Consider the following 57,671-nt stretch of genomic DNA (forward strand, 5'->3'; position numbering starts at 1 on the left):
TGAGGTGCCACTAAGCGGCCCGCGTAGCTCGAAGCGGCTTTTTTGGCGATGCCTTGGGCAGACTCATACTCGCAACCTACGCCCGGCAACTGGCGGAAAGGAAAATTTTTGAGCTACAAGTATGCCTAATCCGTCGGGTCCCCTGCGGAGTCCAACATCGTTGCCCCCTCATCAGTGACGAAATCTGCTTTCGCATCGTCGCCGATATTTTTCGCAGAAAAGATCGACTCCATGCTGCAGAGGAAGTCGCGCAGTTTAAGAATCGCATCTTTGGACTGTGCGTCGAATTTTGGGCCAAAGAAATCTTCGGTATTCGGAAACTTAATCTCGTATCGTGACCTACTACTTCCCATTCCGAAGCTGAACTCTCCGAGAACCATGACCAAGCTGGACCAGCCCGTTGAAGTCTCAATCGGACGCGGCATGAGCCACCTATACATGGCGTGCGAGAAATACTTTGCCGGTTGAGGATGCAAAAACGTGGACTTCGCAATTCGGTGGCCGTCTAGGAACAGCGCGCAGCCATAATGCTGATCTATCTCTTGTCCATTACCCCAAAGGGCAAAACCGTACTTAAGGAAGCGGTCATTCTCATCCTCCTCGCACAACGAACTTCTGTACGTTTCGTGCTTTGGGACATGTTTCGAATCGGCGCGCAGAACGCCTTTAGCTTGCTTGACCTGTTGCCAATAGTCGGCTGCAGCTGTACGTCGCGCAAGCGGCCCCGCATCATCTGGAACATAGTGTAGAAACGGACATTCTCGGTCTGCAAATTCGCCGTGCAGCAATAGTCCATCCTCCTGGCGCAATATCATGAACGTGTGGCGGTACCGGTTCATCAGAATGATGGCATCCGGGTAGATGAACGAATACCTGTTGAACGCGTTACGTCGAAACGAATCCAGCATCTGACGACGATGCTCTTGGCACTGCTTGTACTCGGCAACTGTTGGATCGTTACCCACAGTATTGGCCGATGATTTACCAAAAAATCCCATTCACGCCCCCACTGACGTTGCTTAAGAGTTGTAGTTCGCGTGCACTATTGTGCGCGAAAAATGCTGGCCGAGACGACCGTACCTGTAGTTGGCTGAACGCAACGGGACAGAATAAAAACGGCGTGCTATGCCAGCAGATCAGCGCAAAGCACTGATAGACGCGCACATCCGACGTTCTAACACATTGGAGCGCACATTCTGGCAAGGACTGCACATTCGCAGTTGAGTGACCGCTTCCAAAGGGCGGATTGTCGTTCAAGCGGCACACCAGTGGCCAGGATAGATGTCCGAATGTGGCCGATTCCGGAAATCGAGCGGCCTCCGGTGATCGTCGGCCGCACCGCCGCGTCGAACTTCCGTAGCCGACCCATCAGAGCCGTTCGGTCGGACGCGCCATCCACGGCCGTTTTCCGAGGCACTGCAGCCATTCAGACGGATTGCACTCATTGCGGAAGCCGTTACTCAACTCCCCCAACTTTGGCCGTTGCGAGGAGCCAGCCATCTGAGCGGTCCAACGACTCATCGTGACACCTCTCGACGCGTTGGGTAGCACCCTTGATCGGAGGCGGAGCTGCTCGTGTACTGCGAGGGACAATTTCAGGGCCTTACTTCTGATAACCCGCCTGCTTCACAGCGCGGTCGGCGGCAGCGTTGCCCGCCTTCAGCGCCGCATCCACACTGGTTTGCCCAGCAACGACGCCCGCGATCGATTGCCCCACCACGGTACCGAAGGACTGGAACTCGGGGACGCCAACGAATTGAATGCCGCTGTACGGCACCTTCTTGAGCGACGGGTCGTTCGGGTCGGCCGATTCGATCGCTTTCAATACAAATTCTCCGAACGGTGCGGCCTGCTTGTACTCTGGACGTGCAAAAGTCGACTTCCTGCTCGGAGGAACGGATGCCCAACCCTCGTCCTTGCCAACCATCTCGATGTACTGTTTCGACGTTGCCCAGGTAACAAATTTCTTCGCGGCATCCTGCGACTTTGAGGTCTTGGGGATTGCCAGCGACCAGGACCACAGCCAATGCGATCCCTTCGGCGTCACCGCAACCGGTGCCGCAGCGAAGCCGATCTTGTCCGCAACTTGCGACTGCGACTTGTTGTGGAGCGTGCCCGCGGCGGCGGTCGCATCGATCCACATCGCGCACTTCCCGGACGACATCAGCGTCAGATTCTCGTTGAAGCCGTTCGAGCTCGCTCCGGGCGGCCCGTCGTTCTTCAAGAGGTCTGCATAGAAGCTAATCGCCTTGCGCCACTCCGGCGTGTCAATCTGCGCTTTCCAGTTCTCATCGAACCAGCGTCCACCGAAGGTGTTCACCACTGTCGACACGTATGCCATGTTTTCACCCCAACCTGCCTTTCCGCGCAAACAGATGCCGTACTGCCCCTTGGTCTTGTCGGTGAGCGCGTCGGCGAACTGCTTGATCTGGTCGTAAGTCGGCTGATCCGGCATATTGGGTCCAGCTGCTTGAAACAGGTCCTTCCGATAAAAGGTCATCGAGCTCTCGACATAGAACGGCAGCCCGTAGAGCTGGCCATCGTAGGAAAGACCGTCGCGCGCCGTCTCGACCACCTCGTCGAGGTCGTAATCGGCCGGCAGATTGGTCATCGGCACCAGCCAGCCGCGCTTGCCCCACTGCGGCGTTTCGTACGTACCAATTGCAACCACGTCGAACTGGCCGCTGTTGGTGGTGATGTCGGTCGTCGCCCGCTGACGAAGCACATTTTCCTCAAGGATCACCCAATTCAACTTGATATCGGGGTTCGCCTTCTCGAAGCTCGCGGAGAGCTTCTTGAGTTCGAGCATGGCCGGACCGTTGAGAGTAGCGATGGTGACATTTGCCGCGCTGGAAAGTTGTGCCGCGCAAACCGAAAGGCTAGCAACCGCAGCCTTGAGAATCAGCGCGCGACGTGTTGAGTTTTTCGTCTTCATGACAGTCGCTCGATCATGTTCACCTTTATTTCTGGCCGCGATGCTCAGATCGGCTCGGTCGCGACGGACAGCTCGCGAAAGCTGGACTCGGCCCGCCTGCGGCGCGCAGAAGGGTCTACTCTGATTGTAGTTTCTCGACAGTCAAACGTAAGAAAACCTGGCGCGGTGATGTGTAAAGCGCTCACAGACTCAGGAAGAACTGCACGCTGCACGTCTGTCGTGGTCGAATCTTTTCGAAGCGCCAACCAAGCAATTAGATCGTCGTCGCCCCGAACGTCGTATAGGCGCGACCTATCGCTGTGCGCTCTGGGGTCGTAGCCGACGTTCGAATGTTCGTCAGTAACCCCGACAACGGCCGGGGACGGCGGGCTCACACCTAAATCGGAAGTTCTTGTCGACGGCATTCGACTCCCGATCGCAGAGCTTGAACCAGTCTTGATCGATTAAGTTAGCGGGTCATTCATTGATCGAGGTTGAGCGCACCTTGTAGCCCTCCTTTGAAAAATCCTTCGCGTGCATATACTTCGACGAGAGGTCTTTCCGTGCATGCGGTGCACACGCAGCATCACACGGGGTACCAATAGACAACAGCAGCCGCTGAGAAAGCGATCGGGACTCTGAAGACGGGCCTGCCGAGACCACGTAGTACAAAACGGGTCGAGGACACTGACTGTTATTAATGGCTGCTCGCCTCGCCGTACTGTCCATTCTCACTTGGCCTTGCTGTATCCCGAATTCCAACAGGGGAGAGGTATCTATGAGAGGCATAGCGATTTTTGCCAGCGGCATGATTTTTTTGGGCCTGCTCAGCACTAGCTCATCCACATTCGCCCAGGCGTCACCTCCGCCATCAGAGAAAGCCAAAGAGGTCGAAACACTAGTGAACAAGGCTGCGGACCTGATTAATAGTAGGGGGGCGGCAGCATTTCAAGAGTTCAGGAAAAAGGACTCCGAATGGTTTCATGGAACCACATACTTATTCGTCTACGACATGACGTCAAAAGTTCTGCTGAACCCTGCGTTTCCTGCCAGAGAGGGGACAATCGTTACCGGTCAAAAGGACGCGAATGGCAAGTTGTTTCACGATGCACTGATAGAGACGGCCGCCACCAAAGGGTCAGGATGGGTTGACTACATGTTCCCGAAGCCCGGGCAGTCCATCCCTTCACACAAGTGGACCTATGTGAAATCAGTGAAGATCGACGGGGTAGCCGGCGTGGTCGGCTCCGGCTTTTATCCTGACTAGACGCACTACCAGCCAAAGACGACCACGTCGGGCGGCTTCGCAACGAAGGCAGGACCGACAACGTCGCTTGTAGCTTGTGCTGACGGGCCGGTTTGCTCCGCCCGCCAGCCGAACTCCGTACGCTCGATCAACGCCGGTCGGGCTCCGAAGAAGTATCGGCTCCCACCGCAGACGAACGCACGGCGCGCGAGCGGGAACGCCTACGCACTACCCGCTGCGACGACGCTCTTTTACACCGGCGAAATGTTGATGGGTCGAGGGTGTACTGAATAGCTATGATCGCCCGGCTCTGAATTCGGCGTTGCTCGTCGCGAATGTCGAGCCGCTTCCGTGCCCGAGCCGCCTCAGCGGCGTGGTCACCTGAATGTCTGTCGGGTACAGGCCAGTTATCCGCGCGGCCGTCCGTCGGGTTTCGGAGGCGATGCTGCCGCTCCAACGGAAGAAAACTATCCTCGCCGAATGGCAGGTGATGGCCGTCCTCGCCTGCCAGCGATCGTCGGCACGCGACCCACAAACGCCGTTCGACATAGCACCGTCTTGACGACAGCTTCCAAGGTACAACGGCCATTCCCTGACCATTAGACGTTTGGCGAAACGAGGGATCGGTTTAATGACTCAGGAGGTTAAATGCACACTGCTGAACAGAAACGGATGTTGACGATAGACTACTCTCGGCACACCCATCGGCAATAGGAGAATTTCATGCCCCACGAACGAGTGACTATTCGAACTCGGGACGGCGAATGCCCCGCGAATATTATGACGCCTGCTGGCGAGGGGCCGTGGTCACCGGTGATTTTCTTTATGGACGCTGGCGGGATCAGGCCTGCGGTGCTTGAGATGGCACAGCGTGTTGCAAACGCCGGCTACGTCGTGTTACTCCCCGACCTCTTCTACCGCTACGGCCCCTACGAAACCCTCGTGCCAGACGAAGTGTTTAAGGGCGACGTGCGCGCAATTCTAGGCCCATTGATGGCTACGACAGGGAATGATAAGGCTGCGAATGACACCGCGGCCTTCCTGGCCTATCTCGATGCCCGCAGCGATGTTAGGGGCACCAATGTCGGCGCAATAGGTTTTTGCATGGGTGGCGGTATGGCGATTACCGCGGCGGCCACCCATCCTGGTCGTTTTGTGACGGTCGCTAGCTTCCATGGTGGCAATCTGGCGACCGACGCGCCAACCAGTCCACACTTGCTCGCGTCCAACCTGACAGCAGCGGTCTACCTCGCTAGCGCAGAGAACGATGACAGCTATCCGCCGGCGATGGCCGAGCGCCTGGAGAAGGCGTTCGTCGAAGCCGGTGTAAATTACCGCGCGGAAATTTACACCGCCGCTCACGGTTGGATGGTGCCGGACTTCCCGGTATACGACCATGCCGCCGCCGAGCGCGGGTGGGAAGCGTTGTTTGCGCTGCTGAATCAAAACTTAGGCGGTTGAAAATCAATCCGACGCCAGAATGGCGCCTTTGAATGGCCGGTATCAAGTGCGGAAGGCGCCGCTCGAGCGTCCTACCAAACGGCCAAGCGAACGTCCCTTGGTGGCCGGGTGCCGCCTCATGCGATTGGCATATTTGCTTTGGCCTTGCACGACTACGACCGGCAGCACGCGACCCATTGGAGGCCGTCGGAGAACATTCACGACAGTCCGCTTGTCGGACGACACCAGACCATTGCGGATGGTGAGAAAGTGAAGCAACGTATGCTGACAACCAAGATTATTCAGGGGCCGGCCTCATCCGAGCCATCGAAGCGCGGCCCACTCCGCAGGCGTCGTAACGGGCCGACAATCGCCTCACCGATCGGTCGCGAAGACGCCCAGTCCTGACGAAGTTCACTAGACAGACCGGTCTGCAGCCAGGATTGAAGCGAAAACGTCAATATCAATGCTGCCCCCTGAAAGGACCACGGCGACGCGTCTGACAGCAAAAAATGGATGGTAGGCGGCCGCAAGCGCCGCTGCACCCGCGCCCTCCACCACGAGATGATTGCGTTTTGCTAACTGACGAATGCAATCGGCAGTTGCGTCGAGCGTCGATACTGCGACGCGGTCCATCATCGCGTTGAGGAGTGGTCAATTTGATTCCAGTACAGTTGAAACCCCAATGCTCGTGACGAAGGAATTGGCGTCGACTGGCACCGTGACAGGGCCGCCTGCTGCCAAAGCGGAACGCAGCGGCGTCGCAGCTTCGGTCCCGCATGCGTACACATCCGCGAGAGAACCCGAACGCGCGCACGCCAGCGCGATGCCCAAGACCAGTCCTCCGCCGCCGAAAGGCACCAAAATTGCATCCACCTCTGGTAGATCTTCAAGAATTTCCTGCCCGATGGTTGCGTTGCCAACGATGACATCGCGACCCGAGCAGGGATGAAGGAACGTTCCGTTTCCGTCCACAGGCTTTTCACCGCAGAGGATGGCCCACATTTTTCGAAACTGATTTCGACGACTTTCGCACCCAACTCGCGAAGCGCCGCAATTTTGCTTTGCGAGGCGGTTTTCGTGACATAGACCCTCACGTCTGCCTGGCGTGCACGCGCCGCCTGCGTGCAGCCCAGTGCGAAATTCCCAGTGCTTGCCGTGTACACCCCTTCGATAACTGAGTGGGCGTAAGGTTGGAAACCGCATTGAGTGAACAACGTACCTTGAACGATCCGCGGGCTGCAAATTCTCTGGCTTGAGAAATATTGAGCGATCGTTACCCGGGGCCGCATGCGGAAGTAGGGGCGTGCGGACGATGTTCTTCCCGAGCGCGCGAGATGTTTGCTGGGTATCCTCGCGAGTTACACCTGACAGAAAATCCGCTTCGGTTCCGCAGTGGGCTATGGGTGCCCGACGATTGTGCAAGATGTCGGGAAGCTCCATTTTTCGTTCCTCCTTTCATTATTGGTCAGTGCGGCAATAATCAGTGGCGTACGCTGAAATCGACACGCAAATTGCGGGGCATCATCGAGAATGCAAACACCTCTTCCACCGGAGCCATACCTTCGGATGCTGACAAACGGAAGTTGCGGCACATCATTGCGATCGCGGATCGTATTTCGAGCAAGGCGAGACTCCGCCCCGGGCAAAGGCGGGGCCCGGACCCAAAGGGCACGAAACCAGCGCGATGACGGCTGGCGGCATCGGCGCCAGAGAGCCAGCGGTCGGGGGCGAACGCGTCAGCCTCTGAAGCACTTCTGTCCTCTAAGCCCTGGTAACGTGTTAGCAGCGCGATGACAGTTCCCCTCGGGATGTCAACGTCACCTATCAGGACGTCGCGATTGGCTTCGAGGCCTAGAACGGGTGCGACCGGTTTGAGTCGCATGGTCTCGTTGGCCACAGCATCGAGAAACGCAAGCCGATCAGTATCGCCAAGGTCTTGAAGTATGACCGCCTGTCCAACGACGGAGTCGACTTCCTCTTGCATCCTGCGCTGAACGTCGGGATGACGACACATGAAATAGGTCATCCAGGCGATCGTGTTTGCCGTGGTATCCTCGCCGGCCAAAAGTATCGTAAATACATTCGCAAACACCTCGTCATCTGTTAATGGAGCCAAGCCGTCTTCTTGAGCAACTACCAATGCCTCCAAAAAGTTGGTCGGATGTGACGCAAGATCCTGTGACTGCGCAAGGCGTGCGCGACTGTCGCTGATAAATTCACTGACGATCTCGCGAAGCGCCTTTACAGCACGATCTAGCGCTCTGTCGTCGGGCAGTTTGAGGTAGTGCCAATAGGGAAACGGGGTGTTGATCCGATGATTGAGCATCGGAAATATCCGCTCGAGATGTTGCTGGATGACGTCACCCTCGCACTCAAGGGTGTTCATGTCGTACCCAAGCGTGAGGTTCGTCGTCACGTCTACCGTATAGCGCATCAGATCCTTCTGAATATCAACAGATCGCTGTTCGCGAGCCGCTTTGTCCAGGCGACGCCTCAGGCGCTCGGTCACTTTGCACAGCGTCGGGAAAAACGTTCGCAAATGCGCTGGGTCCAACGCTTGCGCGACCAACTGGCGTTGCCTTCTCCATGCCTCTCCTTCAGCGGAGAACACGCCGTTCATCCCAAGTTCCCTGGAGACGTTTTCAATTGCATCCCAGCGGCGATAGGTTCCCGGCCGATCGCGCAGGATCTGATTGATCAGGTTAGGATCCGCAATAGCGACGAACGGTCGATGCATCAGCCTGTACGTATAGATGGGCCCAAAGTCGCGGCACCACTCCTCCAAGGTGAGATGCAGCCTCGTGGGATGTAACTGGAGTAAGTTACCCAAAATGGGGAGCCCCTTGGGGCCTGGAAGTTGTGCTAGCGAGCGGACTGGGCGCGGAGAGGCCGGCGACGATGGCTGACCAGCATTTACGTGCAATGCTTTCCACTTCTGTACCTCATCCCTATAAACGAGCACGTGGACGCCATCGACCAGCGCGCTAAACTGCTTCAGACGGACACCCACCTGGCTGAGGGCGCAACCCGATGCACATTCAAACTGCCAGCCATGTCCTCGACAGGTCAGAACGCCGTCCTTTACCGAGCCTTCCGATAGCAGCGTCCCTTGGTGTGGACACCGGCCTTCGAAAATCGTAATCGCATCCGAATGCTTAATCACGACGAGTTCGACGCCTTCGACTTGTGCCGCGGTGACGCTATCCTCGACAAGTTCAGGCTTCTGCGCCACGACAATTCTTTCCTGGTGACGCGGTTTACCTATATCAGTGCTTATATCCATTGCCCGCTCCTTCGCGCGAGCGCCTCAAACTACAGACGTTAGGCCAAAAAAAGACGGTTCAGGAACTGCAGTACGGCCAGACACAATTGCGCGCAGCATCCGCTTGTTAACCGAGAGCGATCTATCGTGGAAGGGAGTTGGCACGAACATACCGATGGGGGATGGCACGGAAAGACGCAACCGTCACCCGGGTGCGTACGAACAGTAGGTCCGGCCTGCGTAGAGCCTCGCAGCGTGGACGCCGTATGTTCCGCGTGGTGTGTCACTGCGCGACGAGATCTAATCAAGAATGATAGATGCTATAGCGTGGCCGACAAGCCCCTTTTTCAGAGGCGTCGTTCGTATCGATCGAGACGTCCGGTCTGATGGCAATGCAACTGGACACTATGGTCAGATGATAGATGTGGCGGTGTTGCTTTCTCATTTGTCAGCGCTAGCGACTCATCAGGCGGCGTAGAAATAGAACGTGGGCAACGAAAGGCAAAGGCGCGGGTCAGCGCTGCATCGTGTCGGGAGTTTGCTCGGCATGACTCTACGGGTCGCGCGCTTCCCAGCGACACGGTTGACGGACCGGTTCAGAACGTAAAGCGGACGGTCAAAACGCTTGTTTGAACGTCTCAAACTGGCCGATCAGCGTCCCACGACCGAGCGCGATGCTCATCTCGGCCGCGCACGCGATGCAAAAGGCATGAGCCGACCCATTGCCGACGGTCGGGTCGTCACGGTTCCAACGGCAGGTGTCAGAGTGGAAGGGCCATACCGCATGTTCAACCGAATCAAGGGGCGTCGGCCCCTTGGATCGGTTATATGTCGTACGATGCAACCAATTTCCCGCCGCCTTGCAGGTAAGCGGGCTTGTCGTAGACATCGACATGCATGTGCTGCAGCGTTGCATGCACCCGATTGCCGTTCTGGACATTATCCACGCGGATATATAACAAACCCCGGAGCGAGAGCATGCCGGACGTGCGCAACTGCTCGATCTTCCGGGCCAGCGCTTCGTCCTCAACCTTGATTTGCCCAAAACGGCTGGTCTCCTCGTTCATCGTGAGGAATACGTTTTGCCGATTGCCGAAGCTGGCATTTGCGAAGGAGCCGATCGGAAAACTCTTTGAGCCAAAATCGTAAGGCTGGGCATTGGTGAGGAGCATCAACGCTTGCTGTGAGTTAAGGTTGGTCGAGCCACCGAACGGCACGGCGTAATAGTTTTGCGCAGCGTAGTGCTTCAGATTCGACTGGATGGGCGGCCACTCCGTCTCAATCATGTCATGCTTCTTGAACGTATCGTGCTCGTTGTAATACTTGGCCGAAAAGAGATTGAGCAGTTCGTCCTGGGCAGGCTGGCTCGTGGTGTGCGTGACGGATATGTACGTCAACCACGTCGCGTCCGTACCGTCCACGGCTTCGTAGTTGGAGAGCGAGGTGTTGTCCGGCGCAGGCGTGGCAGCTACCGCTGGTGCGGCCTGAGCAGGGGCAGGCGCGGCCACAGGAGCCGATGCAGGTGCCGGCGTGCTCGCTTGTTGAGGGCTTTCTTGTTTGCTGCACGCGCCAAGAATGGCAATGGCCGCGACGATCAGTCCGCACTTGGTCTTCAACTAAAACCCCTTCAAGTTGTTGATTGTTTTTTTGCTACTGGTTGATTCGTCTCTACGGCAGTTAGGCATGAAACTTGAGGGTCGCCGCTTGTTGGCGATGACAATGCGCAGCGATTGTGCTTTCGCTTTCGGATTGCTATTGACGTTCGAATGTCCGAAGAGTGCTTTCTGGGAATGTCGCGTCCTGGCCCGACTGCTGCCTGCTGGCGCTCAAGGCTGGATTGCGTCGCCGCCGAGGATCTGCATCAGAGTCTTCGCGTTACGCTGCCCTGGTCCTCGTAATTGTTGTTCTCTACACTGACAACCGTTACCGGCGACAATGGAGGACCGTGAACGACCCGTTGCGGTCTCTCGATCTTCCCCAAAGCTGCCGTTCAGACGCGCTTGTGTCTTTGATACGATGTCGCCTGTGTACGCTACTCCGTCACCGAAAGCGGCCGTCGAGCAGAGAAAGATAATTGAGCAAAGGCACCATGTTTACTCCCGAGTTTTCCGCGAACGACGCGACGGAACACACCCTGATCGCCAATCATTTCATCGAGACCGAAGAAGCGCTCAAATTGAGCCTCGCGTTCGTCCGCGCACGTGTCATCTTCGGGTTACAACACGTTCCCTCGCCCGCAAGGTTTGTGACGTGCTACGACGTGCGCGGTCAGAAGGTCGAGAACGACCTCGAGGACCGTCTGAAGAATGCTCTTGGAGATGTTACGGAAGTCCGGGTGAAGCGATCATGAGCCTTCAACTCGTCGCGCGTTGTGGTTCCCTTCGTGAAATCGAGGACCACCTCACTCCCGTTTGCGCGGGCGCCGAAGTTTTTTATATCGACAGAGATCACGTTGGGATTTCTGTCCCGACTCGATTGCTTGACGCAGTTGGAGAGGACACGGTTAGAGCCGCGCTACGACACGTACCCGTCTACGACCTGTATGCCGGAGTATGGAGCAAGGATCAGCCGTAGCCGCCTACCGCGAACGGACCTTGAGCCGCCCCATCCGCGCCGATTGTCACCGATCTACGCACCGCAGTCGGACGGCAGAAAATAGCCGACCGTCGCCTCATGAAATTCGCGTAGCGGGCCGGCGCCTAGGACAGCAAGGGTCGCCATGAGCGCCCGCTCGCTCCAGGGAGGCCGTGATTCACTGGGCTGGAGTTCGGCCAGTAACGACAAACACAACGAATAACGAACGCTCTCGCAAGGAATGCAAAAAATCCCGAGCTGCAGAGATTCCCTCGTCGACGTTGCTTCCCTCGTAAAACCAATTTTCGTGCGTGGGCTCAAGACTTCGTCCGTCTGACGATGCGCGATAAACGTCCCCGCCAAGGACCAGCCATTTTTGGCCTGCAAACAGGTCCAACGCTTGCCCTGCTTCCGAGAGATCTAACGCGGCTTCCTTTAGACCCATATCTCCAAGCGACCGCCCGCTGCGAGCGTAAAGTTCGAGAATCTTGGTGATGGTCATTGGCACTCTTGTGGCAGTGTCTGTCGAAAAACCGGATCAATCGACAACTCGTCGATCGGCGCAAGACGCCGGATTGTCAGCAATCTGAGGCCGATCGTCAAATGACCGTTTGTGGCCGAGTCCTGCCGGATGGACGACGTGCGCGCTTCGGCCAGAGCCGACGTGGGCGATAGGCGGCGGTGCGTCGGCTGCAGTTCGGTTTGCTGCCATTCGCAAACCGGAGTCGGCGAATGGCGCTTCTCACTGAGTATGAACGAGTCCTCCCGTGAAGGCTGTTCGCCGCCTGTCCGCCGACGTATGCCTTGCTCGCATGAAGTTCCCCCGAGGCGATCGGGGAGGATAAAACAGACGAGCCGCGTCACTGAGAAGAGCGGCTCGCCGGTAGGTTCAAAAGTTGGATGAGGTGGTCCAGATCGGCCCGTAGCTGCCGTAGCAGGCATTAAGCAGCGCCTCAGTGTTGATGCCGTAGGGGTGAAGTTCATCCCATTCGTCGATCTCGAACGAGAGGTTCGCGGGGCCGGTCGGTCGTCCGTCCTTAAAAAAGGCCTGGCTGTATATCCGGACGTCGCTGCCCCTGTTCTCAATGCGGTACCGCAACGAGCCGCCCATCTGCGTGACTTCTGCCATCGTTGCATAGAGCACGTTCATGAGCGGTAGCGCGCGGCCGTCGCTTGAGCGGCAGTCGATCGCGAACGATGAGACGATCGACATACCCTGCGCGGAAGACGCTGATATCTGGCCGGCATACCTCGATCTGAGACCCGCGATGTAATCCCTCGCTCGTTCGGACTTGCGTCGCTCAGCCTCCTGCTGTTGGCGCGCTTCCGTTGCTCGATCCTGAGCGAGTTTTTTTCTCGCCTCAGGGACAAGGTTCTCGGGATCGTTGTCCTTGTATGCGTCGATAAACTGCTGAAGCTTTTCGGCGGTATCGGCGTTCGCGAAGCCGTCGTGATACGCCTGTTGCTGCAGTCGCCGTTTAACGCCGGCCAGCTTGCCAATGTCGCCGTCAGGGTCGTTGTCGGCGTACTTCTTCTCGAAGCGGGCGATGGCGTCCAGCGTGTTGGCAGATGCATACTCGTAGACGTAATCCTGACGCTCGCGCTCGGCTCGGGCTTTGGCCTCAGCGGCAGCCTGCCGGGCGAGTAGTTCGTCCCTGAACTGCTCAAGCTTGTCGAACCCGCCTTTTGAGGTCAGATTGCCGGTTGTGGCCGACCACGCGATCGCTTTGTTCTGCCCGCCTTGTTGCCATCCCCTCGGGCCAGCGTCGCCATAGAAAAAGGTACGGCTAGCGAGATCTACAAAGTACAGGGTGCCGATCTTGCAGGACTCCTGCTCGCCGGGTGCATATACGGAGGCGTTCCAGAACGTGCAAACCGCCGCCATATATGGCGTCCTTTGAACCACGGAGTCGGAAAGCGTCCACTGGGCGTGGCACGAAACGCTGATAAGCAGGCCGGCGGCCATCGTTGCTATTGTTTTTGAAAACATCTACTCGCCAATGTCGGTCAATTTTGTTTAAGGTCTCTTGGGCGATCTTCCCGAACCGGCTTTCCCGCGGCGGAGCTTCACGGTAAGGCCGCAGGCAGGAGCACGTTAGCCCTGTCGTGACTCACAAGTCGTCTCTGCAGGTTTACGACATCGAACTCGCGATCTTTAGCCCTGGACAAAGCTGGTCGGCGCACGGGGCAACCAGACACCGTGACAGGCCCTACAGTGTGATAGTCCAAGTCGTGGACGAGACGTTGAAAGTGCAATCAATTGGGTTAACCTACGTAACGTTGCTGCCAGATGGGAGGCATAAGAAGCCGAGCCGCCTGCTCTCAACTGCGCCGAAAGAAACTGGCGAACATCGTCGGGGCGCACCTTTCTGAAGTCGATAGCGCACCGCTCGAATCTGTCTCGCAAGAGCAAGCCGACAACACGAAGTCGGTTCTTACGGGTCTCGGCTGCCAGTCCCCGTACATCGCGCAGATATGCATCGTAGCGATGCAATTCGGCAGTAATGTGCGGTGGGAATGATGCAAAAGACGGCGCGTTGGACTTGGCCGGGTACAAACGGGTTGGCTTCATAACGGTCCCCTCAGGTGGAACCGTTACTGTCGAGGCCATTCTGAAATGTCCGCTTTGCGGCTAAGTTGAAATGTCCGGGTTTAAGGGTTTGTTTCTAACGCCTTTTGTCTCACACATTGTTGAAGGACGACGCCTGAACTGGCAGGGCGCTTACGTCTGCGTCGACCACCTTTGCAGACCGACGGCCAGGTTTGCGTGGTTGTTGCGTTTGCCGCTGCTGCGACTGTTCCAGAATCACACCATTGATATCGGCCTGCGTGAACTCGCGTTGCTTCTTCTTGCCTGGCGAGCGGCTTTGAACCCTCGTTGCGACGCCCAGGTGGGTTCGCGAAGGCGCTTTGCCGATCCGGCTGTTATCGCGTTGAGCCTGGATCACCTGCGAGACCTGAAGCACGTGACCCAGCCGCTTATGCTCAACAACCGCGCCCTGGTCAACTTCGGTCAGCCGGTCGTACTGTTTGCATGACAGTGCACGACCATCGGCGCGGAGTTCGATACGCCCGTCCGGATACTCCCACACGTCGATGTAGCGGCCGATCAGTTTGCGGTGCCCGGGCGTGTCGTCCAGCAGATACATGACGCGGTCATACCGCACAGTCAACGACTTGCTCACCTTGCGCGGTTCGCGCCACGTGAGCACCAGATCAAGATTCTCGTCAGCCCTGAGTGGGCGGTGAGCATCGAAGCCGCTCTTCGGTGGCTTCGCGAAGCGCACGTTGTAATTTGCCATGAAGGCAGACGCATACGCATTGGCTCCGGCAGCCGTGCTGATGCCACGCAACCGCAATTCTTTTACGAGCCGGTCCTGCAACGTCAGGTGGGCCCGCTCGACGCGCCCCTTGGCGGGGCTACTGTTCGCGCAGAACGTGTCGATGTTCAGCTCGTACATCGCCCGGCCGAAATGGGTCACGCTGCTGCCATCCCTGTTCGCGCCGGTCTTGCGAAACACGCTGTACTTGTCGCTGTAGAACGCGACGGGCTTGCCGTGGCGTTCAATGTACGCGCGCGTCGCCTCGAAGTAGCTGAAGGTCGACTCGGTGGCTGTGAAATGCAGCATCATCAGCTGGCTCGTCGCATCGTCGACGTACACCAGCAGCGAGCAGGCCGGCGCCCGTTCCTCGAACCACCGGTGATCGCTGCCATCGATCTGGATCAGCTCGCCCAGACACGCGCGCCGCGCACGCGGCTGGTAGATCTTCGGTGGCCGCTGCCGGCGGGGCACCCAGAGACCTGCATCCGTCATCAGGCGCCTGACCGTCTCCTTGGCAAGCCGGATGCCGTGACATTCGTACAGCTTCTCGCAGGCCAGCGTGGGCCCGAAATCGGCATAGCGATCACGAATGATCGAGAGTGCCCGATCAGCCGTCACCGCGTCCAGCTGGTTGTTGCTGGGCTTCGAGCGCCGACGCGACACCAGACCTTCCGGTCCATGTTCGCGCAACCGTCCAACGAGACGGCGAACCTGCCGCGTCGTCAGCCTGAGCCGTTCCGCCGCGCGCCAGGGCTTGAGCCTGCCGTCGGCGACGTCCTGAATGACCTTGAACCTGTCCAGTTCGCGCATCGTCATCGTTATCCGTTCGGTCGCAGCCATGGAAGCCTCCCGCGCCGAAACGCCGGCGGCCGGTCAGCTTACGCTGCGAAAAAGCGGACATTTGAACTTGGCTAAAAGCGGACATTACAACTTAGCCTCTACAAATATAAATTTCGCTCTTTTCTTTTATGTCAAATTAAGACGCCAATAAGAGTTCGCACCGGCCGGGCGGCGTATTTCGTTGTACGCCAATTCCAGAAAATGCGGGGACCGGGTAAAGCGCGGTCCTGATCATGAAATGATGCTGCTGCGCTTAGTATATTCATAATATTCGCGAGCATCATCGCGACCAGTCCCGTTGAAATTGGTAAGCGACAAGCGTACTGACTGAATTGCTGGACAGTTGCAGCCTGCCGCTCGAGTGCTCCAACAATGCGCCCTAACGTGCCCTCGATATGCTTTTGCAGCAGGCTTGCCGCCTTGTCCTTGTCACGTCCAATCGCTGCCTTCATCAAGGCTTCGTGTTCATTGTGCTTGTGTCGTGGTTCCAATCGATGCATAGCGGAATAACGGCGATAGCGTTCAGCGCGATCAAACAGCGACGCCACCATGCCCGTCAACAGCGGGCTCGGCGTGGCAGAAAGGAGCGCCATGTGGAAAGTCTGTGGCGATCGGACCAGTTGTCGTCGAGCGCCACCGGGCCCGCGTCCAGCTTCTTTTCCATAAGGCTCAGACGATGAAACGCAGTGAGCACGCTCACTTCCCACTCCTCGTCGCCGTGCTCAATAGAGTCGACCAACGCCTCACGTTCGAGCAGCACCCTGAGCCGGCTGATGTCGCGAAAGTCGTCGACCGAAATGGGCGCAACCCAGAACCCGCAATTCTCCGTGGCGCGGACGATGCCATCCTGCGCCAGCCGGTTCAGCGCCTCGCGTATCGGCGAGCTATTTAGTCCGTAGGACTTGGACAGACTTTCCACATTGAGCCGCGTGTCCGGCGCGAGCTCGCCCCGGATGATCGCGGTTTTCATGCGGGAGAGGGCGACGCCGCGTGGCTCGGTCTGGTACCGCGCCAGTATTCCTCGGGCGGCAAGTCACGGCTGCAGGGGATCAGTCGGCGGGGTGACACCTACCTGCGCACGCTGTTGATCCATGGCGCTCGTGCAGTCCTGAGGTATGTGAAGGGTAAAACCAATCCACATAGCGTTTGGCTGCAACAGATGATCGCCCGACGCGGACACAATTGCACTGCGGTCGCACTGGCCAACAAGAACGCGCGAATCATCCAGGCGCTGCTCAGCGGCGAGGCGAGTTATGTTTCGCCGGGCACCACCGCGTAGGCAAACCGTTTTCAGCGGAGAGTACCACCAGCGTTGGTTTGCGAAGCTTCTCAAAGCGATGACGAAATAGGTTGAACCAGCATCCTGAAGCCTGTTTTTCGTGCCGGCTGCCACTTGTGGCGGGCCGCGATTTCGCTAAGGACGGGATGCGCGGATCTCATCGAGGCTGCGGGCGTGCTTCGGCAACTGCCCACCTGGCAAGCCGGATACATGCATGCAGACCGTTTCGACATCACGAACAGGAAGCTTGCAAAAGGCGCCGGGTCCATACATACGAAAAGGACGGATACCCCATGATCGACGTTCGAGGCGCGTTAATCGAGGACGATCGTGTCCTTCTGGTGAGAGAGAGATCCACCGGCCGGTGGGCTTTGCCTGGAGGGTTTGCGAAGATAGGACTATCGGCCGCAGAAAACGTGCAGAAAGAGTTTCTTGAAGAAGCCTGCGTTAAGGTGGTGGCAACGAATCTCTACAGCATGCGACATCGGGCAAAAGGACCTTTTAATCCAGATCCTCGGGATTTTTTATAAGCTCTATTTTCTCTGTAACCGGGCGGATTTCGCGAACCCTCGACCAGGACCAGAAGTCGGGGACGCTTTTTTTTGATCAACCAGTTGCCTGACTTGTGTGCGGATCGTACCGTTCGAAATCATATCGAGCGGGCATTCAATTCCATTCGTGCCCCAGGGCCCACCCTTTTCGATTGAACGGGCAACGCCGTGTGACGCCGCCTAACGCCGAGGATACATTTTGCGGGCAGCCAAAAGCTTGCGCCCATCGCAGGGCTAAGCAAGATCCGTTGCAGCTCTAGACTGGTGGTCGGATCGACAACAGCGGTATAAACGCTGTGCGTGCAGTTAGGCCGCACGCGGTGAAGTCCTAAGGAGCAAATCATGGCGAAAGACGCACGCGACAGGATCAAGCTGTGATTGACCGGTGGCGCGGGCACTTTCTACACGACTATCAAAACAAACACAAGCTGTCCGAAAGATGTTGATCAAGAAATTTGATCCGGTGATCCGGAAACAACGCATACGCTACCTATGGGCGACCCACATGCCTCCACCGTTCAAGCGCCAGTTTCGCGGAACCGGACACTGGCGCTGCCTTCCATCGAAACGACCGACTACTAACCGCCTTCGGCACGAACGGTCAGCGCGTTCTTTACCGACTTCACGCCCGGCACACCTTGCGCGGCTTGCGTCGCACGGTCGATTTGCGACGCGTCCGGCACCGATCCGGCCAGCGTGATGTCGCCGTCGCGCGCGCCCACGACGATGTTCGCAACGCTTAGGCCCTTCGTCTTCGCCAGCGTGGCGCGCACCTTGCGTTGCAACGCACGGTTAGCCTGCTTGATCTGCTTCGCCGTCGGCGCGGCAGTGGCAGGCGACGCCGCCGACTCCTTGTCTTGTGCGTAAGCATTGAGGGAAGTGAGAACGATCAGCGCGCCGCCGATCACCTTCATTGCCGAGAATGTTTTCATTTCAACTTTCTCCAATTGTCTTAAGTATGCAGTCCCAGCACGGGACGTCCGGTACAGCAGTGAGTTCATGCGGAAAAACCGATGAATGGAACGGTGATGCAAGCCGGGCACAAGCATTCAGCGGAAACGACGACTTCGCGCGAGGGCGCGGGCGCTGATCACGCCGCGTTGCGAGCCGGGAGACACGATACAGCAATTAGTGCGGAAAGTCGTGCAGCGACACGTTCGACCGCTTGAACTTCGGTGCATCGACTGCCGCGAGTCTCGCCACAACGAGATCCTTGACGACTTCGTGCTGCGCATAGCCCGTGATCGAGTGCCCAGTCAATTCGGTCGGCGCGATGCGACGGCGTTGACCGTCAAATTCGAGCTCGAAGCCATGATGCAGCAGGCCTTCGGCCTGCATGCGCGCGCCGAGTCCGGCCTGACTGAGCGCTTCTGTCGTGCTTTGTTCGAGCACGCCTGCGCGATTCGCCGACGGCGCCCCGTCGACGAAGCCGACTTGAGAACGCATGTTGTCTCCGAAAGACAGTAGTGATGCTGTGCATATACAGTATCGGCACTTCGGACCAAGCAGCCACGCAATTGCAATACAACGCCACCGCGGCCAATGACGATGAGAACCGCTGGTTCGAAAAGCGAAATGCCGTCGCGAATTGTACTGCCTGTTCTAGGGGAAGTACGCGACAGCCCTATACCGGCTTGCCATGCATCGATTCAACAAGGTCAACTCGATGCTGAGGACGGCTCCAATGGTTGACCGAACCTTTGTCGGTGGAACAATAGTCCCACGCGAGTGATAAACATCGAGCTGTCCATAGCTCGCTTGATGAGTCGGCCCACCAAATCCACAAAGAGCGCCAGAACAGAGGGTACGACTTGAGAATATCACCACTTGTGGCGGTTGGACCGGGCGTACCGCCGCCTATAACAATGCTCGCTTGCCATTTTCATCATGGCAGCGACGGGGCTCTCCCTGCTTTACCGAACTGCTCTCAACCCTGAGTCATTGTCAGCCATAGGTGTCCACCAATAGGTGGACGCCTGTGCTCCTCCTTCAGAGTGCCGCGGGATAGACGTCGATAGTGGACAGCTTACTCTTGGTCCAGTCTGGTCAGGCAAGTAAGCAGATTCTTCCACGCCGGGACGCAACGGTTCGGCTGTTTAGAACTGGTGTTGAATGCCGGCATAAACCCCTGACTGCGAATGACCTGGGAGCGGGTTTCCAGGGTCGTTAGCCGGGAGCGGCTCTAGACTGAACCTGCCCGTGCTGCTATTGCGGACTGTTGCCGCTTGAAAGTCCAGCAGTGTCCGCTTTGACAACGAATAAGATCCTCCGACCGTATAGATCGTTGCGTTGCCCGCGCCCTGCTTGGCGTTGATGTGATAGGCGACCGCGATGAGAGCTGCTGCTGGCGTTATATGCCACGTTGCGCCAGCCCATCCATGCTGAGTGAAAGTTGGAGCGCCCGGGACTGCCTCGGGCGCAGAGGACGTCTGATACGCCGCCGATAGCTTGACTGGGCCGAGGAATACGTTGGTAGCGATGGAGTATTCACGCGAGTGCGCGAAGACGTCGTCAAACTTTCCGTTTGCCGGATCGCGAATCTCGTCGTAGATCCCCTTTACCTGAAAGAGCGCCGCCGAATAAGACAATGCCACGCCTGCCTGTCGCCCCTGCGCGGTCGTGCCATTGCCGTTCCAGTTAGTCGCGTTTGACAGCGAATACTGACCATAGAATTCGAACCCACCGATCTTCGACGACCGATACCCGATGTTATTGATCGACACAGGCAAGCTTCGGGCACGCACGAGGGAGCCGGACGACCAAATGGTTTGCTGAAGTGGATCGTACTCCCATACTTCATTCGAGATAAAGGGCGACTTCCCCAAATAGACCGAACCGTATTTCAGGTTAGTGAAACCTACAGTTGCGAATCGAGTCCACATCGCGCCCGGCTCAACAATATTTCCATTCGCGACGTTGAACACAGTGTCGAGATGGAAAGTCGCTTGCGTTCCACCACCGAGGTCTTCCGTTCCCATCAAGCCCCAATAGCTCACTCCCCAGTCGTTGCTCTCAACACTCCAGCGGGACTTTGAGCCTCCAGTCGTCGAGGGTATGCCAGTAAAATACTCGATGCCGGTATCAAGTCGACCATACATCGTGATGCTGCTTTGCGCATGTACTGCACTTACGCAAAAAGCGGCGACCGCTGCAACAGTAATCTTTTTCACCATTCGTCTCCTTGGATCATCACGTCTTTTCGATATTTTCGGATTTATGCTTGGTACGCCTAACGTATATGGGTAAAGGGCGACCGCTTTCTTCCGTGCCCTTCACACTTCACTTGATCCGGCGCACCCAACGACTGGGACTAGATGCGCTGTCGTTTTACTAGTCGTCACTTTCCGCGCATCAATGTGAACGGTCACATCTACTTTACCAAGAACGGTGACCGCGCGGAATTATTGGAAACCCTAGAAGAGAGGGTGCAATAACGACGTCTTAAGGTTTTGCAGCAATGGGGAACGTCTAGTGCGCCTCGGAAAAGCTCGATGGTTCGCTCGTCGCGTCTTGCGTCCCTTATCCATTTCGGGAGCAGTGAGATGATATACACGGTGATGACGACGCGCGCCCGGTGTATCGGCGACAGGGCCGCTTTATGCGGTCCCTTCCACAGTCGTAAAGCCCACGTTGAGCCGCCTTCGCGTCACGTCGCCGAACTTCAACTGCTCAATAAGAATCTGCGCAACCAAGGCTCCAATTTTTCTACCGTCAAGCTGCAATGTGGTTACTGGAAAATCCAAGCCGTCGACGAGGTTTTGATCACTGAACGCAACCAGCCGAAGCGTTCGCTTACCTTTCGAATGCCGCGTCTTAGCAGCCAGCAACGTACCGATCGCAGCAAAATCGTCGGCGCAAAAAAGCGAGTCGATGTTGGGTTCGTTTTCCAAAAGTATCGACAAGGAATTGCCAATTTGACCTAAAGTCGCCGTTGCATCCACAACTACGAAACGTACTGGTCGAGTGCCGACAATCGACTTGATGAAAGCCTGAGTACGTTTTTGCGCCCAATCGTCGTCCGTCGTCACAACTGCGGGATAAGCGCAACCCAATGTCCGCAAGTACCTTGCCGCAGCTCTTCCAACAGCAGCGTGAGAGAAGCCCACCAACATGTCGATAGGAGACTTCGTCGTGTCCCACATTTCGACAATGGGAATCCCCGCTGAGAGAAGCTTCTTTCTCGTCAAGCCGGTGCGAACCACCCCGGCCAGAACGATCGCCGCCGGACGACGGCCTAAAATAGCGTCAATTGCTGCACTGTCTTCTGCCTGAACGGAATCCCATCGCGCCGTCATCAGCTGATATCCGGCAGCGAACAACTGTTCGCACAAAATTGGTAACGTTTGCCGAAGGACTCCGTTAGCCGTCGACGGGATTAAAGCGACTATCAGGCGGCTACGGTTTGAGGCCAAGGCACCGGCAACAAGATCCGGTGCGTAGCCAGTCTGCAAAACCGCTTCTTTCACCCGATCGAGAGTCTTTTTCGACACAAGATTGGGGTTTGCCAGCGCCCGTGAGACTGTCATTTTGGTGACGCCGATTAGCGCGGCGAGGTCACTTTGCGTGACACGCCCCCTTGCTCGCCTTGATCGCGGAGTCCCTTCTGCTTCGGACACAGTGCTGCTCCCATATTCGGCTTTGATAAGTGCCCCTATGCGGGGACTGTGGTACCTCCCATGCTACCTATTCGCTGCGACGGCGTGACCTCGATCGTCATCGGGCACGGCATCATTGTTCATTGACGCACGACAGGTCGATGCGATTCGTCGGTCACGTAGCGCTGCATTGTCAATTTTTCCGCCGCGCGTAGATGACCTCAGGATCCGCCCCGTCATTCGCATACATGGCTTCTACCAAGTGTGCCCGGTGCTGAAGAACCGCCCGCTGGTTGATTGACCCTTTGTCTGTAATTTCGCCTTTGTCGAGTGAGGGTGGCGTAGTCAAGATTCGCAGGCGTGCGATATATGTGGAGCTACCTGTTGCTCCAGAGTTCAAACGAGCGGCGAGTTCTGTAAAATAGGCGCGAACAGATGGCGCATTCAACACCTCCTTTGCCGTCGAATTCGCGCCAAGACCAGCTAGGGTCCGACAAGCGTCTACGCGGGGAAAGAGCATAGCCCCAACATCGTCGCGATTCATTCCGGTTATGACAGCGTCTTGAACATAGGGAGCGCCTTCCGAGATGATTCGCGCGCGCATCGGTCCCACGCTTACAAATGTTCCCGATCCGAGCTTGAAGTCTTCCGCGATGCGGCCATCAAACGAGAGGCCGATTTCCGGTCGCGCTGCATCGACAAAGCGCACCGCGTCGCCAGTTCGGTAATATCCCTCATCGTCAAACACATCCTTTGTCTGTTCCGGCGAAGCGCGCCAATATCCACACATCACATTCGGCCCCCGAAAGCGCACCTCGAGCTTTCCGTCGACAGGTACCAATTTCGTCATACATCCGGGCGCGGGTAGACCGATATAGCCCGCACCGGAGAAAGGTCCAGTTGTAAATAGGCATGACGGAGCCGTCTCAGTCATGCCGAGTCCGGCCATGATGCGAATCCGTTCGCCACAATACTTCAGGGTCACGCGCTCCAGCCGCTCCCATGCTGCCTTTGAGAGGCCTGCGCCGGCAAAGAAGTACATCTTGACGCTTGAGAAAAATCGCTCGCGCAGTGTTGCGTCGGACTCCAACGCAATGGTTAGTTCTTCCCAACCTTTCGGAACGTTGAAATAGATCGTCGGTGCAATCTCTCTAAGGTTCCGCAACGTTTCTTCGAATTTGCCGGGAACGGGCTTTCCGTCGTCGATGTAGATCGTACCGCCGTTATATAGTGCAATACCGAGATTATGACTGCCCCCGAACGTGTGATTCCAAGGCAGCCAATCCACCAACACCGGCGGCTCCTTGCCAAATTCCGGGAATGTCTCAAGGAGCATCTGCTGATTTGAGCAGAGCATACGATGCGTGGTAGGAACAACCTTAGGGAGACGGGTCGACCCTGACGTAAAGAGAAACTTGGCGACCGTGTCACCATCGATACTTTCGTGAGCCGTATCAACGTCTCGTGGCTTTGTATTTAGCAACGAGGCGAAGCTAGTCACTGGGCTGCCACCTTCAAGCGAAGTGACGCTCACTCGCTCGACGTCTGAGGCCAACGTCGCATCGAGCGCTGCCGTGTATGAGGCGATTTCGTCAGCGAATACCAGCCCCGGTGTCAACGTGGACAGAACGTGACGCAGTTTCCCGTAGTCGCCTGAAATCAATGAATACGCCGGTGAGATCGGAGCGTAAGGAATACCCGCCCACATTGCGCCCAGCGCAAGCTGCAAGTGCTCTAGACTATTCCCCGAAAGAATCACAAGAGGACGCTCTGCGCTGAGACCGCGGTCGCGCAGGGCCTGCCCAATAGCGCGGGCGTCCTGTGCCATCTGCCCATAGGAAATGCCGCGCCAGACACCATTCGAATCGCGCCGGGCGACAAGGAGGCGGTCAGGATGTGCCTCTGCACCGCTAACTAGACGCTCGGTCAAGCGCGTGGGATAACTACCCAGTGGATCCGTCGCCTCGATGTACCAGCAATCGCCACGTTGCTCGATGCGTGGCGAGACCGAACTAACGGCGACACTGCGATATGGGGTCTCCCGAGCGTTCTCGCGTAGTTGCGATTCCAAATCCTTCTCCTAGATGAGGCAATATGTTCCCGGCACTGATTTGCCGGGAACCGATGGCGCACTTACGTTCTTCGAGTGCGGTTTTGCACCGCAAACGAGTGCCGATTGGCGTACCAGTCAGATCGGGTAATGCCGGGGGGCAGTCTGCACTGTCAACCACCGAAGGTCGGTGAATTCGGCAATCGAGGCCTTGCTGCCGAAGCGGCCGTAGCCACTGGATTTCACGCCGCCAAAGGGCATCTGTGCTTCGTCGTGTACAGTCGGTCCGTTGATGTGGCAAATGCCCGACTCGATGCGCTTCGCCACGTTCATCGCACGTGCGATGTCACGGCTGAAAACTGCCGCCGACAGCCCGTATTCGCTATCGTTCGCGACTGCCAGCGCTTCTTCGTCGCCATCCACCCGCTGCACCGTCACGACCGGACCGAACGATTCGTCTGCGTAGAGCTTCATCTCACGCGTGACGTTTTCGACGATCACAGGCTGCATGATCGCGCCGTTGACCTCGCAGCCGAGGGGCAGACTAGCGCCCTTCTCACGCGCGTCCTCCACAAGCGCACGGATACGCCGTGCCGCGCCTTCACTTTCCAGCGTTCCCAGGATCGAGCCCGGCTGGGTCGGATCGCCGGCCTTGAGCGTGCGCGCCTTAGCGACGAGCTTTTCGACAAACGCATCGGCAATCTTGCGGTCGACGATCACCCGTTCAGTCGACATGCAGATTTGCCCTTGATTGAAGAACGCCCCGAACGCGATGCCCTCAACTGCCGCGTCGAGGTCGGCGTCGTCAAGCACCAAGACCGGGGCCTTGCCGCCCAGTTCCAGCAATGCGGGCTTCAAATGCCGTGCCGACAGTTCCGCGACGATGCGGCCGACGCGCGTCGAGCCCGTGAAGTTCGTGCGCTTGACGGCCGGGTTCGCGATCAGGCGCTCAACGATCGCCGGTGCGTCTTCGGGAGCGTGAGTGATGACGTTGACGACGCCCTCACCAAGACCCGCCTCGTTCAGCACTTCACCGATCAGCGCATGCAGGCCGGGGCAGCCTTCCGATGCCTTGAGCACCACCGTATTGCCGCACGCGAGCGGCATCGCCAGTGCACGAGTTGCGAGGATCACCGGAGCGTTCCACGGCGCAATGCCAAGCACAACACCGCACGGTTGACGCACGGCCATCGCGAGGCTACCGGGGACGTCGGACGGAATCACGGCGCCGTCGATCTGCGTGGTCATCGCGGCCGCTTCACGCAGCATGTTGGCCGCGAGCATGACGTTGAAGCCGTACCAGTTCGCCATTGCGCCGGTTTCAGCAGCCCCGATTCTGATGAAATCGGGCGTGCGTGCGTCCATGCGGTCGGCCGCGGCGACGAGACGCTTACGGCGCTCCGTGGGCGCGAGCGCGGCCCACGCGGGAAACGCGTGCGCCGCAGCGGCCACGGCCGCATCGGCGTCTTCCACTGTGGCGGCAGCGGCGCGCGTGGCGACCTCACCCGTCGCCGGATTGATGCGCTCGAAAGTCTTGCCGTTCGATGCGGCGCGAGCCGCGCCGCCGACCAAAAGTCCGCTTTCTTGCATGTTTTCCTCCCTCACTCGATTCGATGCGACGTCATTCAGCGTTTGTACGCCTCCAGACCCGGCTTGATGGCCTTGTCATCGAGGAACTGCTTGAGGCCTTTTTCGCGACCGCCTTCGGGGTCGCGATGGTTGGCCTGGTCGAGCTTCGCGTACAGGTAGTCTTCGTTCTGCTCCCACGTAAGCTCACGCGAGCGCTTGAAGCCGTGCTTCGCATTGCGCAGTACCACCGGGTTCTTGTCGAGCAGCTTCGCGGCCAGTGCCAGGGTCTCCTCGCGCAGCTGTGCGAGAGGCACGCTCTTGTTCACGAGGCCCATTTTCGCCGCCTGCTGGCCCGTGAACGTGTCGCCAGTCATGATGTAATGCAGTGCCTCGCGATGACCGACCGTGTCAGCCATCGCCTTGCTCACCAGGTTACCGGGAGGAATGCCCCAGTTGATTTCCGACAGGCCGAACACGGCTTCGTCGGCAGCGATCGCGAGGTCGCACGCGACCAGCGGCGAGAAGCCGCCACCGAAGCACCAGCCGTTGACCATCGCGATCGTGGGCTTCGAATACATGCGTAGCAATTGCCATTGCCAACGGCTCGCGTCGCGACGGATGCGCTCCTGCAGCACGTCGGGACCCGCGTCGACCTCCCGAAAGTACTCCTTGAGGTCCATGCCGGCGGTCCACGCCGTGCCTTCGCCGGTCAGCACGAGCACCTGCGCATCGGAATCGAGCTCGATTGTCTCGAGTACGTCGATCATTTCCTTATTGAGCGTCGGACTCATCGCATTGCGCTTCTCCGGGCGATTCAGGACCACCCATGCGATGCCGCCTTCCACCGTGACTTTGACTGTTTTCCAGCGTCCTTCGTAACTCATCATCTCTCTCCGCGAATTCGGCCAAGCTGGGCCGATGCCTTCCCATCTATCCACCAGGTAGCGCACCTGAGAGCGCCACCCGGTCGATGTGACCGTTCACATAGACTCTATCAGTGAGGCATCTCAGGCAAAACCGCCGGAAATCCTAGGTCACTGTGCTGATACAAGGCGCTGAGCCCAGATCGGGAATCCCCACCTCTTCCGACCCCTCTCCACGATCTGTTGAAGGCCCGGGTGACACGTGTAGACATACATGGCGATCTGCCGTTGGCAACGGCGCTACGCTGCCCCTGTCGCCAAATTAGCGCTCGCCCAGAATCTGTTCCTTTACAGCCCATCCGTCATCGGCCCAGCTGTCATAGGGCAACGGGCATGGCGGCACCGACTCCTGAACAGTTTCAGGCGTATATGGATTGTGATACGTCGTCGGTTTGAGGTCGGGGCTTTCGGCCATCTTCCCGGTATAGGTCATTGAAAGATCGTCTACCCAACCATCCTTAAACGTGCACTTCACGACACGGAACCAATGGAGGTGCCAAATCTTCCATTTACCATCCACGTAAATGAAATCACATGCATACGAACCGAACGACCAGAGAGGAACAGGGTTTTTCCCCTCTTCATACCTCACGGCCTCAATACCGGGCGATCGCCAGACGCCTTTCGCCGTCTTGCCATCGGCTGCCACCTCAATCATCGGCGTGGCAAGATAATGAATGAGCATATTGCCCTTCAGGTCCATCGAGAACTGCTTGCCGAACAATGTGCGCAGTGCGTCAGGACCGACGTATACACCACGGTCGCCGACCTCGACAGACACATCGGGCATGTTCATCGCAAACAGCTCGATGTGGTCATGCATGTTCTTCGGAAGATGGTTGACGGTATAGGCACCCATCAAATTCTGGATTTCTCGCACCGCATTCAACCGAAAAATTTCGTGTTGGAGTGCCTGAAGCTCGCTCGGGGAAACGGTGTTAGCGCTCATTCGATAACATCCTCAAGGATTGAATTCTTGCCGGCTGGGACGCGCGGCGGATACAGCCCTATGGGCCGGCAGGGGCTTAAGCAGTCAAGCCCCGCGCACGCTTACTCCACGATGGAGAGACCACCGTCGATGGGCAGGAGAACACCGTTGATGTAGCTTGCTGCAGGCGTTAGCAGAAACACGATCCCACTTGCGAGCTCATCGGGCCGACCGGGCCGGCGCATTGGATTCTTTTCAAGATGCTTGCTGAAGACACCTTCATCGATGAACTTCGAATTGCGAGGGGTGCGCACTGGACCGCCGGGGGCGACGCAGTTGAATCGTACGCGACCGCCGTGAATAGCAGCCATATACTTTGTATAGCCGACAATGCCGGCCTTCGCCGCGCAATACCATGCAGCCCCGCCACCAAAGATTGGACCAACGACCGAAGCGATGTTGACCACCGCTGCGCCTTCTGCAGGATTGCTTTGCATAAAGGCCGCGGTAACCATCTCTACGCTACCGATGGCGTCTTTCACGGTGTCAGCGAACTGCGGATCACGTCCGATTGCGACAGGTCCGGCGTTATTCACCAGCCCCACGAGCGGCCCAAGCTCTGCGCTTTTCTTCATGGCCGCGTCGATTGCACTCGAGTTCGTCACGTCACCGCTGACTGCAGTGATGGATGCACCGAACTCCCCTGCTGCCTCAATGGTTTTCTGGATACCGTCCGGATTCAAATCCCACGCGGCAACTCGATAGCCTCGGCGCGCTGCGAGGACTGCTGTCGCCTGCCCGATGCCGCTTCCGGCACCAGTGACGACTACGACGGAACCTTGCGGATGGGGTTTGGCCAGATGAATTTCTGAAGTCGTTACCGATTCGCTCATGCTTGTCTCCTGATTGCGACGCCGACATCGTGTCAGCGCTAAGACCATACTACTCGGATTTGAGGACGATGTGAACGGTCACATCATAATTTTTTGACGTTTTTTCACGCCAGATTCGTCAGGCTACGCCTGGTCCCTGCCGGCCGGTGAGGAGCTGAGCGCTTGCCGCCATGTCGCACATGCTTTGTCTCCTCATTGCGAGGCCGACATTATCAGCGCTGATATCAATACTACCCCCATTCGCGATAGATGTGAACGGTCACACCGGAGGGCTTTTTAACGCTTCGAAGCTAGATTCGTTAGACTGCGCCCGATCCTGCCGACCGGTGAGGAACTGAGCTCGTGCCACCCTTTGCGCGAGCGTTCGGACCTAAAGCTGACAGAGCCTGACGCACCTGTTCGGCAGTTGACGCCGTGCCATCCACATAGATTGCCTGCTCTGTGGCCGTGGGAAGCTCAAGTGAGGCAATCTGACTCTCGAGCAGGGATGCAGGCATGAAGTGGCCTTCGCGCGATGCCATCCTAGCCTTCAGGCTATCTGGGGACACCACTGGAAGAACGAAGCGGACCTGACAGCACTCGGCACGGATTCGATCTCGATATGAAAGCCTAAGCGCCGAACACGACGCCACGGCCCCAACATCGACATATCGGCGCAGCGTTGCGGCTACAGAATCGAGGAATGGCCACCGGTCGGAGTCGCAGAGCGGAATACCCGCTCGCATCTTGGCGATATTCGATGCGGGATGACAATCGTCTCCCTCGATAAAATGCCATCCAAGCGCCACAGCGATTGCTTTCGCGAGAGTGGACTTACCGCATCCACTCACTCCCATGACAACGAGTGCCCCGCTCATACCTCGTCCTTCCCTAGACGGAAGAGACGCATATATTCGGCGCTGTCGGCAGCACCAAAGCCTCCGGCAACCAACATGCGATGGAGGTCGGTGATCACGGAGGTCACTGGCATCGGGATTCGCCTTGCCATGGCTGATGCCTGAACTGTCTCCAGGTCCTTCAACATGTTGTCAATTCGTCCCGTCGGCGTGAAGTCCCGAACGGCCATCTTCCCCATGAACTCCTGAAGAATCCGCGAGTCGGCGCGACCGCCCGCTAAGGCACCCGGAATCTTGGAAGCGTCAACTCCGTGCTGTTCGGCAAACCGCACGGCTTCTGCAACTGCCATGAACCCGGCCGCGCAAAGTACCTGATTGATCAACTTGACCGTCTGACCAGCCCCGGCCTCGCCGAAGCGCGTAAAGCGCGCGGCCAACTGAGCGAGTAGGGGCTCGGCGTGCTTTACGTCTTGCTCTGTGCCGCCGACCATCAGTGTCAGCGTACCCTGAAGAGCAGCCGGAGCACCACCGGAGAGGGGTGCGTCTACCCAACCCATCCCGCTCTGTTCCCGCAATCGGGCGGCCATTTCAGATGTACGCCCGGCATCAATGCTCGACATATCTATGAGAAGCTTGTCGGTGCTTCCCTCCGCAGCGATCCCATTGGGCCCGAAGACAGCCTTTTCAACGATTGCAGCGCTATTAAGACTGGTAATCACAAAATCTGCGTTACGCGTCGCTGTCGCTGCAGATTCGGCTGCGGTGGCACCGATTGAAACGAGCGGCCCAAGCTTGCCCGCAAAGGCGTCGAAAACCGTCACTTCCGCGCCTGTCTGAATTAAACGCGTCGCAATGGCAGAACCCATGACGCCTACACCGATAACTGCGACCTTCATACATTCGCCTCCCGAACAGATCCTCTTTCAACTACCGACAGACCGACGTCGATAATTTCCGATGCGTCTTCGCCCGTCCCGGCCACAAGCTCCAGAAGAAGGCGTCCGGCGCGCTGGCCCAACGCATGGAAATCGACATGTATCGTTGTGAGAGGCGGATTGATCTCGCGACCTATGTCGAAATTACCGAACCCCATCACCGAGAGCTGCCCCGGTACATCAACCCCACGTCGCTGACATTCCATTACGACGCCTACTGCGGAAAGGTCCGAGACCGCAAACACGGCTTCGATGTCGGGGGCGCGGTCAAGTAATAGTCCAATCGCCGTCGAACCATGTTCGTACGACACCGGAGCCCGACCGTTCCTCAGGACAAGGTCAGTTGATAGGCCGGACAGACGCAGTTCGTCTTCGAAGCCGCAAACCCGTTCTTCACCGCGATGGTCACAGATGTCGCCGTCGTTCTTGCTCGCGATCGCACCGATCCGCTTGAAACCCTTCGAAATCAGATGCCGCGCTGCGGTGCGTCCTACCTCATAGTTTGAAAAACCCACCGCGTGCTCGATCGGTTGATTCGGCAGGTCCGCAATTTCGACTACCGGTACGTCTGCCCGCAGCAGCGAGAGCACTGCCGATCGCCGATGCGTAGCACCGGTGAGGACAATCGCCTCGGGGCGGCGCGCAAGCAGGTTGGTAAGCTGACGCTCCTCTTCCGCGAGGTCATAGTCGGTATAGGCGATCAGGAGATCGTAATCACGCTCGCGAAGGATCTCTGTCAAGCCATGTGCAACCATTGAGAAGTTCGAATTGGTTAAAGTCGGCAGAATTAGGGCGATGAACCCCGTGCGCCGACTTGCCAAACTCCCGGCCGCCCTGTCAGGCACATACCCAAGGTCGGCGATCGCTTTCGCGACCCGCTCCCGAGTTGCCGGCAGCACCACATCTGGCTCACTCAAAACGCGCGATACCGTCATCCGCGAGACGCCGGACAGGCGTGCAACGTCACGTATGGTTGCGCGCTGGGGCGGCTTTGACCGTTTCCTCTGCAAGTCGTCTTCCTTATCGCGTTCGCGGGAAGGTATCCGGGAATTCATGGCTTTTGTACGCCCCTACGGTTTAAATAAATCGAATACAGTGATGTCGACGCGCAGATAAACAGGCGACTGCGCGCACGCCCCCCGAAAGTTACGTTGGCGACCATCTCGGGAACGCGTACTTTGCCAAGCAAGCGCCCTTCAGGCGAAACGCAGTGAACACCATCGGCGGCACTCGTCCAGACATTGCCATCTTCGTCGCAGCGAAAACCGTCGGCCGCGCCTGGAGATACTGTATGAAATACGTTCCCGCCCTTCAGTCGCCCCTCGGCCTCCAGATCAAATACCCTGATGTGGCGCTCTGCGTTGTCGTCGTGGAATGCTCCAGTATCAGCAATGTAAAGGCGGCTTTCATCGGGCGAGAAAGCGAGGCCATTCGGTCCACCAAAATCATCGGCCATCACGTCCAGCCGTCCGGTGTGCGGGTCAAACCGGTAGACATTGCAGGGCAACTCCTGCTCTGCACGACCGCCCTCGTAGTCCATCTTGATTCCGTAGTGCGGATCCGAGAACCAGACTGTTCCGTCCGATTTGACCACAACGTCGTTCGGCGAGTTGAGTCTCTTCCCATTGTACCGGTCGCAAAGGACGGTCAGCGAACCATCGTGTTCGGTCCGAACTACGGCGCGCTGCCCGTGAGAACATGTGATCAGCCGACCTTCCCGGTCACGGGTGTTGCCGTTCGCATAGTTGGAGGGCGAGCGATATACCGAAACTCCAACGCCTTCAATCCAACGCATGATCGCGTTGTTCGGAATGTCGCTGAACAACAGTGCACCGGCATCGGCGAACCATACGGGGCCTTCCGTCCAACGAAAGCCGGTTGCTAGTTTCTCTAGTTTCGCATTGTGCAGTACATAACGCTGAAACACTGGGTCGATGATTTCGAACTCGCCTTCCACGGTTAGGCTCCCGGCTCAGTTGCGACAAAATTTCCATCGCTCATCAGGTGATAGAACCGGCCCTCAAACATTTCCAGGATATCAAGGGTCACTGCGCGCGCCTGAGTGCGAATTGGCGATTCCAGTGCTGCTTTCACCGCGTCCATCGACGGGTAATCGATCTGCTGGATCATCACGATTGGCGCTGCATCCTGGTCAGCCTCTTCAATCCGAAGCAACCGAACGTTACTTGCATTCGGAAACTGCTTCCAAAGCGGTGCAAGGCGAGTCTGGATTTCAGAAAAAAATCGCTCCTCGCAACCATCCTTGATTTTGCCTTCGAAGATTGCCGTTCTCGTAATCATGCTACTGCCTTTCAGTTCAGTTCCAGGTGAAGTTTGACGACCTTCGTGCGGTCGCCTGCGAGTTCGAAAGCTGTCGTTGCGTCAGCCAATGGGTACGTTCCGGACAGAATCGGCGAAACGTCAATGGCGCCGGACACAATCAGATCCACCGCGAGGCGAAACTCTCCGTTGGCCCGGAAAGCACCCACCAGATCAATTTCGCGCGATTGCAGCATGTTCACGGGGATAGGCGTGGCGCCCGGGGGAAGCATGCCCAATTGCACAATTCGACCGCCGCGACGGACCATCCTGAACAGTGAAGCCAGCGCGGCGGGTGAACCTGACGCTTCGAAGGCAACATCGAAATACCCGCCGACTGACTCATATTGCTGAAGACCTTCCGGGTCTTGTGCAATGTTCACTGCGCGCGCTGCACCCATTTTCGTGCGGGCGACTTCAAGAGGAGGATCCTCGACATCGGTTGCTACGATTTCTGCAGCTCCCGCGTATTTTGCGGCGCGCATGGTCAAGAGCCCGATCGGGCCAGAGCCAGTGACAATCACTCGCTTCCCGACCAGATTCCCAGCGCGAGCGACCGCGTGCAATCCGACGGACAAGGGTTCGGCGCAAGAGAGCGCCAGAAGATCAGTGTTGTCGGGCACCGGAATAATTTGGTCCTCGCGCAGCACCAGGTGTTGTGCAAACCCACCTTGCACGTGAGGAAAGCGCCCGGCACTTCCCAGAAAATACATATTCGAACAAAGGTTCATGCGACCCTGGCGGCAATATTCGCATTCGAGGCAAGGGCGGCTAGGATCCAGAGCCGCCTTCGTGCCCGGCTTGAGCCCCTTCACGTCCGCTCCGACTTCAACCACAACCCCGGAGATTTCGTGCCCCAAAGTCAATGGTTCACGAACGGCGAAGTCACCCACCGCACCGCGATGGAAGTAGTGCATATCCGACCCGCAAATTCCCCCGAACGCAACTCGTGCGCGCACCTCATTCGGTGCAAGCACACGATCTTCCACGTCCTCAATCCGGAGATCTTTCTTTCCGTGGCACACGGCAGCAAGCATAATTAATTCCTTTCACGTTCAGTTAGCGATGCGTCAAGAATGTCGCAATACAAATGGATCAACACAGGGCAAGCGGATTGATTGGGCTACCGGTGCCGCCGGTGATCGGTAGAGGCGCGGCCATGAATAGGAACTCATAGACCTTGTCGTGAGCCAACTCGTCCAACACAACGAGTTCCATCAAAAAGCAGCCAAAGTCGCGGATGAGACGCTTGTGAACAGGGCCAATAAAGCCTGTTTCACTCGGATGAACCTCAACTGCGAAATTGTCCATCCCGATACCCGCTACGCGCTTCGCACCGACCCATTCTCCGGCGGCGATGCCCAAACCAGGATTGGAACTCCAGAAGGCGCGCGGATTGTCGTCCCTATACGTTCCCAACCAGCCGGTACGGACAAGCAGAATGTCGCCCTCTCCAACTTCTGTACCTTGGCTTTTCGCACACATTTCAAGTTCTTCGGGCGTAATCACATGGGTCGGCGCAAGATGCTCGACGCCCAAATAGCCTGCAACATCCAGCAGCACGCCACGCCCCGTGAGGTGCTTGAGTTTCTCAATCCCAAGCCTGGCAGCGCCGTTACTGCGAACGCTACTGGCGGGAAACCCGTTGAAAAGCGCCTCGTCGTACCAAACATGCCCAAGACCGTCAATGTGCGTCCCGGTTTGCGTATGCATGGCGAAATAGTCGTCAGCCGTACAAAAACCACCTTCGATTTCGAATCCAGCCGCGAAGTCGCCAGCGTCGATCGACATCAGATGCACTGGCACGCCACGCTCCGGATTAACCGGGAGCCCCTTGGGCTGCAGCGGAAGCGCAAGACTGTACGCGCGACCAGTGCGAACCAACTGAGCCGCAGCAGCCAACTTCTCAGCCGTCGCGAAGTTCGCAGCGCCACGTTCGTCATCGCGCCCCCACCGCCCCCAGTTTTCCTTCCCCTCGCCGCTCCCAGCCGAGGGAGCGTGGCCATGATTGCTGCACATATTCGAAACCTCTTTCAGTCAGAGTCTGCGCGCGGCTCGCGCACAGGGGTAAGTCGCGTACGTGGCACCCCCCAAGTCCAAGACATCATTTCATGGGACCGTGCACATAATAGTAGCTCAGAGTCCGCAATAGGACTGTGCGGGTTTTCCCCTAAGCCTATCCAACAAGGATTTGCGGCCATTTTGCGAAATCCTATTTGCTATGTGATCGGTCACATGATACAAACACACTCATGGGAGTCAAGGTGAAATTTCAGCATCCATGGAGAGATATAAGTGACACATCAAGGACTTTTTGATCTGAGCGGGAAGACCGCGCTGATAACAGGCGCATCAAGAGGTATTGGCTTTGCAATCGCAGACGCACTCTCGGCAGCGGGCGCCCAAGTGGTTTTGAATGGCCGGTCGGTGGAAGCATTGAATACAGCCGCCGACCAGCTTCGTGAGCTTGGACGACAGGTCGATACAGCTTCATTTGACGTCACGGACGCCGCAAGCATCAAGCAGGCCATCGACAAAGTCGAGGAAAAAGGGCCAATTGACATTCTCGTCAACAACGCAGGTATTCAGCGCCGAAAGCCACTTGAAGACTTCGACGACAACGATTGGCGCGAATTGATGAGCACCAATCTCGACAGCGTCTATCTTGTGAGCAAGGCGGTCGCGAGGCACATGATTGCCCGCAAGCACGGGAAGATCATCAACATCGGCAGCGTCCAGTGTGAGCTTGCCCGGCCCGGCATTGCTCCATACACCGCCTCCAAGGGCGCGGTAAAGAATCTGACGAAAGGCATGTGCGCTGACTGGGCACAGTACGGCCTGCAGATCAACGCGATCGGTCCTGGTTACTTCGCGACGCCACTGAACAAGGCTCTGTATGAAGATCCCGTCTTCGACGAATGGCTCAAGAAGCGCACGCCTGCACGCCGGTGGGGAAAGCTTGAGGACCTCCACGGTGCAGCCGTCTTCCTTGCGTCGCCCGCATCTAACTTCGTAAACGGGCAAACCCTCTATGTCGACGGCGGCATTCTCTCCGTCATCTAACCGTGAATAACATGAGCGAAAGCAAGACTCTCACGCTTCAGCTGTGCCCTTTCTCTGAATACCTCGAGGCCGGGCTGAACAAGCATCTTCAAATCGTGCGCTGGTTCGAATTGGACGATCAGGCACAGAACCAATGGCTGGAAGAGAATGCTGCGCGCGTGCGCGCGGTGGCGACTGGTGGGCACATCGGCTGCCCCAGTGACCTGATGCTCAGACTCCCATCGTTGGGCATCGTAGCTATCAATGGGGTCGGCTTCGACAAAGTGGACCTGAACCTGGCAAAAGAACGCGGTGTTCATGTTACAAATACTCCTGATGTATTAACGGACGATGTCGCGGATCTCGCCGTCGGCCTGATCATCTCCCTCCTTCGCGAAATCCCGGCAGCTCACGCTCACGTATGCGCTGGAGAATGGCCAAACGGAGACGTTCGGCTCGCGCGGAAGGTCACCGGGCGTCGCTTCGGAATCGTCGGCCTCGGCAGAATCGGAACAGCCATCGCTTCTCGTCTGAAGGCCTTTGGGCCGATTTGCTATACGGACATTGAGCGGAAAGACGTGCCATACGAGTTCCATGCCGACCTCAATTCGCTCGCCCGGGCAAGTGACGTTCTGCTCCTGGCGAGCTCCGCAAATGCGTCGACGCGCCATCTGATCAAAGCCGATACGTATTCGGCGCTAGGTAACAGTGGTTATCTCGTAAACGTTGCGCGCGGTTCTCTGGTCGACGAGCAGGTGCTGATTGAGGCGCTCAATGCAGGGACCATTGCTGGCGCGGCGCTCGACGTGTTTGAGCACGAGCCGAACATTCCGGAAGCGCTGCTTAAGCATCCTGGGGTTGTTCTCACCCCACACGTTGCAAGCGCGACCGTAGAGACCAGAACGCGAATGGCAGACATCGTCCTCGGAAACCTTGAGGCCTATGTCGGGCAAAGACCGCTACTCACTGCCCTCGTGTAGCCTGCCATTAGCACAGCGCACCGTCGCTTCGGATTCCGGAGCCGGCCGCGTTTCGGTGTGCCTGCGCCACTGCGTTGAGCGGCGATATGACGCGCACATCGCTGACCAAATTTTCGATTCCATCCAGCAATAGGCAAAAACGGCTCAAGACAACGGACTAGAGGTTTTCACGGGTTGTATGCCGGGGGTGTGCAAACTACGATGTGACCGTTCACATCGCGAAATGGAACGATGATTTCTCAAGTGGACTGAATGCCATTCGACCGCTGGAACCCGACCGGAAACGCCTCTAAATCGGAAGCAACGTGAGCGCTGAAGAATTTTCCCTAGTCACTTGGCTGATGGCCCCGCTAAGCGGGGCCGGCGAGCATCATCTGCCAATGTGGGCTGCCTGGCACGGACGAGGAATGGTGCTGGCGTGGGGAATCTTGATACCGTTGGGAGTACTCATCGCCCGGTACTTCAAGATCACCCCACGACAGGTCTGGCCCGAGGAGCTCGACAACAAATTTTGGTGGCGCTGGCATCGCCGGCTCCAATACGTCGGGACGTTTATTGCCGTTTGCGCGCTCGTGATTGTCATCCAATACGCCCGGCAAGCGACCGCTATCGCTCATATTCACGGATTGCTCGGCTGGGCCACGATGTTGCTAGCAGCGACGCAAATTGCGTCCGGCGTACTGCGAGGCACCAAGGGCGGACCAACCGGTGAACTTGCGGCGGAAGGCAGCTACCGCGGAGATCACTATGACATGACCCGTCGGCGGATCGTTTTTGAGTATGTGCACAAGTTCGGTGGCGTCCTTGCGCTACTTATCGCCGCGTCAGCAATCGTCATAGGGCTCTTCGTAGCTGATGCGCCGCGCTGGATGCTGATCATCATTCTCCTGTGGTGGTGCTTATTGGGCGTCGCCGCAGGTGCCTTGCAGATGAGTGGGCGCTGCATCGATACGTATCAAGCTATCTGGGGCCCCGATCCGCTGCATCCTGGAAACAAGATCAAGGTAATTGGCATCGGCGTGCGCCGCGTAGGTGCGAAAGATAACCCACATCACTAGAGCGACAGCTCTTGGAGGAGATAAGCAATGACGATCGAAGACAGCACAATGCGCAAGCTAATGCGCCGCGTAGTTCCAGTCCTGGGAATTGGCGCCGTATTTCAGGCGTTTAGCCAGTTAAACGTCGCTTTCGCGGGCGTTGAAATGACGCGGGACCTCGGACTCACGAACACACAGTTTGGATTTGGTTCCGGGATCTTCTTCCTGTCCTATCTGCTGTTGGGAGTACCGGCCAACATAATGCTCCTGAAGGTCGGAGCAAAACGGTGGATTGCGCTTGCGATGTTTGCATGGGGACTTCTGTGTGCCTCCCTTGCACTCACCAGGGGACCTACCAGCTTTTATGTCCTGCGCCTACTGCTCGGAGCGGCCGAAGCGGGCTTCATCCCCGGTATCCTCTACATCGCCGGGAACTGGTTCCCCGAGCAGTATCGGGGGAGAGTACTGAGCCTCCTCCTCGTCTGCAACCCCATTTCCGCGACTCTCGGCGGACAGATTTCGGGCTGGTTGCTCGAAATGAATGGGGTACTCGGCCTTGCAGGTTGGCAGTGGGTCTTCATCGTTGAGGGACTACCCGCCTCGGTTCTCGCCCTGTTCGTGATTTGGGTACTCCCGGCTCGTATCGAAGAAGCGCCGTGGCTCACGAACGACGAACGCGACTGGCTCGCAGCAAAATTGGAATCAGAACACGGCGCACAGTCGGAGGTGACGTTTTCGATGGCAGCACTAGTCGATCCCCGAGTCATTGTGTTTGCGCTCATCTTCTTCGGTGCCTCCTGCCTGCCGTTCGGCCTGATCTTCTTTCTGCCGAAAATCATTCAGACTTTTGGTGTTAGCGGGCCCGTTGCCTCGATGCTCGCGAGTGCTCCCTTCGCAACTGGAGGTGTGCTGATGCTTCTTTGGGGCAGAAGTTCCGATCGAACCGGCGAGCGCCTTTATCATGCACTCGCCGCCCTCGGTGTCGCGTTGCTCGGCAGCGTCCTTTATCTGGTCACCAGCAACGCTGTGTCAGGCTTGATCGGTCTCTGTCTGACGCTTGGAGGGATTTTTGCCTTTCTGCCAATCTTCTGGACGCTACCGAATCGGATGCTCAATGGCGCTATCGCTGCGATGGGCATTGCGGTGATCAATGGTATGGGCGGAGTGGCCGGCATCACCGCTCCGACTTTGATGGGTTGGCTGAAGGACATGACGGGCCATTACGAATCCGGTCTTGTCTGCGTCGTCCTGACAGCAACGGCCGCCGGCGTTCTCCTTTATCTTTATGGCCGTCATCACGGATTGCACAAGCGCGTTGGCGAAAATACGAAAGGAGCTCAGGCCCCCGCTACCCCGACGATGCGTGAGCTTTGAGGAAAATTGGCTCGGCGGAGGTCTCAGACCTCCGTCGAACCACCGTGACGACGAGCAATCGGCCCGACACAGTCCGACTGCCCTGTCACGAACCTGTCGTTCCATCGAACTCAGCCACAACGCCGTGCAACAACCCCGACCATAGTGTGCCATGTCTGCAACGACAACCGGCCGCATAATCAAGCGTTCCCACTCGATAAAGGTCTGTAAGGACCATATTGTCCACATGTAGGAGCACAAATGACCAGCATTCCTTCCTTCGGTCTTGGTACATTTCGCCTGCAAGATCAGATCGTTATTAATTCAGTCCTCGACGGACTCGAACTGGGACGCGCGCCTCAGACGATTACGCTGGACGGCTACGCGGCATCTCATCGGGCGGTCCGCGAGATGAAGACCGACGAGTCGCTACCCAGGCGAACGAAATTGCGATCCTCGAAGTGCCTGAATAACCTCATTGAGCAGGATCACCGCCACATCAAATCGCGGGTGAACGTGATGCTCGGGTTCAAGCGGTTCCACAGCGCCGCCGTTATCCTCTCCGGCATCGAACTGATGCATCGCATTCGCAAAGGCCAGTTCGATCTCACCAGCATGCACCTCAAAAATACCACTTCGCCCTCGATTTGGATGGCGCTTCTTTCAGCTCGTTGAGGTCTCCGAAGCATGGGCGATTTCTCGCCCGCCTACCCAGTTTGCACCACAGCCCGATAAACAAGCGGTTGGCGCTTCCAGTCGTTGAAACAGTCCCTGACGTGCTGGAGATCCCCACCGCAGATATTGACCTGATAGTGGACCGTAGACTCCATGATGAATTTCCTCAGTACAGCCTCATTGGGAGCTGCGATGTTCCTGAGGTCTCACTCCTGCTGGCTTCCTCCATCAATTTGATGCCCGCTCACTTGCGGGCACCATGTGCGGGCTATCGTGTTTTCGGTTACTTGGCGCCCGATGCTGCCGCCGGACCGCTTGCGCCCATCGCTCCGGTCGCTGCGGGATTAGCCATCGTGCCGCTACTGCCCGCCGCCGCGCCGCTCGTCTCGCTACTGTTGTCCGCCCGCTTGCATCCAGATGCGCCCATAGCCAGCAGCACGACCGACGCCGCAATTACAAGATGTCTCGCAGTTAGTTTCATCGCAGATTCCTCCTGGCCTGGCTGTAACCCCGGCTTTCGGTGAACGGAATGCACGCGACGTGCGGGCCTGTTGCACTTCGACCGGCTATTGGAATTGGTGCAATTTGCATGCCTCATATACTCGCGCGTCTTCATGAGCGGGCTCGGCACGCGGATTTAGGGGAAGTCGTGCCGGTCGGGCTTGTGGCGACAGGCACGCCTGAAATTACGCTACGTTAATCTCTCATGTGTCACGTGGGTTAGCGACGGCTTTCGCTCGCGGCAAAGCGTTCATCGAGCTCCCGTTTAAGAGTACCGTCTCCCGTGTCAGAATTCCACTGTGCTGCGCCATGCTTCCGTCGTATCAAGCGCGCCAGTGTTAGCGCCCGTCTCGTAGAAAGCACCTCATTTTTGGATGTAGCCATTTCCATTCGACCGTGGGATACGTGAAATCGGGCACATCAACCTCATGCACCGGCTGACTGCTATTCGTGCGAATCGCCTCGTCCGATGCCCAATCCGCCTTGTGCATCATGGCGCGGCAGGTGCGGGCGTATTTTTCCAGCGAGTACGCCACCTCCAGCGCAACAACGCGACGTTCCCGACGATAGTCGCGCCAATCCCTGTGGGAATTCCAGGCGACCGTCACGATTGAGCTGATCACACTCGAAGGGAAGACAACCCTTAGCGTATGCTGCCAGTCGAACTGCTGTACAACGCCAAACCAAACCGCGTTCATCTCATCACTGTCCGCCGGGTGCGCGGCCTCCCTTTGCCTGGTCCGCGTCTACGGCACAGTGAACATCTAGCGCGCTGTTGTTCGTGATCGAGCCTAATGACTAGACATGGCCGAACCCGCTCCGACATGTCCGGCTCAATTCGATCCGTTCCTGACGTTCGAGTCCAACACAACTCGACGACCGCTATTGATGACGAAGCTACATTGGCTTGCGGAACTCCGCTGCGAAGTTTGCAAGGAAACGGAATTGTGTCATGGGCCACGCTGACTTTTTCGCACACATCCGCGCGATCCGCTGAAAACGTTCTCTTCTTCAGGATACCTAATAAAACAAGGGCCTCCAAGTCTCGGGCCGAGCGCAGACTCGCTTTAGTCCTCCAATGAAAATGGTGAGCCGCCAGTGTTTTCCTCGAACCAATGAAACGCGTCTTCAGCGCCGATAAAGCTGACGCGCTCGCGGATGGCCTTGAGCGTTTTGACTTGCTCTTTGATGTCGGCACGCGGGCTGCCATACGCGTTGAGTACTGCTTTTCCAGCAAACACCCGTTCCAGCCTTACGTTCTCGAGCTCGAGCGTAACCTTGAAAAATCCTCGCCGGATAGTGTTGTTCAGAAGGCTGTCGTCCGCGACGATCACCTGGACCGAGGTATCCGAGTCGGCAGCGTCGCCCCACAGCGTTGCAATATCCGTCAAATCTGTGCCGATAAGTTCACCCGCACGGGAATAGCCATCCTGCGCGCTAGTGACGGTTTTGTGAATCGGGTCAATGAGGAACGATACATCCACAGGCGTCTCTCTCCTGCCGAGTCAGGCGCTAACGACTTCTGCTCACCATAAGTTGCCGGGGCAGTTTCAATTATGGGAGTCATGCGACGGGGTTGATAGTAGAGCGACCCGTGCGCCCTTTTTCCTGCTTATCTCGCGATCACATCTTTCGCGTGGACATCGATTGTCGCCGGAATCGCACTTGCGTCGGTGGCCGGTGCTGCCGAATCGCCCATACCTTTCTTGAAGGACTTAACGGCACCGCCAAGGTCCGCACCGGCTGTCCGAAGCTTTTTGGTACCGAAAACAAGAGCAACAATGGCCAATACTGAGACTACCCATATTACACACCTCTAAAACGAGAAGAAACGTCGAACTGAAAACGGGACGCGCAATATTTACTCGATGACCCGTAAGCTCAACCACGGTCACAGGAACCACGCCTCCGCCGGCATTCTTCCAAAAAAATCAATAGCTTATGCGACCCCGTTTCGAGTCAGGACGGAGCGATAGACCAAAAGAGTTCTTCTCATCCCGGTAATTGCTACCCGGTATTCCTGCCTATAGAAAGTGATCTAGCAACTACAGACTTTTAGAGCGCCATTTCGCTGGCTAAATCTTTGAGATTCGCCGCTCGGAAACGGTGCGCGCGAATGACGCAACATGGCCGGATGCACTCGGTGGGCTACGAGGCCGCAAAACAGCCACTGCCCGACCGAGTGCATCCGACCGTCGGCTTACGCGGTTGGATACTGAACCCATACTGTCGGACATATGCAGTCATTGGTCCTCGCATTCCCGCGGACATTCGAACGTCGGCTGCGCGAACGGCTGCGTCTTGGCAACGGACATTCGAGCGCAATCGTGTTCGTCGCGTTGCGGCGCGTCAAGCAAGTTGTCGCCTCACTCATGCAGTTAAAGGCTGCTGATCACGGGCGCCCGGACTTTCCGAGACACGTCCGCCGTCGCGCGAGCCCGCAGACAGCCCATATGGTGATCGCGGAGGTGGCGCTTCCCGAATGGGCGCGCGCGAGTGAGCTAAGGCAGGCCACGTTTCAGGGCATGCGCTACGACAGGGACGCCAGGGAGGCGAGGCGCGAGAGCTCCTCGCTGCGCCAATGTGCGCTTCGGGAATGGCCGTTTCGGCAGCGTTTCTACAACTGGTGCAAAAGAGAGGAAGACTATGCTGACCCGCTTTTGCTTCTGTTTGCCGTATGCGGATTCGGCATTTTGCTCACGGTGGCCGAGAGTGTGCGTCGTTTAACGGAACAGAACGCCGTTGCACAGTGGGATGGTCCATTCGAATGGAGGCGCTGCGGGCAGACACCATCGCAAGCTTCCAGGAGCCGGTGGCGTTCATGTCTGCGTGAAGCGCTGGACTATGGCGGGAGGCGTGCAACCACGTTCATAGATTCGGCGTTAGCTTCCGCACACAGGTTATCTCACGATCTGAAGACTGCCTAATGGACGACTTCTTGACGCATGGCCGCGAATCGCCATTCGAGAGCGCCTCGTCCTCGGTAAGCGCTAGTTATCGGCTGGCGTCTCCACCAATGTCCCGATCAGGCGCAGCAGTTCGGTATGCTCCGGACCTTTGCCATTTCGAACAAGGAAGTCGCCAATTGAGATGTCGGACGGCCGGCCACCTGACGAGAGGTTTGGCTCATGTCGGACGAAAATCCGGCCAGAGTCGTATTCGTGGACGAGCGACCAACGGTCTCCGTTCGCGCTCCTGTAAAGCTCTCGCGCCTTTTGAGTCATGGCCTCTCCTATTCGGGCTAAGCATACAACGGCCGGGACGTCGCTGACAGGGTGTCAACGTGGTTTTAGCGATCGAATCGATCACCGCGATGATGCCGCGACATATGCGAACTTCGGTCCACCCTTTCGGTCAACCGGCCGGAACTCGACCTTATGGAACGTATCGACCAGGCGCGCGTTGTCTTGCTTGACAGTCAGTCGGCGCAAATAAAAGAACGCGTCGCGGTGATCCAGTTCCCGGTGGCGTTGTTTCGCGCAAGGGGACGGGCGGCAAATGCCCGATGGTGTTCATCAAGTGGCGCACCCTCAATGAGATTCGACAGACAGCACGCACCGGCTGTGCCTGAGGACTCGACAATCTTGATTGTCGCCCTGGAAAGGGACATCGAGCTTGGACAGTCAGGCGGTGTGAGCCAGCAGGCATCGCGCGCCATCCCGCAAATCACCGCTGCGCGCCGCTCCTGCGAATTTCGCTGGTTTCACCAATCCACTCGCGTCAAAATGTGGAATGCGCCGCTCTTGCGATGCGTCTGCCAGCTTTCGCGCAATCGGCTACTGCATCGATCGGGACAAGCCATCCGGAGCGAGGAAAAGGATCATGCAGAGCGCGAATTGGCGGCATTGCCTGAACGTTGTCGCGCTGGCGACCTGTCTCGCGTTGGCAGCCGTCAGTACGGGTCTGACTGGCTGCAGTTCACTTTACAGTGAAGGCGCCACTGCGGGTGCCGGTATCGCCGGGGCGGCCATCGCCGGCACGGTGACCAACAACGCGGCCGTTGCCACCGGCATCGGCCTCGGCGCAGTGGCCGCTGCCCGAGCCGGCGTGCAGTACTCGGAACGCGTGATGCACGCGTATACGCAGGCGCAGATTGCGACCGCGGCGGGACCGCTCGCGGTCGGCGCCGTGGCACCCTGGTTCACCAGGCACAGCGTACCGATCGAGCCAGACGAACAAGGCCGCGTGACTGTAAGCCGGGTGATCAGTACCGGCATGCTCGACTGCAAGGAAATTGTCTTTTCCGTCGATACCGATGCGAAGAAGGATCAGCCCGCGACCAGTTCGTTCTACGTCGCTGCGGTGTGCCGTGATGGCGATGACTGGAAATGGGCCTCGGCGGAACCGGCCACGGCACGCTGGGGTGCGCTGCAATGAAGCACCGCCTTGATGCGATGCTTGCGGCCGGCGTTGTGGCGAGCTTGACGGTAATGATGAGTGGCTGCGCGTCGATCGGCGCGGTGGCCGGTGCGGTCGCCGCGGTATCGACGGGCGCCGTCACCAGCAATCCTGCCATCGGCATCGGCGTGGGCATCGCGGTGCAGGCCGCCGCCGACGAAGCCGTCAGGCGCGTGATGAAGTCGCTGCACGGCGACCAGCAGATGGCGATCGCGGCCACCGCGGGTGAATTGCCGGTCGGCGAAACGAAGCCGTGGCGGGTCAAACACGTGCTGCCGCTCGAAAATGGTCACGGCGAGGTCCGCGTGCTGCGCGAGTTCGACAGCGCGCTGGCGACCTGTCGCGAGTTTGCATTTTCGGTCATTGCTGGCGAGAAGCCCGGTGCGCCCGCTGACTGGTTCGTCGCTTCGATCTGTAAGGATCAGGACGGTTGGAAGTGGGCTTCGGCCGAGCCGGCGGTCGGGCGATGGGGCACCTTGCAGTAAAGTCCAGCCGGAATGCGCGCGCAATCGCCACGTCGAATACGGCTGGTATTACGGATCGCTCTGTCGCAACAAGGCGTTAAGGTAAGGTCCGGTGGCCGGAAAATGCTGACGACCCCGATGGCCAGGACGACGAAGACCGCGCAGGACGTTGCCCCTGGCGTCGCCCAGGTGCTGAAGCGACTGCACTGTCCACTTGATGTGATTTTGATGTGCGTGTGGTGGTCTGCTCGAGGATACGGCGCCTGCCGCCGCTTGCCCGGCAACGGGTGGACGGGTACGAGGCTAATGTTCGCGCGGAGATCCGCCAATCTGGGCATCGATCGCGCGCCTGGCGAGGTCTATCGCGTCGCTGACTGCGGCCGCTACGCTGAGCAATGAGCGGTAGTGCTCCGGCTCAGGTATGCGGCCGCCCTTGCGGTCGATTTCGCCACGCCGCGACAGCTGCTCCACCAGCAACGTAACAGTCGACCCGCCGTCGTAGTCCTCTCGCGCGCTGACCGTGATAATGTAGCCCCGGTGCACCTGTTGCTCTTCCATGGCCAACTCCAGACAACAAATGCAAGGTTATTCAGCGATGCCGGCGAGGTCTTCGATGTCGTTTTCAATACGTCCTCGCGCTTCAACCGCCGCTTCCTCCGTAGTTTTTGCAATCAGTGGGAAAATCAGTCCGTTCCCTTTGAATGCGCCGGCGAAATGGACCCATGCCGCGTAAGAACATACGCCGGATTCGAGCCGACAAATATTCAGAACTACATCATAGGTACGCTGCAGTCCCTGTCGACGCGCGTATTGAAATTTGTACACCTCGGTATCAGGCATGACGACCTCTTCCGCACCTTAAGCCTTAAGGGAAGGTGGCTACGTAGCGACGAAGATCTGGGCTCGTCGCTCGGCATAGCGCGGCTGCCTCCGTTCATACGAGGTTACGCCCTTCCGTATAGGTTGCAAAGGCACGGTCAGCGCGCCGCACAATTACGTTGACCGGGCCGCTCGGCAACGGTGCACTGGCGTCACTTGATCGCCGACGGGGGCGATTGGGTTCGTCCGTACCCGGGCCAGGAACGGACATCGAGGTACCAGCTTAGGATCGCTCCGAAGCGGACTTTCGCGAACTGTTTAGCGTAGCTTGCACGCACCGAAGAGGTCCATGAACCTCGAGTGCGGGGAACGTGAACCCCGCGGAGTTCGGTTAGCCCCGATTTGATTCACGCGTCGCGCTGATCAGGTTCGGCGCGACGTGGACGCTCTTCAAACGTGCGCGACACAAGCAAGTCACCCAGCAACGACGACGGCAATGTCGGCAGCGTGTTCGCGCTGAACACCACCACGCAGCGCGGGCGCGCGAGGCCGCGCGCGTAGATTTCACGCTTTCGGTTTAATGTTCTGGTTGACTCGCAACAGGTTGTTGGGATCGTACTTCGGCTTGATCGAGGCAAGGCGCGTGTAGTTCTCGCCGTAGCGCGCTCTCAGCGCCTTGTCATCGACAAAGGGTACTGCGCATCAGCGGCGAGCGCGGGGCCGACCAGTCAGAAGCGGCCGGCGACGACGCGCTTTACCCATGCGCAGGAATGGATCGTCGGCGCTTTTCGCACCGCCGCATGAAACGCGCGCCGACGACAACCCTTTGACGCGCGCCAGGATTTGTACTCGCTGCAATTTGCTCGCCGCTTCCCTATAAATAAAAGGGAAGAGAGAGCCAACCGTTGGCGTCCGGGTTGTCTATTGCTGGCGAACATGCGGCAGTCGAATCTCGAGCTGGGGGATCATACTCTCCGTCTTGGTTCGATCCATCAAAGACCATATAACGGGTCGATCGCATCCTACGCGCGGGCGCACTGGGCACTGGGAACAGTCGGCGCTATCTCACGCGCGAAATAGTTTCTTCACAGTGCAAGGCATAATGGAGGTGCGCTGTGCTTAACCTTAGCCAATCGACCCACTCAACCCTGTCTAGCCTCTGGTTTTGCGCCGCCGTGACAACGGCATGTCTGACCGGTTGTTCGTGTGCGGACGCAGCCGCAGTCGCCACTTCTCTGGCAGCCGCTTCGGGAGTGGCTCCTGCATCAGCGCCGCCATCGGCGCCAACCACCGCGCCAGCGAGGGAAAAGAGCGCTGCAACCGCCAGCACGGCCGCACCAATCGACTTTCCGGCGGTCGTCGAGCGCTATGGGCCAGCGGTTGTGAATATCCGCGCGACAGTGCCGGTGAATGCGCCCGCGAGCGCGACCGCGAGCGCGACGCCCGCTTCCGGTCCCAGCGCCGAAGCGGTCGGCGGTGACGATCCCATCTTCTCGTTCTTCAAGCAGGCCTTGCCACAATCGCAAGACGGCCAGGGCGCTACGCCGCGCGCGATGTCCGGCGTCGGATCGGGCTTCATCGTGACCCCGAACGGTCTCATTCTGACGACGGCGCATGTCGTCGATCAGTCGGATGACGTGACCGTGCGTCTGACCGACCGGCGGGAGTTCAAGGCAAAAATCGTGGTCGTCGATACGCAAAGCGACATCGCCGTGATCCAGATCGACGCGACGGAACTGCCTACCGTCAAGCTCGGCGATTCGGCGCGCGTGCGCGTGGGCGAGCAGGTGCTGACGATCGGTTCGCCAGACAGCTATCAGAACACGGTCACGGCGGGCATCGTCAGCGCGACGTCGCGCACGCTCGCCGATGGCAGCACCTTTCCGTTCTTTCAGACGGACGTGTCGCTGAACCCCGACAACTCGGGCGGCCCCGTATTCAACCGCGCGGGTGAAGTGGTCGGCATCGACGTTCAGGTGTATGCCGATAGCGATCGCTTGCAGAGCCTGACGTTCGCGATCCCGATCAATATGGCGAACAGGGTGCGCTCGCAGTTGCAAGGTGAGGAAGCCCAGCAGAGCCAGCAAAGCGCGCAAAACAGTGTAGGCAGCAATCTGGGCATTCAGGTAGAGGACGTCGATACGAATCTGGCGAGCGCATTCGGCCTGCCGCGCGCGGCGGGTGCGCTGGTGACGTCGGTCGATCCAGGCAGTTCGGCGGCGGCGAGCCATCTGAAAACGGGCGACGTGATCGTCCAACTCGCCGACAAGCCCATCGACCACGCGGCCGATCTGACCGGACAGAACCCGGCGTTGCAGACCGGAACGAAAGTCCCACTGAAGCTGATCCGCGATCACAAGCCGATGACGGTGATGGTGAATGTCGGGCCAGCGTCGCAACAGGCGAACGCAGGTGCGGGCGGGGTTGCAGGCCCAAGCTCTGACGCAGGCTCGCGGCAGTTTCACGCGCTCGATCATCTTGGCCTCACGATGCATTCTTTGACCGACCAGGAGCGGCGCAGCATGGACCTTCCTCAAGGTCTGATGGTCGATGACGTGTCGGGGACAGCGGCCGCTGCCGGCATCAAGCCGGGCGATGTCGTGCTGTCGTTGAACGGCACGCTGGTCGCGTCCCAGGATGAACTGGCGTCGCTTGCGGCAAGGGCTGGCAAGAAGGCAGCGTTGCTGATCCAGCGCAATCACGCACGAAGCTTCGTCACGGTCGACCTCAAATAAAAACCGGAGTGCGAGAGCGGCTAATCGATACACGATTCCCGCCTCGCATGCCGACGCGGTGAACACATGTCGCTAACGCCCCGGGTGAGGGACGATCACGACGGATCGCAGATCCGGGCATATTCGCGCAGCGTGTGTCAGCCCTCTGCACAGTCAATGGCCGCTGTACTTCGAAAACACTCATTTGGTACCGGGCATGGGGCCGACCGACTTGGGTCGTGACGACTCATTCACCGGCTGTGAGAGCTGCCATTCGTCGACGCCGGTTTGTGAATGTCCGCGAGCAAGGCGCGGCCGCCGCAGGGATTCTAATCATCGCCCGTCGGCTATGGCCGATGACTTGTCCTTGAGTGACGGCACGCAATGACCGTTCCGCTCTGATATCCGTCCTTGGAAACGCCACGGCTCGACCGGCAGCGAAGGGTCCAGCTGAGACAGTTGACCGGGTGCCACCGACCCGCTGGCCTAGCCGAGCTCCCCTCCTGCTCGCATGGCCGGGTTCCGCGAGGTGTCGCAGCCCAGATCCCACTGAGGCGGCCGGCCGTATTGCCGCGTCGCCCCTCACTTACGAAAACAGGGGCAAAGATTCGACGACGCCCCGGGGGCGACGCTGCGGAGCCGTGGATCGACTGGCCCGTGCAAGAGCCCTCCCGCTGGTTGAATCGAGCCGCCGGTTCAGATCCGCAAGAGCCTTGCAAACAGGTGCGCGAGCGTCTTGTCCGACATCTCCAGACTTCGCGCAACCTCCCGCAATCCACGCCGGCCCACTACCCGCTCGACCGCCGCCGCGCGAAACTCCTCCGTGTACTTCCGTCTCGGTACTGATTTCATCGCTTTCTCCACAAGGCTGATTATCGACCTATGGGATGTCCATTTAACCGGAGTTAGCGTTTTGCCTCCACGGGCGGCTCGGCGAAGGTCGCTCCAGGCTGGGCGGATGTCCGCGTTGCCTCGGCGGCTTGGGAGGAGCAGCCTTTGGCCTCTGGCTCATAACAAGGTCTTGGTAACGAACCGGTCCATGGGCGACAGCAAGCTCCAGGATCCGGTAGAACAGCATCCCTCGGCTACGTGAGCGGCGGCGGTTGAAACGGAACACGAACTCGTCCAGGTAACTGGGCAAGTGTGCAGAATCCACCGCTCCCTGGTGGGTGCCCAGGAGCCAACGTTTTGCAAGGGACGCTATTCGATGCACACCTGGCAGAAGTTCTTTGGGGTCCTCGCCCCGCGCCGACGCGGCCCGCTGGCTACGGCGGTCATGGATGTAACCATTCTTCTCCAGCCACCGGTAACCCTGCCAGGCATCGGTGATGACCGTCGCCCCCGGCTCGACGTTATCCAACACGAAGCAGCGAAGCGATTCTGAGGAGGCATCCGCCACGGGCGCCATTCGACAGCGCCCGAATCCCTTCGGCTCCGCGATCTCGATCGCGATACACGTCAGGATCTTCTTCCCTTTGGCACGGCCCTCCGAAAGTCCGGATTCTTTGCCTCCGATGTAGGTTTCGTCCACCTCCACCGTCCCGCAAAGGCGCTCCCGATCAGGGCGAATCAGCACAGACCGCAGGCGATGAAGGATAGCCCACACTGTCTGGTAGGAGCCGATCTCGAGGGTCCGCTTCAAACTCAGCGCCGAGATCCCGTCTTTGCCGGTGGCAAAATGCCAACAGACCGAAAACCATACCGTAAGGGGAGTACGGGTCCGGTCAAAGACGGTGCCTGCCATCACTGATGTGCGGCTACCGCATGCAGTACACGTGAACCTGCCGTCCCCAAGCCGCCATCCTCCCGGATGACCACAGGACGGACAGACGAAGCCGCAAGGCCATCGCAGCCATTCCAGATAGTCCAGGCAGTCTGCATCAGTCGGGAACCAAGCCTGAAACTCCCCAAGGGACTTAGGATAGTGGGTGCTGGCATGAGGACGTTCCATTGCCCCAGTCTACGCTCAACTCCGGTTAAATGGATAACCCAGATCGACCTTATGGCGTCCACTTTCCGGGGACCAGATCATTCTCCACCTTCATAGCGCGGCCGCTTTTCAGAATATTGCTGCGACTCCCTTCCTGCGACACCCTGTTCACGCCGCGTCCGCGAGCATCGACTGGCGACACTCCGACGCGGCGCACCGGCACGCGTACTGCGCCCGAACGTCGTCATCGAGCGGATCGTCAGTCGACAGCAGGTATTCAATGAACAGTTCTTCGCCGGCGTCGATCGGCCGGAGCGTGTGGATGAAGATGCGACCATTATCTTCGATGGTCTCGCAGTTGGGCGCGCACGCATGATTCAGCCATCGTGCGCTGTTGCCGCCGCGGCTGCCGTCGATCACGCGTCCATCCGACAGACGCCGAGGAGACAACCCGATCTGGACTCACGTCGGCGGTAGCTCGGTTTCATGGAAAATCTGAAGCTGAGAGATGGCCGCGCAAATTCGGACAGTCGGATAAGTGGAATGCTCGGGGCCTGAGCCGGCGATAATGCCGACAAAGGAACCAGGAAGATGACGAAGAGAACCCGACGGACGCACTCGGCCGCGTTCAAAGCGAAAGTGGCGATGGCGGCGATCAAGGGCGAGCGGACGCTAGCCGAACTGGCGCAGCAGTTCGATGTGCACCCGAACCAGATCACCGAATGGAAGCGGCAGTTGCAGGAACGTGCCGCCGACGTATTTGGCGCAGGCGGCACGGCGTCGAGCGAGCCGCAAGTCGATTTGAAGGAGCTACATGCGAAGATCGGCCAGCTCACGCTGGAGAACGATTTTTTAAGCGGCGCGCTCAACAAGGCGGGATTGCTGAGCGCAAAGCGATGATCGATCGTACACACGCATTGCCGGTCTCGCAGCAGGCGCGACTCGTCGGTATCGCAAGATCGAGCGTGTATTACCAGGCGCAACCGATGAGCAACGCAGACCAGTTGCTGATGCGCCGGATCGACGAACTGCACATGGAGTTTCCGTTTGCCGGAGCGCGGATGCTGGCGCGACTGCTGCGTCGCGAGGCACACGAGATTGGCCGCAGGCGCGTGCGCACGCTGATGAAGCGCATGGGTATCGAGGCGCTGTACTGCAAGCCGAACACGAGCCGACGCAATGCTCAGCACAAGATCTGGCCGTATCTGCTGCGGGGCATGACGATCAATCGGCCAAACCAGGTCTGGGCACTGGATACGAGTTATATCCCGATGGCGCGCGGCTTCGTGTATCTGACCGCCGTGGTGGACTGGGCCAGCAGGAAGGTACTGGCCCACCGCGTAGCGATCACGATGGAGGCGATGCACGCTGTCGAGGCGTTGGAAGAAGCGTTCGCGAAGTACGGGCAACCTGAGATCGTCAATACCGACCAGGGCAGCCAGTTCACCGCGATAGCATTCACCGAGGCCGTGCTCAGCCGGGGCATCCGCTTGTCCATGGACGGCAAAGGTGCCTGGCGAGACAACGTGTTCGTCGAGCGCGTGTGGCGAAGCGTGAAATATGAAGAGGTGTATCTGAAAGCCTATGAATCGGTCGGCCACGCCCGGCGCTCAATCGGCGATTACATCAATCTGTACAACCAGAGACGACCTCATTCGAGTCTGGAAGACCGCACGCCGGATGAGGCATACTTCGCGACGCTGCCTGCGATCAAATTGGCAGCATGACTGCCCCGGACGTTCCACTTAAAAATCTCAGAAGACTGTCCGAATGGGTGAGGCCACCTCTATTCAAGCCCGGAAAATCGACATACGTTTACGCGTACCAGCCTAAATGCGCTGCTTTGGACACTTTCGGGTCTGCATAGTGGAAAACTTCACCCCGAAGAGTCCGCGTACCCGGTCGTTCCTCCTTCGTCAGACACACTCGCAGAACCCATTTGGGAAGCCTTGGCGCGCGCGGGAGTTCATGCACATTTTGACGCGGTCCTCGGGTTCTCTGGCAGAGGTCTCATTCGAAAGACGGTGGCCCTGGGTGACAACTTGCGACGCCCCGACGTCGCAATTTTGGACAAATCGCAGTAAATTCCCTCCCCTTTTTCTTATCCCGGCGGCATCTCTGGTCCGCCGTTTTGACGGCTGCGGTTGCACCGCGCCATGTCTTTAAATAGCGTCTGGCTATATTCCCATTTATTAGCGAGTGGTTTCCGAAAAATCTCAAGTAACTGCGCGTCCGATCTCACGTATGGTGTCGGGTACGAGCGTAAGTTGTTGATTTCTTCGTTCTGTAGAATCAAGTTTGCTGTCGGCTCACGCTCTGCATCCGGTTTTCCCGGTGCCGACGAGCTTGCCGTGCTCCGCGCGTGGTACGCCGGCGTGTCCGTGCGGCAGGCCGTGGCGCGTTACCTGCCCTCCGCACTCGGTGACGGGAAATCGGCGCGCGGCGTCCTCGGGCGCATCCGCGGCAAGCTGCTGGACGTTGCGCGCGCGGCCCATCGCGTCGATCTCGTCGCACTCCTCACTCATCCTGTAGCGGGACGCGAGCAGCAAGCGAAAGGCGTGGCGCAGGCGATCGATGCGCTGCGCACGGCGCGCCCGCCGGAACCACAGATCGCCGACGACATCGCGCAGTGGTTTTCCCCGCGCGCGGTGCGCGTACTGCACGCGTACGGCATCACGACGCTCGCCGATCTCACCGTGCGCATTCCGCGCCGGCGCCAGTGGTGGAAGGCCGTGCCGGGGCTCGGCACGGCGAGCGCCCGTTCGATCGAGGCGTTCTTCGCCGCCTGGCCCGCCCTCACGGACAGGGCGCGTGCGCTGGTGGTCGCGAGCCAGCGCGGCGACATCGTGCCGTGGGAAACCCTCAAACTGCCGCACGAGGTCGACGGCTCCGCCGGCACGTTCCGCGCACCGCCCGCCACCTGCACGCTCGACGCGTCCAACGACTACGAGGCCGTGCAGACGTGGCTGTCCCTGCACGAGTCGCCCGCCACGCAGCGGACCTACCGCAAGGAAGCCGAGCGGCTGATCCTCTGGGCCATCGTCGAACGCGGCCGCGCGCTGTCGTCGCTCACGACCGAAGACGCGATCGCGTACCGGACGTTCCTGCGCCATCCGGCGCCGCGGGGACGCTGGATCGGCCCGGTGCGCCCCCGCACGTCACCGGACTGGCGGCCGTTTAACGGCACCCTCTCGGCGCGCTCGGTCGCGCACGCGCTGTCGATTCTCGGCGCCCTGTTCCGCTGGCTGGTCGAACAGCGCTACGTGCTGGCCAATCCGTTTGCCGGCATCAAGGTGCGCGGCGGCAAGACGGCATCGACGCTCGACGCGTCGCGCGCCTTTACCGACGGGGAATGGGCGCTGGTGCGTACGATGGCCGAGGGGCTGGAATGGTCTCACGGCTGGACGGTTCCGGCCGCGCAGCGCTTACGGTTCCTGCTCGATTTCGGCTTTGCGACGGGTTTGCGCGCGAGTGAGCTGGTCGGCGCGACGCTCGGCCACGTCGAGACGGACGCACGCGGCGAGCACTGGCTGCGCGTCACCGGCAAAGGCGGCAAGATCGCACGGGTGGCGCTGCCGCCGCTCGCGTGGGACGCACTGGTCCGCTATCTGGCCGGGCGCCAGTTGCCGACTACTACGGCGCGCTGGCGGCCGGTCACACCGATCATCGGCAGCCTGGAAGCAGACAGTGACACGGCCATCAGCAGCGTGCGCCTGTGGAGCGTGCTTGAGCGCTTTCTCGTCCTTGCCGCCAGTGCCATCGAAACCGATCACCCACCGCTCGCGGAGAAGCTGCGCCGCGCCAGCCCCCACTGGTTGCGGCACACCCACGCTACCTACGCGCTCGGTCACGGCGCCGAACTTACCACGGTGCGCGACAACCTGCGGCACGCCTCGGTATCGACCACCTCGATCTACCTGCACAGTGACGAGGTTAAGCGCGCGCGGCAGATCAGTGAGGCGTTTACGACCCGGAAGTGAGCGCGACAACCTGCATGACCGACCGGCACGGTGGTTGACCGTTTCCTGATGACGGTTCGATCGCCGGTACAAACCGGCAAGCGGAGCGCGCAATCCTCCGCCCACTTTAGTGATGTCAGGCAGCCAGTGGCCCCATGCCGGCGACCATCGCTGGCATCATCGGAGCGATCGACAGCCTGCTCACTCGCCTACGAGATGACGCCCGGAACCAGCCATGGAAAAACCTGAATTCGAGCCGCAGATTCTGGCAAATCGACAGGGTGTGTCGTTCTGGCTCGTCCGCGGAAACACCACCGTCGAATGCATCGTCACGATTGCAGCGCTGGAGGCCCACTTCTGGCTTGAGCCGCGGGCCGGGGACGCCCGGATCCTGAGGATTTTCCGGGACGGGTACAGCCGCATCCGCGCGATCGCCGAACGGAAGCTACTTGCGCATCCGTGCGTACGCCTGGAACTGACACCCGATGACTTCGAGCGCCCCTGAACAGCGCGGGTGAATCGGGCACGCTTCTCGAAGCATGAATAATCTGGCCGGCGGCCCTTTTTTTTTGGGCAATGCTGTTGTGGCGGAGCCAAGCCGGCCGCTGCGAGGACCTGACCGTTAGTTGCGTACACCAACGAATCGGTTTTGATTCTCGGGAACGCGGCACTATCTTTAGCACTTCTTAGCTGGAAAGGAGAATCGGCGGCCGCTGCGGCCTGTACCTATGCGCGAGAGCGCCAGCGCTGCTCCTGCCTGCTCAGCTGGGTGGCGTCCGTCGATGCGGGGAAAGCCCGAACCATAACGAGCTCGAAGAGCCCGTCTCGGAATGGGCACATCGCCCCGCCAACCCACTCTCCGCCGGCGACGAAGCGGCATTTCAGCGGACGGCTAGCTGAGCGGTCCGGCAGCCGGCGATAATCCGGGAGGACGGCAAGTCGGCCTGAGCCGTCATTCGAGCATCGGTGCCGGTCAGACGGGTATGGGGCGCTTTCCTGTCATTCACAGGTCGGTGGTCGCGAATGACTCGTCCCGCGGAAAGCGAATGAGTACTTGCGACCCTTTGCTGCCGGTCGAGCCGTGGCGTTTCCAAGGACGGGTATCAGAGCGGAACGGTCATTGCGTGCCGTCACTCAAGGACAAGTCATCGGCCATAGCCGACGGGCGGTGATTAGGAGCCCTGCGGCGGCCGCACCTTGCTTTGCGGACATTCACAAACCGGCGTCGACGAATGGCAGCTCTCCCAGCCGGTGAATGAGCCGTCACGACCCGAGTCGGTCGGCCCCCATGCCCGGTACCAAATGAGCGTTTTCGAAGCACAGCGGCCACTATGCAGAGGGTTGACACACGCTGTGCGAATATGCCCGGTCTGCGATCCGTCGTGATCGTCCCTCACCCGGGGCGTTAGCGACATGTGTTCACCGCGTCGGCATGCGAGGCGGGAATCGTGTATCGATTAGCCGCTCTCGCACTCCGGTTTTTATTTGAGGTCGACCGTGACGAAGCTTCGTGCGTGATTGCGCTGGATCAGCAACGCTGCCTTCTTGCCAGCCTTTGCCGCGAGCGACGCCAGCTCATCCTGCGACGCGACCAGCGTGCCGTTCAACGACAGCACGACATCGCCCGGCTTGATGCCGGCAGCGGCCGCTGTCCCCGACACGTCATCGACCATCAGGCCTTGAGGAAGGTCCATGCTGTGCCGTTCCTGGTCGGTCAAAGAATGCATCGTGAGGCCAAGATGATCGAGCGCGTGAAACTGCCGCGAGCCTGCGTCAGAGCTTGGGCCTGCAACCCCGCCCGCACCTGCGTTCGCCTGTTGCGACGCTGGCCCGATATTCACCATCACCGTCATCGGCTTGTGATCGCGGATCAGCTTCAGCGGGACTTTCGTTCCGGTCTGCAACGCCGGGTTCTGTCCGGTTAGATCGGCCGCGTGGTCGATAGGCTTGTCGGCGAGTTGCACGATCACGTCGCCCGTTTTCAGATTGCTCGCCGCCGCCGAACTGCCCGGGTCGACCGACGTCACCAGCGCGCCCGCCGCGCGCGGCAGGCCGAACGCGCTCGCCAGATTCGTATCGACGTCCTCTACCTGAATGCCCAGATTGCTGCGCGCATTGTCTTGCGCGCTTAGCTGGCCCTGCTGGGCTTGCTCAGCCTGCAACTGCGAGCGCACCTTGTTCGCCATATTGATCGGGATTGCGAACGTCAGGCTCTGCAGGCGATCGCTATCGGCATACACCTGGACGTCGATGCCGACCACTTCGCCCGCGCGGTTGAACACGGGACCGCCCGAGTTGTCGGGGTTCAGCGACACGTCCGTCTGGAAGAACGGAAAGGTGCTGCCATCGGCGAGCGTGCGCGACGTCGCGCTGACGATGCCCGCCGTGACCGTGTTCTGATAGCTGTCTGGCGAACCGATCGTCAGCACCTGCTCGCCGACGCGCACGCGCGCCGAATCGCCGAGCTTGACGGTAGGCAGCTTCGTCGCGTCGATCTGGATCACGGCGATGTCACTTTGCGTATCGACGGCCACGATTTTTGCCTTGAACTCGCGCCGGTCGGTCAGACGCACAGTCACGTCACCCGACTGATCGACGACATGCGCCGTCGTCAGAATGAGACCGTTCGGGCTCACGATGAAGCCCGATCCGACGCCCGACATCGCGCGCGGCGTAGCGCCCTGGCCGTCTGGCGATTGTGGCAAGGCCTGCTTGAAGAACGCGAAGATGGGGTCGTCACCGTCGACCGCTTCGGCACTGGGACCGAAAGCAGGCGTCGCGCTCGCGGGCGCATTCACCGGCACTGTCACGCGGATATTCACAACCGCTGGCCCATAGCGCTCGACGACCGCCGGAAAGTCGATTGGTGCGGCCGTGCTGGCGGTTGCAGCGCTCTTTTCCCTCGCTGGCGCGGTGGCGGGCGCCGAAGGTGGCGCTGATGCAGGAGCAACCGCGGAAGCAGCTGCCGGAGAAGTGGCGACTGCGGCTGCGTCCGCGCAGGAACAACCGGTCAGACATGCCATTGTTACGGCGGTGTAAAACCAGATGCGAGACAGAGTTGAGTGGGTCGATTTGGTCAGGTCAAACACAGCGCACCTCCCATGGTGCCTTGCACTGTGAAGAAATTATTTCGCGCGTGTGATAGCGCCGAGCGTTCCAGTGCGCTCGCGCGCAGGGATGCGATCGACCCGATACATGATCTTCGATGGATCAAAGTCGACTTGAGATTCGGCTGCAGCATGTTTGCCAGCAATGGGCCATCAGGACGCAAACGGTTTGCTCGCTCGTCCTCTTTTATTTATAGGGAAGCAGCGGGCAA

At 58.7% G+C, this 57,671-nt stretch carries 47 protein-coding genes and 7 pseudogenes; 17 read left to right on the plus strand and 37 right to left on the minus strand.

Annotated elements, in window-relative coordinates:
- Positions 1 to 125: 125 nt before the first annotated feature.
- Entirely contained in the window at positions 126 to 998 is an 873-nt protein-coding gene (locus OKW44_RS02000; protein WP_162633962.1) for a hypothetical protein, read from the minus strand.
- A 605-nt stretch (positions 999 to 1,603) separates the two neighbouring features.
- Positions 1,604 to 2,935 (minus strand): ABC transporter substrate-binding protein, encoded by a 1,332-nt coding sequence (locus OKW44_RS02005; protein ID WP_018420647.1) that lies wholly within the window; start codon positions 2,933 to 2,935, stop codon positions 1,604 to 1,606.
- Between the two features lie 757 nt (positions 2,936 to 3,692).
- Between OKW44_RS02005 and OKW44_RS02010 the strand changes: the two genes are divergently transcribed.
- The gene (locus OKW44_RS02010) at positions 3,693 to 4,181 is read left to right on the plus strand and encodes a cache domain-containing protein (protein ID WP_018420646.1); all 489 of its coding nucleotides are present in this window, start codon (positions 3,693 to 3,695) and stop codon (positions 4,179 to 4,181) included.
- A 702-nt stretch (positions 4,182 to 4,883) separates the two neighbouring features.
- Entirely contained in the window at positions 4,884 to 5,621 is a 738-nt protein-coding gene (locus OKW44_RS02015) for a dienelactone hydrolase family protein (protein WP_026225836.1), read from the plus strand.
- 633 nt (positions 5,622 to 6,254) lie between these two features.
- Here OKW44_RS02015 and OKW44_RS02020 read toward each other — a convergent pair.
- The 3 genes and pseudogenes from OKW44_RS02020 to OKW44_RS02030 all read right to left on the minus strand — a co-directional run bounded on the left by OKW44_RS02020 (position 6,255) and on the right by OKW44_RS02030 (position 10,481).
- A pseudogene (locus OKW44_RS02020) lies at positions 6,255 to 6,892 on the minus strand (pyridoxal-phosphate dependent enzyme).
- Positions 6,893 to 7,083: 191 nt separating this feature from the next.
- Positions 7,084 to 8,886: a cytochrome P450 gene (locus OKW44_RS02025; RefSeq protein WP_018420643.1), complete on the minus strand. Its 1,803-nt coding sequence runs from the start codon at positions 8,884 to 8,886 to the stop codon at positions 7,084 to 7,086.
- Positions 8,887 to 9,689: 803 nt separating this feature from the next.
- On the minus strand, positions 9,690 to 10,481 hold the full coding sequence (locus OKW44_RS02030) for a hypothetical protein (protein ID WP_162633961.1): 792 nt from the start codon (positions 10,479 to 10,481) through the stop codon (positions 9,690 to 9,692).
- 473 nt (positions 10,482 to 10,954) lie between these two features.
- Between OKW44_RS02030 and OKW44_RS02035 the strand changes: the two genes are divergently transcribed.
- The gene (locus tag OKW44_RS02035) at positions 10,955 to 11,215 is read left to right on the plus strand and encodes a hypothetical protein (protein WP_018420641.1); all 261 of its coding nucleotides are present in this window, start codon (positions 10,955 to 10,957) and stop codon (positions 11,213 to 11,215) included.
- Positions 11,216 to 11,617: 402 nt separating this feature from the next.
- On the opposite strand, the gene imm40 is transcribed toward OKW44_RS02035, so the two are convergent.
- The 5 genes from imm40 to OKW44_RS02060 form a co-directional block, all read right to left on the minus strand.
- Positions 11,618 to 11,941 (minus strand): Imm40 family immunity protein, encoded by a 324-nt coding sequence (imm40, locus tag OKW44_RS02040; protein WP_113061922.1) that lies wholly within the window; start codon positions 11,939 to 11,941, stop codon positions 11,618 to 11,620.
- A 387-nt stretch (positions 11,942 to 12,328) separates the two neighbouring features.
- Positions 12,329 to 13,429, minus strand: coding sequence for a hypothetical protein (locus tag OKW44_RS02045; RefSeq protein WP_035470713.1), 1,101 nt, complete (start codon positions 13,427 to 13,429; stop codon positions 12,329 to 12,331).
- A gap of 691 nt (positions 13,430 to 14,120) precedes the next feature.
- Positions 14,121 to 15,602, minus strand: a complete 1,482-nt coding sequence (locus tag OKW44_RS02050) for an ISNCY family transposase (RefSeq protein ID WP_429409366.1) — start codon at positions 15,600 to 15,602, stop codon at positions 14,121 to 14,123.
- A 131-nt stretch (positions 15,603 to 15,733) separates the two neighbouring features.
- Positions 15,734 to 16,195, minus strand: coding sequence for an FCD domain-containing protein (locus tag OKW44_RS02055; protein WP_204357120.1), 462 nt, complete (start codon positions 16,193 to 16,195; stop codon positions 15,734 to 15,736).
- On the minus strand, positions 16,159 to 16,572 hold the full coding sequence (locus OKW44_RS02060; protein WP_063713714.1) for a GntR family transcriptional regulator: 414 nt from the start codon (positions 16,570 to 16,572) through the stop codon (positions 16,159 to 16,161). The genes OKW44_RS02055 and OKW44_RS02060 overlap by 37 nt, the downstream gene beginning before the upstream one ends.
- Here OKW44_RS02060 and OKW44_RS02065 point away from each other — a divergent pair.
- Together OKW44_RS02065 and OKW44_RS02070 are read left to right on the plus strand one after the other, a co-directional pair.
- Positions 16,555 to 16,881: pseudogene (locus OKW44_RS02065) on the plus strand (transposase); the annotation flags it as partial. The gene OKW44_RS02060 and the pseudogene OKW44_RS02065 sit on opposite strands and share 18 nt — an antisense overlap.
- A 293-nt stretch (positions 16,882 to 17,174) precedes the next feature.
- A complete protein-coding gene (locus tag OKW44_RS02070; RefSeq protein ID WP_204357119.1) occupies positions 17,175 to 17,411 on the plus strand; it encodes an NUDIX domain-containing protein in 237 nt (78 codons plus the stop codon).
- A gap of 599 nt (positions 17,412 to 18,010) precedes the next feature.
- Here OKW44_RS02070 and OKW44_RS02075 read toward each other — a convergent pair.
- From OKW44_RS02075 to OKW44_RS02150, 16 genes and pseudogenes are all read right to left on the minus strand, one after another.
- The gene (locus OKW44_RS02075) at positions 18,011 to 18,364 is read right to left on the minus strand and encodes a BON domain-containing protein (protein ID WP_018420637.1); all 354 of its coding nucleotides are present in this window, start codon (positions 18,362 to 18,364) and stop codon (positions 18,011 to 18,013) included.
- A gap of 208 nt (positions 18,365 to 18,572) precedes the next feature.
- Positions 18,573 to 18,842: pseudogene (locus OKW44_RS02080) on the minus strand (FAD-dependent monooxygenase); the annotation flags it as partial.
- Between the two features lie 686 nt (positions 18,843 to 19,528).
- The gene (locus OKW44_RS02085) at positions 19,529 to 20,602 is read right to left on the minus strand and encodes a porin (protein ID WP_026225834.1); all 1,074 of its coding nucleotides are present in this window, start codon (positions 20,600 to 20,602) and stop codon (positions 19,529 to 19,531) included.
- Positions 20,603 to 21,028: 426 nt separating this feature from the next.
- Positions 21,029 to 22,048 carry a LacI family DNA-binding transcriptional regulator gene (locus OKW44_RS02090; RefSeq protein WP_026225833.1) on the minus strand — a complete coding sequence of 340 codons (1,020 nt, stop codon included), beginning with the start codon at positions 22,046 to 22,048 and terminating at the stop codon, positions 21,029 to 21,031.
- 172 nt (positions 22,049 to 22,220) lie between these two features.
- Positions 22,221 to 24,098 carry a feruloyl-CoA synthase gene (locus OKW44_RS02095; protein WP_026225832.1) on the minus strand — a complete coding sequence of 626 codons (1,878 nt, stop codon included), beginning with the start codon at positions 24,096 to 24,098 and terminating at the stop codon, positions 22,221 to 22,223.
- 117 nt (positions 24,099 to 24,215) lie between these two features.
- Positions 24,216 to 25,667, minus strand: coding sequence for an aldehyde dehydrogenase (locus tag OKW44_RS02100; RefSeq protein ID WP_018420632.1), 1,452 nt, complete (start codon positions 25,665 to 25,667; stop codon positions 24,216 to 24,218).
- 35 nt (positions 25,668 to 25,702) lie between these two features.
- Positions 25,703 to 26,530 (minus strand): p-hydroxycinnamoyl CoA hydratase/lyase, encoded by an 828-nt coding sequence (locus tag OKW44_RS02105; protein ID WP_026225831.1) that lies wholly within the window; start codon positions 26,528 to 26,530, stop codon positions 25,703 to 25,705.
- A 301-nt stretch (positions 26,531 to 26,831) separates the two neighbouring features.
- Positions 26,832 to 27,518: a nuclear transport factor 2 family protein gene (locus tag OKW44_RS02110; RefSeq protein WP_018420630.1), complete on the minus strand. Its 687-nt coding sequence runs from the start codon at positions 27,516 to 27,518 to the stop codon at positions 26,832 to 26,834.
- Between the two features lie 101 nt (positions 27,519 to 27,619).
- Positions 27,620 to 28,390, minus strand: coding sequence for an SDR family NAD(P)-dependent oxidoreductase (locus tag OKW44_RS02115; protein ID WP_018420629.1), 771 nt, complete (start codon positions 28,388 to 28,390; stop codon positions 27,620 to 27,622).
- A gap of 299 nt (positions 28,391 to 28,689) precedes the next feature.
- Positions 28,690 to 29,247, minus strand: coding sequence for a gluconokinase (locus OKW44_RS02120; RefSeq protein ID WP_084754072.1), 558 nt, complete (start codon positions 29,245 to 29,247; stop codon positions 28,690 to 28,692).
- Positions 29,244 to 30,122: an NAD(P)-dependent oxidoreductase gene (locus tag OKW44_RS02125; RefSeq protein WP_018420628.1), complete on the minus strand. Its 879-nt coding sequence runs from the start codon at positions 30,120 to 30,122 to the stop codon at positions 29,244 to 29,246. Before OKW44_RS02125 ends, OKW44_RS02120 begins: the two co-directional genes overlap by 4 nt.
- Complete coding sequence (locus tag OKW44_RS02130) at positions 30,119 to 31,216, minus strand: LacI family DNA-binding transcriptional regulator (RefSeq protein WP_113061921.1); 1,098 nt, start codon at positions 31,214 to 31,216, stop codon at positions 30,119 to 30,121. Before OKW44_RS02130 ends, OKW44_RS02125 begins: the two co-directional genes overlap by 4 nt.
- Complete coding sequence (locus OKW44_RS02135; RefSeq protein WP_018420626.1) at positions 31,213 to 32,118, minus strand: SMP-30/gluconolactonase/LRE family protein; 906 nt, start codon at positions 32,116 to 32,118, stop codon at positions 31,213 to 31,215. The genes OKW44_RS02130 and OKW44_RS02135 overlap by 4 nt, the downstream gene beginning before the upstream one ends.
- A gap of 2 nt (positions 32,119 to 32,120) precedes the next feature.
- On the minus strand, positions 32,121 to 32,462 hold the full coding sequence (locus tag OKW44_RS02140) for a hypothetical protein (RefSeq protein ID WP_018420625.1): 342 nt from the start codon (positions 32,460 to 32,462) through the stop codon (positions 32,121 to 32,123).
- A gap of 11 nt (positions 32,463 to 32,473) precedes the next feature.
- A complete protein-coding gene (locus tag OKW44_RS02145; RefSeq protein ID WP_018420624.1) occupies positions 32,474 to 33,517 on the minus strand; it encodes an L-idonate 5-dehydrogenase in 1,044 nt (347 codons plus the stop codon).
- A 58-nt stretch (positions 33,518 to 33,575) separates the two neighbouring features.
- Entirely contained in the window at positions 33,576 to 34,286 is a 711-nt protein-coding gene (locus OKW44_RS02150; RefSeq protein ID WP_204357118.1) for a cyclase family protein, read from the minus strand.
- A 489-nt stretch (positions 34,287 to 34,775) separates the two neighbouring features.
- Here OKW44_RS02150 and OKW44_RS02155 point away from each other — a divergent pair, with 489 nt between their 5' ends.
- The 5 genes and pseudogenes from OKW44_RS02155 to OKW44_RS02175 all read left to right on the plus strand — a co-directional run.
- A complete protein-coding gene (locus OKW44_RS02155; protein WP_026225829.1) occupies positions 34,776 to 35,543 on the plus strand; it encodes a glucose 1-dehydrogenase in 768 nt (255 codons plus the stop codon).
- Between the two features lie 11 nt (positions 35,544 to 35,554).
- Complete coding sequence (locus OKW44_RS02160; protein ID WP_018420621.1) at positions 35,555 to 36,502, plus strand: 2-hydroxyacid dehydrogenase; 948 nt, start codon at positions 35,555 to 35,557, stop codon at positions 36,500 to 36,502.
- A gap of 305 nt (positions 36,503 to 36,807) precedes the next feature.
- Entirely contained in the window at positions 36,808 to 37,560 is a 753-nt protein-coding gene (locus OKW44_RS02165; RefSeq protein WP_239499098.1) for a cytochrome b561 domain-containing protein, read from the plus strand.
- A gap of 27 nt (positions 37,561 to 37,587) precedes the next feature.
- Positions 37,588 to 38,913 (plus strand): MFS transporter, encoded by a 1,326-nt coding sequence (locus tag OKW44_RS02170; RefSeq protein WP_018420619.1) that lies wholly within the window; start codon positions 37,588 to 37,590, stop codon positions 38,911 to 38,913.
- Between the two features lie 327 nt (positions 38,914 to 39,240).
- Positions 39,241 to 39,567: pseudogene (locus tag OKW44_RS02175) on the plus strand (DDE-type integrase/transposase/recombinase); the annotation flags it as partial.
- 839 nt (positions 39,568 to 40,406) lie between these two features.
- Here OKW44_RS02175 and OKW44_RS02180 read toward each other — a convergent pair.
- The 4 genes from OKW44_RS02180 to OKW44_RS02195 form a co-directional block, all read right to left on the minus strand.
- Entirely contained in the window at positions 40,407 to 40,766 is a 360-nt protein-coding gene (locus tag OKW44_RS02180; protein ID WP_018420617.1) for a hypothetical protein, read from the minus strand.
- 369 nt (positions 40,767 to 41,135) lie between these two features.
- Entirely contained in the window at positions 41,136 to 41,552 is a 417-nt protein-coding gene (locus OKW44_RS02185; RefSeq protein WP_018420616.1) for a hypothetical protein, read from the minus strand.
- A gap of 128 nt (positions 41,553 to 41,680) precedes the next feature.
- Entirely contained in the window at positions 41,681 to 41,875 is a 195-nt protein-coding gene (locus OKW44_RS02190) for a Sec-independent protein translocase subunit TatA (RefSeq protein WP_084754071.1), read from the minus strand.
- 1,183 nt (positions 41,876 to 43,058) lie between these two features.
- Complete coding sequence (locus OKW44_RS02195) at positions 43,059 to 43,292, minus strand: hypothetical protein (protein WP_018420614.1); 234 nt, start codon at positions 43,290 to 43,292, stop codon at positions 43,059 to 43,061.
- A 598-nt stretch (positions 43,293 to 43,890) separates the two neighbouring features.
- On the opposite strand from OKW44_RS02195, the gene OKW44_RS02200 reads away from it, so the two are divergent.
- The 3 genes and pseudogenes from OKW44_RS02200 to OKW44_RS02210 form a co-directional block, all read left to right on the plus strand.
- Positions 43,891 to 44,445 carry a hypothetical protein gene (locus OKW44_RS02200; RefSeq protein WP_018420613.1) on the plus strand — a complete coding sequence of 185 codons (555 nt, stop codon included), beginning with the start codon at positions 43,891 to 43,893 and terminating at the stop codon, positions 44,443 to 44,445.
- Complete coding sequence (locus OKW44_RS02205) at positions 44,442 to 44,951, plus strand: hypothetical protein (RefSeq protein WP_018420612.1); 510 nt, start codon at positions 44,442 to 44,444, stop codon at positions 44,949 to 44,951. The genes OKW44_RS02200 and OKW44_RS02205 overlap by 4 nt, the downstream gene beginning before the upstream one ends.
- 117 nt (positions 44,952 to 45,068) lie before the next feature.
- A pseudogene (locus OKW44_RS02210) lies at positions 45,069 to 45,173 on the plus strand (IS6 family transposase); the annotation flags it as partial.
- 60 nt (positions 45,174 to 45,233) lie between these two features.
- On the opposite strand, the gene OKW44_RS02215 reads toward OKW44_RS02210, so the two are convergent.
- The 3 genes from OKW44_RS02215 to OKW44_RS02225 all read right to left on the minus strand — a co-directional run bounded on the left by OKW44_RS02215 (position 45,234) and on the right by OKW44_RS02225 (position 46,421).
- On the minus strand, positions 45,234 to 45,488 hold the full coding sequence (locus OKW44_RS02215; protein WP_018420611.1) for a hypothetical protein: 255 nt from the start codon (positions 45,486 to 45,488) through the stop codon (positions 45,234 to 45,236).
- Positions 45,489 to 45,515: 27 nt separating this feature from the next.
- A complete protein-coding gene (locus OKW44_RS02220; RefSeq protein ID WP_018420610.1) occupies positions 45,516 to 45,770 on the minus strand; it encodes a hypothetical protein in 255 nt (84 codons plus the stop codon).
- A 543-nt stretch (positions 45,771 to 46,313) separates the two neighbouring features.
- Complete coding sequence (locus OKW44_RS02225) at positions 46,314 to 46,421, minus strand: BBE domain-containing protein (protein ID WP_429409437.1); 108 nt, start codon at positions 46,419 to 46,421, stop codon at positions 46,314 to 46,316.
- 710 nt (positions 46,422 to 47,131) lie between these two features.
- Between OKW44_RS02225 and OKW44_RS02230 the strand changes: the two genes are divergently transcribed.
- Positions 47,132 to 48,484: a trypsin-like peptidase domain-containing protein gene (locus OKW44_RS02230; protein ID WP_280783383.1), complete on the plus strand. Its 1,353-nt coding sequence runs from the start codon at positions 47,132 to 47,134 to the stop codon at positions 48,482 to 48,484.
- A 675-nt stretch (positions 48,485 to 49,159) separates the two neighbouring features.
- On the opposite strand, the gene OKW44_RS02235 is transcribed toward OKW44_RS02230, so the two are convergent.
- The 3 genes and pseudogenes from OKW44_RS02235 to OKW44_RS02245 form a co-directional block, all read right to left on the minus strand.
- Positions 49,160 to 49,315 (minus strand): transposase, encoded by a 156-nt coding sequence (locus OKW44_RS02235; RefSeq protein WP_018420607.1) that lies wholly within the window; start codon positions 49,313 to 49,315, stop codon positions 49,160 to 49,162.
- 160 nt (positions 49,316 to 49,475) lie between these two features.
- Positions 49,476 to 50,414 (minus strand): annotated as a pseudogene (locus tag OKW44_RS02240) (IS1595 family transposase); the annotation flags it as partial.
- Positions 50,415 to 50,561: 147 nt separating this feature from the next.
- Positions 50,562 to 50,828 (minus strand): annotated as a pseudogene (locus OKW44_RS02245) (SET domain-containing protein); the annotation flags it as partial.
- Positions 50,829 to 50,984: 156 nt separating this feature from the next.
- Here OKW44_RS02245 and OKW44_RS02250 point away from each other — a divergent pair.
- The 3 genes from OKW44_RS02250 (at position 50,985) to OKW44_RS02260 (ending at position 54,857) form a co-directional block, all read left to right on the plus strand.
- A protein-coding gene (locus OKW44_RS02250; protein WP_085952337.1) for an IS3 family transposase occupies positions 50,985 to 52,120 on the plus strand; the annotation gives its coding sequence in 2 pieces (ribosomal slippage) (positions 50,985 to 51,249 and positions 51,249 to 52,120; 1,137 coding nt in all).
- Between the two features lie 546 nt (positions 52,121 to 52,666).
- Positions 52,667 to 54,373, plus strand: coding sequence for a site-specific integrase (locus tag OKW44_RS02255; RefSeq protein WP_429409439.1), 1,707 nt, complete (start codon positions 52,667 to 52,669; stop codon positions 54,371 to 54,373).
- Between the two features lie 214 nt (positions 54,374 to 54,587).
- A complete protein-coding gene (locus OKW44_RS02260; RefSeq protein WP_018420601.1) occupies positions 54,588 to 54,857 on the plus strand; it encodes a DUF1488 family protein in 270 nt (89 codons plus the stop codon).
- 976 nt (positions 54,858 to 55,833) lie between these two features.
- On the opposite strand, the gene OKW44_RS02265 is transcribed toward OKW44_RS02260, so the two are convergent.
- Complete coding sequence (locus OKW44_RS02265; RefSeq protein ID WP_280783377.1) at positions 55,834 to 57,375, minus strand: trypsin-like peptidase domain-containing protein; 1,542 nt, start codon at positions 57,373 to 57,375, stop codon at positions 55,834 to 55,836.
- Positions 57,376 to 57,671 lie beyond the last annotated feature (296 nt).

The sequence above is a fragment of the Paraburkholderia lebeckiae genome, from assembly GCF_050436325.1.
Taxonomy (GTDB): Bacteria; Pseudomonadota; Gammaproteobacteria; order Burkholderiales; family Burkholderiaceae; genus Paraburkholderia; species Paraburkholderia tuberum.

Excerpts from the sequence above, each read along its gene's own strand:
- OKW44_RS02000 (WP_162633962.1), bottom strand. The coding sequence starts at position 998 with ATGGGATTTTTTGGTAAATCATCGGCCAATACTGTGGGTAACGATCCA.
- OKW44_RS02005 (WP_018420647.1), bottom strand. The coding sequence starts at position 2,935 with ATGAAGACGAAAAACTCAACACGTCGCGCGCTGATTCTCAAGGCTGCG.
- OKW44_RS02010 (WP_018420646.1), top strand. The coding sequence starts at position 3,693 with ATGAGAGGCATAGCGATTTTTGCCAGCGGCATGATTTTTTTGGGCCTG.
- OKW44_RS02015 (WP_026225836.1), top strand. The coding sequence starts at position 4,884 with ATGCCCCACGAACGAGTGACTATTCGAACTCGGGACGGCGAATGCCCC.
- OKW44_RS02025 (WP_018420643.1), bottom strand. The coding sequence starts at position 8,886 with ATGGATATAAGCACTGATATAGGTAAACCGCGTCACCAGGAAAGAATT.
- OKW44_RS02035 (WP_018420641.1), top strand. The coding sequence starts at position 10,955 with ATGTTTACTCCCGAGTTTTCCGCGAACGACGCGACGGAACACACCCTG.
- imm40 (WP_113061922.1), bottom strand. The coding sequence starts at position 11,941 with ATGACCATCACCAAGATTCTCGAACTTTACGCTCGCAGCGGGCGGTCG.
- OKW44_RS02045 (WP_035470713.1), bottom strand. The coding sequence starts at position 13,429 with ATGTTTTCAAAAACAATAGCAACGATGGCCGCCGGCCTGCTTATCAGC.
- OKW44_RS02050 (WP_429409366.1), bottom strand. The coding sequence starts at position 15,602 with ATGGCTGCGACCGAACGGATAACGATGACGATGCGCGAACTGGACAGG.
- OKW44_RS02055 (WP_204357120.1), bottom strand. The coding sequence starts at position 16,195 with ATGGCGCTCCTTTCTGCCACGCCGAGCCCGCTGTTGACGGGCATGGTG.
- OKW44_RS02060 (WP_063713714.1), bottom strand. The coding sequence starts at position 16,572 with ATGAAAACCGCGATCATCCGGGGCGAGCTCGCGCCGGACACGCGGCTC.
- OKW44_RS02070 (WP_204357119.1), top strand. The coding sequence starts at position 17,175 with ATGATCGACGTTCGAGGCGCGTTAATCGAGGACGATCGTGTCCTTCTG.
- OKW44_RS02075 (WP_018420637.1), bottom strand. The coding sequence starts at position 18,364 with ATGAAAACATTCTCGGCAATGAAGGTGATCGGCGGCGCGCTGATCGTT.
- OKW44_RS02100 (WP_018420632.1), bottom strand. The coding sequence starts at position 25,667 with ATGCAAGAAAGCGGACTTTTGGTCGGCGGCGCGGCTCGCGCCGCATCG.
- OKW44_RS02105 (WP_026225831.1), bottom strand. The coding sequence starts at position 26,530 with ATGAGTTACGAAGGACGCTGGAAAACAGTCAAAGTCACGGTGGAAGGC.
- OKW44_RS02110 (WP_018420630.1), bottom strand. The coding sequence starts at position 27,518 with ATGAGCGCTAACACCGTTTCCCCGAGCGAGCTTCAGGCACTCCAACAC.
- OKW44_RS02115 (WP_018420629.1), bottom strand. The coding sequence starts at position 28,390 with ATGAGCGAATCGGTAACGACTTCAGAAATTCATCTGGCCAAACCCCAT.
- OKW44_RS02120 (WP_084754072.1), bottom strand. The coding sequence starts at position 29,247 with ATGAGCGGGGCACTCGTTGTCATGGGAGTGAGTGGATGCGGTAAGTCC.
- OKW44_RS02125 (WP_018420628.1), bottom strand. The coding sequence starts at position 30,122 with ATGAAGGTCGCAGTTATCGGTGTAGGCGTCATGGGTTCTGCCATTGCG.
- OKW44_RS02130 (WP_113061921.1), bottom strand. The coding sequence starts at position 31,216 with ATGAATTCCCGGATACCTTCCCGCGAACGCGATAAGGAAGACGACTTG.
- OKW44_RS02140 (WP_018420625.1), bottom strand. The coding sequence starts at position 32,462 with ATGATTACGAGAACGGCAATCTTCGAAGGCAAAATCAAGGATGGTTGC.
- OKW44_RS02145 (WP_018420624.1), bottom strand. The coding sequence starts at position 33,517 with ATGCTTGCTGCCGTGTGCCACGGAAAGAAAGATCTCCGGATTGAGGAC.
- OKW44_RS02160 (WP_018420621.1), top strand. The coding sequence starts at position 35,555 with ATGAGCGAAAGCAAGACTCTCACGCTTCAGCTGTGCCCTTTCTCTGAA.
- OKW44_RS02170 (WP_018420619.1), top strand. The coding sequence starts at position 37,588 with ATGACGATCGAAGACAGCACAATGCGCAAGCTAATGCGCCGCGTAGTT.
- OKW44_RS02180 (WP_018420617.1), bottom strand. The coding sequence starts at position 40,766 with ATGAACGCGGTTTGGTTTGGCGTTGTACAGCAGTTCGACTGGCAGCAT.
- OKW44_RS02195 (WP_018420614.1), bottom strand. The coding sequence starts at position 43,292 with ATGACTCAAAAGGCGCGAGAGCTTTACAGGAGCGCGAACGGAGACCGT.
- OKW44_RS02200 (WP_018420613.1), top strand. The coding sequence starts at position 43,891 with ATGCAGAGCGCGAATTGGCGGCATTGCCTGAACGTTGTCGCGCTGGCG.
- OKW44_RS02205 (WP_018420612.1), top strand. The coding sequence starts at position 44,442 with ATGAAGCACCGCCTTGATGCGATGCTTGCGGCCGGCGTTGTGGCGAGC.
- OKW44_RS02215 (WP_018420611.1), bottom strand. The coding sequence starts at position 45,488 with ATGGAAGAGCAACAGGTGCACCGGGGCTACATTATCACGGTCAGCGCG.
- OKW44_RS02220 (WP_018420610.1), bottom strand. The coding sequence starts at position 45,770 with ATGCCTGATACCGAGGTGTACAAATTTCAATACGCGCGTCGACAGGGA.
- OKW44_RS02235 (WP_018420607.1), bottom strand. The coding sequence starts at position 49,315 with ATGAAATCAGTACCGAGACGGAAGTACACGGAGGAGTTTCGCGCGGCG.
- OKW44_RS02260 (WP_018420601.1), top strand. The coding sequence starts at position 54,588 with ATGGAAAAACCTGAATTCGAGCCGCAGATTCTGGCAAATCGACAGGGT.
- OKW44_RS02265 (WP_280783377.1), bottom strand. The coding sequence starts at position 57,375 with ATGGCATGTCTGACCGGTTGTTCCTGCGCGGACGCAGCCGCAGTCGCC.